A 57,671-nucleotide genomic window follows, 5' to 3' on the forward strand; every position below is an offset into this window, starting at 1 on the left:
AGGTATTCCAGGCCTATACGTAACTGGAGATCCAGGTGCAGTAGATCCAGATGCAAAAGAAGGAACATTAAAAATCCGCTTCGGCCTAGGCTTTGCAAAGGCACATACATTTGTAACTGGGCAAACTCCAGTTATGCGATATAATCGTGATTTAATGAAAGCTATTTTAAGTGGCAGAGCACAAATTGCCAAAGCGGTTAATGCAACGGTTATTTCCATCGGTGAAGCTCCGGACGGGTATAAAGCTTTTGACGGTGGTGTATCTCGTAAGTTTGTTATTGATCCACATAGTATGATTAAACAGAAATCTTATGGAGCTGCTGAACAGCAGGTTAATGGTTGATTGAGTAGTTGAGAGGAAAATGTAAGACCTAATCTAGCATACTTTATCCCGAAGTTGAATTTAGTTAATCCAACTTCGGGCTTTTTATCCACTCATTTAATAGATATATAATCTTTTTTCAATCCACGCACTCATGTAGTAGAGCGTAGACCGAAATAGACAAATATACTAAGACAAAAACCGAAAATGATTTTGGTTATTAAAGTCATTTTTTCTTTAACTCCTTTTATCTAAAAATAACTATAAATACCCATCCCCATTATTAATGTCCGGTGCACTATCGTTCTTAGATCCTCCAAGAATTAGTTTAGAATAATCTTTATTGAGTAGTACAATAATTGCTTAGAAATCCGCTCCTATATCCCCTACCCAGTTTTGACCTTTTTCCTTTGCTCGAATACCTGACAAGCAGACGTCTCGTTCCGGCCACATTTTGGACAATTCTGTACATTGATAATTTGTAATCCAAAATCAACAGCATCGGATGAATCATCAAAGAAATGCTTCGCACCAATTTCTTCGTACAACCCACTAATTTCTAATGTTTCTCGAACTTCTTTGTTAGCTTCTGAAATTAATAGAGTACCGCCCATTTTATGAAAGTCTTTTGCGAGTGATGCCAAATTCGCTTCAGCTGTAGCATCAATAATCGGTACATTTTTCATTTTTAATATAATTACTGTTGGACGTTTATTAATTGATCGTGTAATGACGGATTCAAATTTATCAGCAGCCCCAAAAAATAACGGACCTGAAATTGTAAAAAAGGAAAGCTGTGGACATTTGGATACCGTTTCCTCGGTTTTCGATTTAGAATTTTTAAGTGCTGGGATAACCTTTTCTACTTCAAAAATTTTACTCATACGCTTAATAAAGGACACCATAGCTAGTAATAGTCCTACTTGCACTGCAATCGTGAGGTTAACAAATACAGTTAATAAAAACGTAGTAACTAGAACTAAGGAATCACTTGTCTTTAATTTAAAAATATGGGCAAATGATTTGTATTCACTCATATTAATAGCAACAATCATCAGAATTGGGGCCATACTTGCTAAAGGAATATGAGATGCATAGGGTGCAAATAATAACAATATTACTAAAACAAATAACCCTTGAAAAATCCCCGAAAAGGGGCTAACAGCCCCACTTTTAATATTTGTAGCTGTTCGGGCTATTGCACCAGTAGCTGGTATCCCACCGAACATAGGAGTAACAATATTTGCTAATCCCTGTCCGACAAGCTCTCTATTCGAATGATGACGTCTGCCTGTCATTCCATCTGCAACAACTGCTGACAGTAAGGATTCAATCCCACCAAGCATCGCAATAACAAATGCAGGTTGCCACAGCAAAAGGATCCTTTCCAAAGTGATAGATGGGATTTGAAAACTTGGCAGTGATTGGCTAATTCCGCCAAACGCACTACCAATTGATGCAACCTTCCCTGGATAGAATATTATTGCTACAATTGTCGGTATGATAAGAGCAACTAAAAGCACAGGCGCTCTAGGAAATAATTTGGGTAAAAAGACAATCATGGATAAACCTATTAATGCGGTTAATACACTAAGCCAATTCACGGTTGTGATGTTTTGCACAATCTGAATCATATTTTCGTGAAAATACTGTTTTTTATCTAGTCCAGCCAGACCAAGAAAATCTCCAATCTGTCCGCTAAAAATAATAACGGCAATACCAGAAGTAAAGCCGATTGTTAAGGAACGCGGAATGTAAGTGATTAAGTTTCCTAGTTTTAACACACCCATTAAGATGAGCATAATTCCAGCCAGAAATCCAGCTATTAATAGATTTTCATAGCCGTATTGTAAAACAATAGCAAGCAGTATAGGAATAAATGCTCCAGTAGGTCCAGCAATTTGGAATCTGGAGCCACCAAACAATGCGACCATAATTCCAGCGACTACCGTAGTGTAGAGCCCATACTCTGGTTTTACCCCTGAAGCAATAGCGAATGCCATCCCAAGCGGTATTGCTACAATACCTACCGTGATACCTGCCAATAAATCACGCTTTAAATCAGTCAATGATAACCCTTTAAAACGATCATCTTTTAACAATGCAACTATCTCCCCTATTCTAATTTATAAAACAACAAAAAAAGTGAATTTGTTGAAAATTACACTTATTATTATTGTACCATAGATTTAGCGTTAAGGTGGGGAGTATAATTTTCCGGAGGTTGTCAGTACAACTAACACCCCTATAAATCAGGTTAATCTAGCCAATTCAATATATTCGTAAATAGAGGGTACTTAGATGGCTTCGAAAAGAACAGTCCCCATTTCTTCATTACTTTAATGCCATGGGGACTGATACTGCTTTTATTTACTCTAAAAGGCACTTGCCTATAGATAGGTTTAGGTATTTTTCTATAAACAAGCGTTCTCCCAACTTGTTCATCGGCTCTACAATCAGCGGCATATCAATTAACATGCCTTCACCTAGGGTTTAACTTCTCTTCAACAAGATTTTACTTAATCAATGTTTCAGCTAACCTTCTACACAGATGAGTATAGATTAAGTTGCATCAGCACTTAGCTGAATTGGCCATTCTTCTTTGTTCTCAGCCATATCCCAGAACATGTATTCAAACAAACTAGTTTTAACCACAATTTCCTCTAATTCTTCTAGATCACGTTCTGGTTTACCAGAGGCGATTTCGTTCATTAGGTTTTTGCAGTCCTCAGCAAGCTCAGTAAATTCATCAGAAGCATACATTTTTACCCAATGTCCATAGAACTCATGACCCAATGCACCTGACCAAGTTGCAAGTTCTTTTCCAATAAAATTATAACTCCAAGCACATGTAAGGACAGAAGCTACTACGTTTTCAATCCCACCTCGTTGCGATACATTTAGCATATAGCTTGTATACGCTGTAGTTGTTGCTCCCGCTTCAGTAACCTCAAGTTCCTCAGCTGTAATACCAAACTTACTTGCATATTGACGATGTAAATCCATTTCCATATCCAACGTGCCATGTAATAACTTCGCAAATGTTCTCATTGTTTTTAAATCATGTGCTTTGGCACTTCCTAAGGCAAATAAACGGGAATACTCTATCAAATAAACATAATCCTGCTTCAGCCAATGCTTAAATTTCTCTTGATCTAACGATCCTTCTCCAAGACCTTTGACAAAAGGATGCTCCAAATAAGATTGCCAAATAGGTTCTACTCGCTTCCATAATCGATCCGTAAATAGGTTGCTCATCATTTATCCCCCTCTATTATAAATACTTTAATTACATAGTGAATACTTAAAAATGAACTCACTCCCCTCTTCCATCAAGGAAAGCATAGACACAAAAAAACCATCACTAGTTTAAGAGAAATGGGTTTTGCAAATTTAAATTCACCAAAAACGGTGCTTCCACTTCCCTACGCTAGTGTTATCTAGATCAGGTTCAAAGGGTCGATTTTTATCTCTCAGCATTAAATATGCTCCCCTAGTCGATAGTTAAAATATTCAATTATCAGATACAATTATAGGCACAGTGCATAAAAGAAAGCAAATACACAATTCACCTTAGCTTTTTTCATTTTTATCATTACTAGTTAGCTTATCAGAATTATTTAATTTAAAAAGCAACATTTTAACAAATTTACTTATTTATTTCTTTTTTTATAAAAACAGCTATACTGAAGTTATGAAATAAATTTTTCCAGTCTTTGGTTTCTCAATATTTCTTTTTTTTAGCAACTTGATTTAGCAAAAACTAATTTCATATGTTTATGCTTTAGTCATACATTAAATTTTAATAGAACAAAGATTACATATAATGCACTATATGTAATTTTTTTGAATAATATATAGTTCTATATATCTATTATAAAAGGAGGGTTTCGATTGATAGAAGCATTGATTGCACTTTTATTTTTGGCAGTTATAGGTTATCTATGGTTTCGATCGAAGGATAAAAAGGTATGGAAGAAAGTAGTTTACTCAATTTTAGGGGTCTTTGCATTTTTAACATTTATAGGCATTGCTTTAGGTGATTCTGACGCGAACGTTCAACAAAGCTTAGATGAAGAGTTAGAGAAAAGCGAAAAATTAACAGCAACTATTTCAGAATTAGAAGAAAGTAATTCTACTTTACAGGAAGAATTTGATGACCTTGAAAGTACAATAATTGAACTAAACGAGGAAATCATCACTATAGAAAATGAACATGAGAAATTACAAAAGGATTATGAATCGCTTCAAAAGAAAAACAAAGAGCTAAAGGAAGATTATAAATCTGCTGAAGAAGAAAACGAATCACTTTCAGAGAATATCGAACAACTGAAGGATGAAAAAGCATCCTTAAAGAAAAAATTAGAAGAAAAAGAAACAACTACTACGAGCAGCGCTAATACCCAAGATAAAAATACTAGTGAATCTAAATCAAGCGGGAACACTAATAGTACTAGCTCTAATTCAAGTACAACAACTCAAGCATCAAGCAGCTCTACGACTTCCGATGATTCCTCAGGGGAAACAGAAGCAGGCAGCTGCGACATTAAAGGTAGTAACAGTGGAATTTATCATGTCCCTGGAAGTACATACTACAATCAGACAAAAAATGTAGCGCAATGGTTTTGCTCAACTACCGAAGCCGAAAATGCTGGTTATAGAGCCCCTAAGCGCTAATGAATCCTTATTATAAAATAAAACAAAGCAGTAAAAATAAACTTTTTCTGCTTTGTTTTTTTATACCATATTGCAAATGTTAAAACTACATTCAGTTAGATAAAATGAATCTTATCCTTATACATTTCAAACCCTGACTCAAACCGTCCAAACAAACAAATGCACAATCGTAACAATAATCGCCCCAACAATATAAGATAGTGCAATGACAGGCCAAACCCATTTAATCCACTTTATCCATGGTATTTTTGCCAATGCGAGTGATGCCATTAGAACACCCGATGTAGGGGTAATTGCATTTGAAATCCCATCCCCTAATTGAAATGCCAGTACAGCAGTTTGCCTGCTTACACCAGTCAAATCAGATAGCGGGGTCATAATAGGCATTGTCAATGCAGCTTGTCCACTTCCAGATGGAACGAGAAAATTCAAGAGACTTTGTGTAATGTACATTCCCATCGCAGAAAATGTAGTTGGTAATTGACCGATTGCACCCGATAAACTATACAAAATCGTATCAATTGTATTACTTTCCTCAAGTACGACCAAGATTCCGTAAGCCAATCCGACTACCAATCCACCTACAACAAGATCTCTACAGCCGTCTACAAAGGATTCAGCAATTTGGTTCACCTTTAGCTTAGCAACAAAACCTGCGATAACGCCCATCAACAAGAACAGTGAGGCAATTTCTGTGATATACCAATCAAAAAAAGTAACACCGATTGCAAGTCCAATAATCGTTAAAAATAGCAGACCAATAATAATTGCATGTCTAGGAGTTAACTTCATTGTTATAGGGTCACGTTCAGCATCATCCATAGTTCTACGTTTGTCAATCTCATACATCAAACTGGTTTCCGGGTTTTTCTTAACTTTTTTTGCATAGATCATGACAAATGCAATACTAAATGCGACAAAGATAAGCCAGATAATAAAACGAATTCCCATCCCGGAAAACAGCGGTAATTCTGCAATTCCTTGGGCTACACCAACTGTAAAAGGATTCATGAATGATGCTGTAAAGCCTGCACAGGATCCTACTATAACCATTCCTGCACCAACTAATGAGTCGAATCCCATCTTGATTGCTAATGGAACTAATATTAAGATAAATGGAATTGTTTCTTCCGACATCCCAAATGTTCCACCGCCCAGTGCGAATAATAACATAACAACCGGTATGAGATAAATTTCCTTTCCAGCCATTTTTGTTGAAACAGTCGCAAGCCCTGTTTCAATCGCTTTTGTTGCATTCAAAATCCCAAAGGCACCACCAACAATAAAAATGAAAAAGATGATTTCAGCACCATTAACCATACCTTTATGGACAGCTTCTAAAATTCCAAAAGGACTAGTTGGATTCGACTCAACCTGCTGATAAGTCCCGTCCACTACAACTGTTCTCCCTGCATCATTTACCTCTCGTTCGTATTCACCGGCTGGAACGATATATGTAAATAAAGCTGTAATAATGATTAAGCCAAATAACAATGCGAATACATGGGGAAATTCAAAATTCCTTTTCTTTCTTTTCAGATTTCCCTCATTAGAAATCGTTTCGTCCTGCATTAAAAATCTCTCCTTATGTTTATTCTCACGTGTTGTCAAAAACAAATAACAGGTAGTGAACCGCTACAAACAGCTAAGAAGCGGTAATTCACTACCTGTAACCATGTAAAAACTGAACTTATCGATTTTCAAATTCTGTTTTTATAGCGGATAGTAAATCTTGATCCGTCATAATGTCATAACCAGTCTGTGCTAAAGAAAGCACTGCATCTGCAATTGCTGTCTCGCCATCTTTCGTAATCGTTTGATCTGCAAAATCTTCCGTATGGAATACAAGTCCAGGCTTATTCATTCCAACAAATGGATGGATTGCTGGTACTACTTGGCTTACATTTCCCATATCGGCCGAACCAGTTGCAGCTACAGCTGGATAGACAGGATGTGGACTGTGCGCTTTTAGATTTTTTGTGAAGACATCAGATAAAGCTCTATTTGTGACCATATTGTCATAGCTCAATTCATAATTTGAAATTGCAACAGATGCACCTGTCATTAATGCTGCACCCTCTGCTATATTTCTTACCTTTTTCACTACTTCATCTACAACCTTGCGCTCATTTGCGCGAATATAAAATTGAGCAACAGCTTTCTCCGGCACTACGTTCGCAGCCTGTCCCCCTTCCGTAATAATGCCATGCATTCGTACATCTGACGGAACATGCTCTCGTAATGCGTTGATTCCATTAAATAATTGGATAACAGCGTCCAGTGCATTAATCCCTTCTTCAGGTGAAGCAGCTGCATGGGATGCTTTTCCAGTATAATCAAACTGGAGCGCATCCATTGCCAGCATCGGTCCGCTTTCTGAAGAAACATCAGCTGGATGCACCATCATTGCTACATCAATACCATCAAAAGTTCCTTGCTCAGCCATTGGTACTTTGGCGCCATTGGTCTCCTCAGCAGGCGTTCCAAGAACAACAACCTTCCCGCCTATTTCTTGCACATGCTTACTGAGAACTATCCCAGCACCAACCGCCATCGTCGCGATTAAATTATGACCGCAACCATGACCAATTCCAGGTAGCGCGTCATACTCTGCTAAAAAAGCAACTGTTGGTCCTGGCTTTTCTCCGGAAAACTCTGCCCGAAAAGCTGTCGGACGGTCTACAATGCCTGTTTCCACTTCAAAATTGTGGGAACGTAAATATTCTACCAATAGCTTCATAGATTCAAATTCTTGATCTCCAAGCTCTGGATTTTCATATAATTGATTACTAATCTCTATGAGTTTATCTTTTATATTTTCGAAATCTTTCACGAGTGACACATTATTGCCTCCAATTCAAAATAGTTACGTTTATGGATTATACCATAATATCTAAAAAATTGTTGTATAGCAAATGAATAATTATGCTTATTTCTATATTATATAGGCTTTATGTTTATAACAATCTAGCTAACTTTAATAGAATAGGATTGAACCCCCTTGTATATTCCATTAAAATAACTGTATAAAAATTAAAGGAGAGTAAATCATGATCTACGACGTTGCGATTATCGGAGCTGGATCGATGGGGATGTCAGCTGGATATTATCTTGCAAAGAGTGGCAAAACAGTAGCTTTAATCGATTCCAATAATCCACCTCATTCTAATGGTTCTCACCATGGAGAAACTAGAATTATAAGGCATGCTTACGGTGAGGGTGATATCTATGTTCCTTTGGCATTACGTTCACAAGAATTATGGTATGAACTTGAACAAACATCAAATCGAAAGCTTTTTCATCAAACAGGGGTACTAAATATTGGTCCTAAGGAATCTCCTTTTCTACAAAATGTCATTCATTCTGTTAAAAAATATAAGTTATCTGCTGAGGTTCTGACAGCACAAGAAATAAACAGAAGGTGGCCTGGCTATCAACTACCAGATTATCTATTTGGATGTTTTGAAACAGATTCGGGCGTTTTAATGAGTGAAGAAGCCATTCAAGCCTACTGTGAGCTTGCAATAAAACATGGCGCTAGGCTCTACACAAATGCTCAGATACAGCAATTGAATGTAACGAACCATCTCGCAACTATCCAGCTAGATGGTCAGACTATTGAAGCAAAACAACTCATCATAACAGCTGGAAAGGGAACAAACCAGATTTTATCCTTACTCGGCTATGAATTACCACTACAACCAGTTCGAAAAACATTCTCTTGGTTTGATGCAAATGAAGAACTATACCATTCAAAGGCATTCCCTGCTTGGTCCTATGATAATGCAAATGAAACATACTACGGGTTTCCAAGTATTGACGATGCTGGTATCAAAATTGGAAGACATGATGGAGGACATCCAGTTCAAGCAGAAGAGACACTAGAAACATTTGGTATATATCCAGAAGACGAGCAGGATGTCACGCAATTTGTTAAGCAGCATATGTCTTCTGACTTAAAGCACAGACAAGGCAAGGTTTGCACCTATACAAATACACCAGATGGAGATTTCATAATCGACCGACTTCCAAACTATCAGAATGTCATAACTGCTTGCGGCTTCTCAGGGCATGGATTTAAGTTTAGCAGTGGTGTGGGAGAGCTGTTAAGTCAGATGGTTATTCATGGAAAGAGTTCATTGGATATAGCTTGTTTTTCGTTGGATAGGTTTTAAATACTTCAATCATATTTGATTTCTAGCTAATTATTAATTAAACAAGGATTCCTAGCAATAGAATGCAGGAATCCTTGTCTCTTTAAAGTGCCTCATGTCTATTAATTTTCTTTATGAGTCGCACCCACCGGCTCAAGCACATAACTCGCCGCAGACTCTCCCGCTAACTTGCCAAATACAGCACCAGACATTAATCCAGATCCTCCTGGATAATTATGATAAAATAATCCACCAACCATTTCACCTGCTGCAAATAACCCTGGAATTGGTGATTGATTTTTATCTAGTGCCTCCCCATTCTCATTGACATGAATTCCTCCAAATGTGAAGGTAATTCCACATGTGACCGGGTAGGCGTAATATGGCGCCTTATTAAATGGAAGTGCCCAATTACTCTTTGCGGGCGTGATGCCCTTTGTTCCTTTTCCATCTTTGATGGCTGGGTTATACTCCCCTTCTTGAACCGCTTGATTATAGTGCTCTATCGTTTCTATAAATCTTGCTTTATCAATATTCATATTATCTGCAAGTTCTTCAATTGTATTCGCTTTAATACACGTTGCTTCTTCTAAATTATATTCTACTCGCAGCAAAGGACGAACCTGCTCATCAAACAATTGAAATGCTTTTTGTTCTGGCTGGCGCAGCGTTTCTTTTCCATACTTTGCATACGTATAATTTCGAAAATCTGCTCCCTCATCCACGAAGCGTTCTCCTTTAATATTGACAATTAGTCCAAGTGGATAAGAAGATTTTTTATAAATATCTCCAGGTTTACCATAATCCCCGACTCGTGGCGCTTGAAAATCTGTCGTATGCGCATGACAGCCGGAGCAGTCTCCATATGGCTGTGCTCCAACTTCTATCGCCATATCTAAACCATCACCTGTGTTGTATTCGCTCCCTCTTACTAATGCCTTTTCCCATTCTTCCCCTAAATATTTGGCTCGTTTTTCTTTGTTTGCTTCAAAGCCTCCGCATGCCAGCACAACTGATTTTGCAGGAATTTGCTTCTCCTCACCATTCTCCACCACGCTGATACCGCTTACTTTTTTGTTAGCTGTCTGTAAGCCAATAGCTCTCGTATTATAGCGAATTTCTATACCTAAAGCTTCCGCCTTCTTAATAAGTGCTTCAATAAGACCAATGCCTTTGCGATGTGTTTTTACCGGGAGACCTCCCCAAAATTGCTGTACTCCACTTTTGTTAAAAGATTGATTCTCGTTTAACTCAAATTGCACTCCTTGTCGCTTCATCCACTGGATCGTATCGTACGACTTGTCAACAAGCTGCCGAGCTAAGTTAGGAGCACTCTTTCCTTCTGTCACATTCATAATATCATTATAGTAATCTTCCGTATCATAATCAGGCATATCGATATTTTGAAAATCTTCGGTGGATAGTTGATTTAATATGGGCTCTAGTGCATCTTTGTTTTGATAGGCAAAACGAATTGCTCCATCTGTGAAAAAGGAATTCCCACCACGTTTTTGTTTTGGCCCCCGTTCTAAAATAAGTACATCAGCACCATTTTCTTTTGCCGCAATCGCCGAGCAAAGTGCTGCATTTCCCGTTCCCACAACAATTACATCGTAAGCTTTATTTTGGTTACTCATTCTTAATCCTCCCTAGTAAAATTTATCTTCTACGCTCAGTATAGAGCTGATTTTCACATAAATAAAATACTGTTTTTTTAGCGTATTCAATAAATTTATTTTATAACTAGAGAACTCTATTTAAAACTTCAGCAGTAAATGCTTGTGTACCTCTGTCTCCACCTAAATCTTTCGTTTTAATTCCGTCCAATAGTGTTCGGTGCAAGCTTTCTTCAATCTTATTACCTACTATCTCTAATCTGCTGTCCCCAAACTTTTCACTCATCCATTCGAATAATAGAGCAGTAGAAAGCATCATCCCAATCGGATTAGCAAGGTCTTTTCCTGCAATATCTGGTGCTGATCCATGTGCTGCTTGTGCCATAGCAACCTCTTGATTTGCATTTATCGAAGGAGCAAGTCCCAAACTACCAATCAACTCTCCAGTTAAATCGGACAGTATATCTCCGAACATGTTCTCTGTAACAATAACGTCAAAATCCTGAATTCGTCGAACAACATGTGCACACATTGCATCCACATGGTAATCGTCAACCTCGACCTCTGGATACTCCCTTGAGATTTCTTTACAAATATCTAAAAACATACCCGACCCTATCCGAATGACATTCGCTTTATGCACAATTGTTACTTTCTTCTTACGCTGCATTGATTTTTGAAAGGCTGCATGGGCTATCCGTTCAATGGCCTGTCTCGTAAAAACTCCTGTTGTAATTGCAACGTCCTTTGTAACCTGAAATTCCCCGACACCATGGTACATATTGCGATCAACATAGAAGCCCTCTGTATTTTCTCGATAGATTACGAGATCTGCTCCTTCTACAACACCCTCGATACTTGGAATGCTTTTAGCCGGACGAATATTCGCATATAAATCAAAATGATGACGTAACTCCCCGCTCGGATTACGAATATTTTTGAATTCCTCTGGATAGGAAGCTGAATCATGCGGTCCAAGCACCCATGCATGACAATCCTGCAACGCTTTTTTCGTTTCCTCTGGCAATGGATGATTGGCTTCTGCAATGCCTTTCCAGCCAACTAAAAGCGGAACCCACTCCATTTCCACATCATGCTTTTCGGTAATCGCTTCGACAAGTCGAATTGTTGCTTTGACAATTTCTGGTCCAATACCGTCTCCTTCTAATACCCCTAGCTTGTATAATGTCATACGGTCTTCTCCCCTTTTATATCAACGTTTGCTTATACCTTAATCGATTGTTTTATCCATGTCTAATACTTTTTTTCTCATCATTTCGATAAGAAAAACTAATCTTTCCCATTCCATTCTTTCAAATGATTGACAAACCGATCCACTACAGTTAGATTTTCAAACGATTGATTATACATCAGCCACGTTTCCCTTGTCACAGGGGTGCCATCTTTGAAACATATTTCCTGCTGGTACAAATCATCATCTTTCTTCAGGCAAATCCCTGGCACAATTGCAAATCCGAAGTCATTTTTAACCATTTCCTTACATGTTTCCAGACGATCAACTTCCATTTCTATATTTGCTGGTTCCGAAAATTGATCTGCCCACCAAGCTGTTATACTATCCTTCAATGAACTGTCCGTACTGTAATTAATCAATCGATACTCCGGTAAAAGGTCTATATTCAATTTTTCTTTGGATATCAGATAGAGTGGTTCTTTTCTTAACAACACCTTTTCTCCCTGCCAGCCGCGATCACTCCGCAAAATACCTACATGCACACTTGAGTTATTCAGAAGCTCAATCACCTGTGTACTCCATCCGGTTTTTACATTGAATCGTACATTTGGGTAATTTTTAGAGAAGTTCTTTAAAACCTTCGGAAGTAAGTATTGCGCAAAATTACTGGATACACCTATACGTAAGATCCCTGATACATCTTCTTCCATATTGCTCATTGTATCCTTCATCAATTGAAGCTGTTTTAACATTTCTTTGGAATACTGAACTAAATATTCACCTTCTGAAGTAAAACCTATCCCTTTTTTCGTTTTAAAAAATAATGGTACCCCAAATTCCTCTTCCAAGTTTTTCAAACGATAGCTTAGAGAAGGTTGTGATACATATAATTTTGCAGCGGTACGTGTCATATTTCTTTGTTCGTAAAGCGTTTTCATTAAAACCCAATCTTTTTGATCCATGTTCTCCCTCCTTTTGCTTTATGTTAATTCCATTATGGAAGAAGTTCTTATACGTTATCAAGTTTTTTTATGAAGATAAATAAAATATCATTATTTTACTTATGTATTGAAAGCGTTTACTATATTCAATAAGATAATTCGGAAGGAGATGAATATTTTGAAGATACGTCCTATTTTCGTACTAATGCTTATCCTAAGCTGTTTTCTTATGGGCTGCAATACATTGCAGGCAACTGGAGGAAATCAAGTAAGCGAAGGAAACAGCTCTTATCAAGGACAAACAATTTCATTTGTTGTACCTTTTCAAGCTGGTGGCGGAACCGATGTTTTTGCCAGGTTTATGACACCTTACTTTGCAAAGCACATTGAAGGTAAACCTAGAGTTCAAGTTGAAAATATCCCTGGGGGAGCAAGCATTACCGGAACAAATGAATATGCTAATTCACGATTGCCAAATGGCTTAAACATTCTTACTTCTAGCGCCTCCTCTCATGTTCCATTTATGCTAGAGCAGTCTTCTGTAGACTATGATTTGAATAATTTCACACCGTTAATCGGGGCACCATCTGGTGGTGTTGTTTACACAAAACCCGAACTGGCCGAGGGTGGAATAGAAAATTTAATGTCATTAGAAGAAGAATTGTTTTATGCCGGTATTTCCCCAACAGGCTTAGATTTAGTAACACTGCTATCATTCGAAGTTCTAAAAATGGATGTAAAAGCTGTTCTTGGGTATGAAGGACGGGGGCCTTCCCGTGTTGCATTTGAGCAAGGAGAAAGTAACATTGATTACCAAACGACTACTGCCTATAAAAACAGTGTTGAAGCACTTGTAGAAGAAGGTAGAGCAGTACCTTTGTATAGCTTAGGGCAGATTGATGCGAATGGAGATCTCATCCGGGATCCACAATTCCCTGACCTTCCAACCATTGAAGAAATCTACGTAGATATCTATGGTGAGAAGCCAAGTGGAGAGGTATGGGATGCTTACAAACAAACAGTAGGTGCTTCTTATACATTGAATAAAGTAATTTGGGTGCACAAAGATGCTCCAAGCAGCTACCAGGAATTACTGAAAAAAGGAATGGATGGTTTAATCAATGACAAAGAATTTGCGACCCATTCTGAAGAAATCTTAGAGGGGTATGACACGTATGTGGGTGAGGAATTAAATACACAGATTAAACAATCCTTCGCTATCTCCGAGGAAACGAAGCAATGGATTATCGAGTATTTACGCACTAATTTTGATATTGATATTAAAAAGCTTTAGGGGGGAAGTTTCATGATCGAAAGTGCAATCGAAGCGCTATTTATTGTATTAGATCCCTCAAGACTTGTCTATATGTTTATAGGTATCTGTATTGGGGTTGTTGTTGGATTGCTGCCTGGTTTAAGCGGCACAGTAGGCATGTCATTAATGCTTCCTTTTGTTTTTGGTCTTGAGCCATATGTAGGTATGGCGCTTTTAATTGGAATGATTGCTGTTATTCATACTGGCGACACCTTTCCATCGATTCTTTTAGGGATACCCGGAACTTCTGGCTCTCAGGCAACCATAATGGATGGGTTTCCCTTAGCCAAAAGAGGAGAAGCTTCCAGGGCAATGGGTGCTGCCTTCTTTTGTTCCATGGTAGGAGGAGTCATTGGTGGAATTGCGCTTTATCTAACAATTCCTTTTGCCAGACCATTAATTACTTCTTTTAGTTCACCAGAATTATTTATGCTAACTATGTTAGGACTTAGCATGGCTGGTTTACTAGCTGGTAAATCACCGCTGAAGGGTATCATTTCTGGAATTCTTGGATTACTAATCGGCTCTGTCGGTAGCGCTCCAGCTGTTCCTGAATACCGTTATACTTTCGACACGTTATATTTGACGCAAGGCGTTTCTTTACCAGTAGTCGCAATGGCTATATTTGCCTTTCCTATTATCATAACCATGCTGACAAATAAAGGTAGTGTAGCAAATCACGCAACATTACAAAGCGGAATTTTAAAAGGCGTTATGGATGCATTAAAAAATAAATTCCTTGTTTTCCGTAGTGCTGTAATTGGCGTTTTAATTGGTTTCATCCCCGGACTAGGCGGTAGTGTTGTCGATTGGATTGCCTATGGAGCTGGCCAAAAGACGGTGAAAAACAACCATTTTGGAAAAGGTGATATTCGTGGAGTTATCGCTCCAGAAAGTGCAAACAATGCAAAAGAAGGAGGTTCCTTAGTACCGACATTACTTTTCGGGATACCTGGCAGTGGAACAACAGCGATTTTACTAGGTGGGCTAACGCTTATGGGATTAGAAGCTGGACCAAAAATGCTCACTACTGATTTGTCCGTAACCTTATCGATTGTATGGACATTAGTTTTTGCTAATGTTTTTGGAGCATTGCTATGTATGATTTTAGTTCGGCCGATTTCGAAGATCAGTTTTGTTCCTGGGGAAAAGATTGTTCCATTCCTCCTTATTTTACTTGTAATCGGTGCCTATCAAAGTACGATGTCTTGGGGAGACCTGATTATCTTTGTCATTATTGGTTTGCTTGGCTATGTTATGACAATTTTGGACTGGCCGCGACCACCACTGCTAATCGGTTTTGTACTTGCCCTCCCTGCTGAACGGTATTATTGGATTTCTATTGAAAGGTATGGTTGGGAATGGATTACAAATCCAATCGTTATTTTCCTTGCTATTATTATCGTCGTACTTCTTTCAGGTGGAGCAATAATGAAACGATTCAGCAAGGATTACGAACAAGGAGGAATAAATTAAGATGAACAAAGATTACCTTAATCTCATATTCAGCGGTTTCCTTTTTATCCTATTTACGCTAGCAATCATTGAAGCCTTAACGTTTAGTAAATTAGCGCAGTTTTTTCCTTTATATATATCCATTGCAGGTTCTGCGTTGACATTAATCTATTTAATTACGGAGGTTTACAAACTCTATAAACAAAAGGTTAAAGAAGGAGAACAAATTAAAATTCCTTTGCTTACACCACTTCGATATATTGGCTGGATTCTCGGCTATTTAGTACTCATTTATATTGGGGGATTAATGCTTGCAACAGCAATCTTCTTAATTCTGTTTTTAATCCTTGAATCCAGGATGAATGTTATACACACGGGTATATCTGTTATTGCTGTACTTATTGGTATTTCATTATTGAGCTCGGCTCTCGATATATATTGGCCAACAAATTTACTTGGTCTTTAAGACAAGGAGGATGAAAAATGCGAGATTATGAAAAAATACGCTCCGCCATCATACGTGGGGGAACGAGTAAAGGAGTTTTCATTTTAGAAAATGACTTGCCATCAGATCCCGTGACCAGGGACAGGGTAATTCTATCGATCTATGGCGGGACAGATGAAAGACAGATTGACGGTCTAGGAGGAGCAGATTCCCTTACAAGCAAACTAGCGATTGTCAGTGTTTCTTCTCGGCCTGACGCTGATATCGATTATACGTTTGGACAGGTTGGAATAGGCACAGGTAAAGTAGATTATAACTCCAATTGCGGAAATATTTTAAGCGGTGTGGGTCCTTTCGCAATTGATGAAGGCTTAGTTGCTGTCCAGGAACCTTATACAACCGTTAGGATTTTTAACACAAACACGAATGGCATCATCGAAGCGACAGTGCCTGTTGAGTCTGGAAAATCACAATCAACAGGCGATTACACAATTGATGGCGTACCAGGAGTAGGAGCGAAAATTGTTTTAAACTTTCTAAATGCTTCCGGAGCAAAAACGGGCAAACTTTTTCCTACTGGAAAGCGAAAAGAAAAACTTCTGACAGAAGCAGGAGTTTTTGAAGTTAGTATTGTTGACGTGACAGCACCCGTTGCATTCGTCCATGCACATCAGTTAGGCTTAACAGGTACAGAACTATCCACGGACCTTACGAAAGAACATCTGTGGATGCTTGAAAAAATTCGTTCAGCAGCTGCCGAAAAACTTGGGTTTGTAAGCAATGCTCATGATGCAACAAAAGAAACACCATCCAGCCCTAAAGTAATCATGGTGTCTCCTAGTCAACCCTATTCAACTATACACGGAGAGATCATGGAACGTGAGCATATCCATTTGACAGCTCGAGCCATGTCTATGCAAAAAATGCACAAAACCTTCCCCGTTACAGGTGGACTTTGCACTGCTGCTGCAGCTAAACTAACTGGGACAATCGTTTATGAGTGCTGTAATAATCCAGATGCTGATGAAATCATCATCGGTCATCCATCTGGTTCCATGGATTTCCTTATTTCATTTACCGATGACGGTCAACATATTCAATTCGAAAAAACTGCTGTTGCAAGAACCTCTCGACGTTTAATGGAAGGATACGCTTATGTACCTAAGGAATTATTTTGGAATGAAACCGAATCGATTCGTAAATAAATTACTCTATATTTAAAAAGCTTCTCTATCTGAACTACACCCCAATTGTTAGCATAACCTAACAATTGGGGTGTAGTTTTCATATAAAGTGATAAATCTATACAGAACTAGGTTTTCATTAACTTTGCCTTACTACTTAGATGGTTCTTCTGACTAACCTTTTTACATATCTTCAAGTAACATAATAGATAATGAAAGCCGCTCCTGTTCCTAACACTCCAAGTCCTACTATTACACCGATTAATGCAACAAAATCAAATACAGGAATAAATCCAGCTAACACTCTTAGAAATACAATTTGAAAAGGGGTAATATAAGCGGACGCCCATTTCATAAACAAAAAATTAGTCCCCCATATAATTCCTAATGCTAGATAGGCTATATAATAAGTATCAAATTTCAATTGCAAATGTTGCACTTTCTACTTTCCTTTCATACTTTCTTTTAAAGGGAAGGGAGCTTATTGTAATTTTAATATTTCACGCAGTTGTTCAGCCTCATAAAAGGCCTTTTGATCTTTGTATATTTCTCCAGGTTTATTAGCTTTTCCGATTATATATCCTTCGAAAGACAGACTGAAGAATTCAAAAATATAGTTGAATTGCTGAATTAACGGCAGTCCCTTTATATAAGGTGAATCTCCACCTACTGCAATTACATAGGCTTTTTTCTTAGACATACTTTCTTTAAAACCTTTAAATTGAGGCTCTTTCATTGTTTGTGACCATCTATCAATGAAATTCTTCATTTTTCCAGACATGCTGTACCAGTAAATTGGTGTAGCAAATATAAAAATGTCGTTTTGTATCACCCGAGATAATACAGCATTATAATCGTCTCCAACATCTGAAAATCCTCCTTCAGTGTGCCGTCTGTCCTCTATTGACTTAATATGAAAATCATTTAGATAAATGGAATCCACTTCTAATCCTTCAACAGCATGTTTGGTTAATGCTTCTGTATTTCCATTTGATCTGGTTCCTCCATAAATAACTGCAATACGCATAAATTAATCCACTCCTTTTTGACTGTTTATAATTTATAGTTTAAACTCCACATATAAATCAGTAAAACGAATTATTTCGTTTTGTATAATCGATATTTCCGATTAAGGAGCGAGGAATATATGGATAATAAACAACTCATCACTTTTAAATTGGCAGCTGAAACACTTAACTTTACTAAAACAGCCAGTATATTAAACTTTGCTCAATCTAGTGTAACAGCTCCGAGTCATCCATTAGCTATGAAGTCCGAGGTATTTCTAAGTGATATTGAGCATGAGACACTACTCTTAACAGAAACAGGCTGTTCTTACCGAACTCTGCTAGAAAATGCCTGTCATTCGGTAAAAGTCTATCCTGTAAACAAATTTGAATTTGGCAGTATTGAAGCTATCAAGCAATGTGTGATTGCAGGAATTGGAATTGCTGCATTACCTACAATGGTTGTTGAACAAGATATTAAATTGGGGGAAATAGTAGAATTAAAATGGGATATTACTATTCCTCCTATTTTTACACATATTGCTTGGCATAAAGATAAATGGATGACGCAACCATTGAAACACTTTATTGAATTAACTCAAAAAAGCTTTCGAGAAAAACTCATTCAACAATAAACTTGCTTGCTCAGAGCTGTATTTTATAATTATGTTCCAGAACTATATTCTCTAAAAAGGAAAACAGAAGCAGATATAAAATCCAGCTTCTGTTTTCTTACATTTAATGACTATGACCATGATGGTGGTGATTATCCTCTATTTCGTACTCTTTTTGACACAGTACTGAATCTTCGTGAGGGTGCTCCTCTGTTTCTACTTGAATTGTTACATGACCGATATTTTCATGTTCTAATTCGTGCTCAATTTTCCGAAGCAACTGTTGACTTTCTTCTACAGTCATCTGACCATCTACAGTAATATGACAAGAAAGCACATTCTGACCACTTGTCACACTCCATACGTGTAAGTCGTGAATATCTTGAACACCTTCTACACGCTTCATCATTTTAATTACTTTTTCTAAATTCACATTAGCAGGTGTCCCCTCCATCAAAACATGAATAGAGGCTTTGGTTACACGCCATCCACTGATTAAAATAAGTAATGCTACAAGGACACTTGCTACTGAATCTGCCCAAGTCCAATTAAAGAAAATCATAAGTAGAGCCGCTAGAATTGCCCCTACAGATCCTAATAGATCACCTAAAACATGCAGGAATGCAGCTCTCATGTTCAGGTTGTCTTTTGTGTCTCCTCCACGTAACATAATAAATGCTACAATTATATTTACGATTAAACCAATAGTGGCAATAATCAACATTCCAGTCGAAGCTACTTCCGGCGGATCAAGCAATCGGTGATAAGCTTCATAAAAAATGTATATAGAAACAATAAGCAATGTTGCACCATTGATAACTGCTGCCAGTATCTCAAATCGTTTGTATCCATAAGTTTTTCCGTAGTTTGCTGCCTTTTCCCCCAACGTAAAAGCAATCAAAGCAATTAACAAGGAGATGGAATCACTTAGCATATGCCCAGCATCAGCTAAAAGGGCTAAGCTATTTGTAAGCAATCCTCCAATAACTTCTACCACCATAAATACTGTAATAACAAGAAAACTAATTAATAGTGTCTTTTTATTTGCACCATGTGTATGGTCATGGTGATCGTGTCCCATGTTAAAACCTCCTCTATTTTACGATATATTAATATGTATACATATAAGAATATAATAACTATCACTTATTTCATTCAATATAAGTGATTAATTCAATTTAACTATGACAAGCATGATTTATCATTTGTTCCAGGATAAGCATTACATGTTCATCGTCATGGGAATAAAAAAGTGTTGTTCCCGCACGGCGATATTTCACAAGTCGCAGGTTTTTCAAAAATCTCAATTGATGAGATACGGTTGATTGCCGAATATCTAACGTGTCTGCAATTTCGTTTACTGAACACTCTTTTTTAAAAAGCAAATGAAGAATTCTAACTCTCGTTGGATCGCCTAGTGCTTTAAACGTTTGTGTTACTATAAATAGGGTTTCGTCATCTATTTCGTCAGAAGAACCATTTTCAATCTCAAAATCCTCCAATGTTTTTCTAGCCTCCCTAATATCATTTTGCATTTACTTAATCTCATTTACGATATATGAACACATTATCATATACGCATTTATTTTACAATAGTAATTTATAAAAAACTTTATTTTCGACTGTAAGCAGGTAGACTGTAAAATGTTCAGTAGCCTTAATATACCTTTTTAAGCTTAATAAAAGTGCTTCTTATGTAAGATCACTTATTGCTGTATTTCTCTCCACGGACAAAAAAATAGAAACAGTAAGTGCATTAAAGTTTTTATTCTTATACACTTACTATTAATATTGGTTCATTGCAGTATAGAATAGTAAAAGTAATGTAAGTTAAAAAAGTAGTAAAGCGCCATGTGGGGGGAAGAACATAAGGACTCGGATAAATTAAAAACTATAACGACTAAATTCAAGCACCTTATTCTAACTATCTAATCTCTCTATTATACAAGGAATTCTGTCATTCTTTTTCACTATACTTTGTTTTTCCCTCTAAACTTTCGGTCACTCCTTCTGCTGATTTCATAAAATTCAAATCACCGATAACCGATTGGAAAGTCGCCTTTTAATCGTGAAAAATCTCTCTTATCACCCTCTGGTTTTTCATTTTCATCCATATCGGTTATAATAAAGTAAGTAATCTGCATACAATATAAAAAGGTCGCTAGTGCTGCTACACTAACGACCATACAATAGCCCTTCAAGGGGGCGACTCACAACAGAGTTATCCATAACCACCCTAGTTGCTCGTCAGGCTGATTGGGTGGTTATTTTTTTTGATCTGACAGCACAGCCACAATTAAAGCTCCAAATGAAATCATTAGAACCAACGACTCGTATACCGTCATCATGCATCACCCCCTTTCGGATTAAAAGGGGTGAGCCACCACCCATGAAAGCCTTCTTGTACAAATACTATTGTATCAGTAATTAATTGCCCCTAACAGAACATATTTTCCTATTTTTTTGTACACCTCCCATCCATCTTAAAACCTTCGATTAAAGGAATCTCACGGAGCATTAAATTACCAAAACATCCATAATGTCACTAAATTTCACCCTCATGCGATCCTCATTATCAAATACGATACAATCATTCGAAACAACGCTCAACAACTTTCCCTTTACTTTATGAAAATCATGCGTTTTATAAAATTTAACCTCTACTGTCAGATCATCGTGGATTGCCAGCTGCAACTTTATTGCGTTTTCTTCCACTTGCTGCTCATCTAAAACTGGCTTTTCTTTATAACTATATTGAACCTGTAAAGCTTTTAACATCTCGATATGCTCTGGAAGCATGAGTGCTGTCCATTTCTTTGCACCACGATCATGTATCATGCGCTCGTCCTCCTGCTCACTTTCTGTACCGACAAAATATTTTCTATTTTAAACGTACGGACCTGCTTACGATGATAGCAATATGCTAAAATATAATCTTCACGTACCTCTATCACGCGCACAAATCGTTGCGAAACCTTACCATCGCATGCTATATAAATCATCTCTAGCTTGATTTTCTCATAAACAGCATGTTTTAATAATTTCATCTTATCGCTCCTTAAACAGAAACATTTGTTCTATTATACTACAAAAACCGAACGTATATACTGTTATTTATTGACATTGATAATTTATATTTTCTTGCATATAATAGGAACAAACGTTCTAAAGGAGTGAGCAAATTGGACTATTCTCCTTATCCACGTCATGATGTGCTTTGCATTGATATGCGATCTTTTTACGCAAGTGTCGAAGCGATGAAATTGAATAAAGACCCGATGAAGGTTATGCTTGCCGTCGTTGGAGATCCAAACAGGTCTGGAAGCATTGTACTAGCAGCCTCCCCCGCTCTAAAGGAAAGGTATGGGGTGAGTAATGTAAGTCGTTATTTCGAGTTACCAAACGATCCGAACATTATCGTTGTTCCGGCCCACATGGGGGATTATTTAAACGTATCCGTAGAAATAACAAAATTACTACATGATTACGCACCACCAGAAGCAATCCATCAATATTCAGTTGATGAAGTTTGGGTTACCGTAAACGGCCTGCAAAAGCTTTTCGGAAATCGCCAGGAGATCGCACACAAGATACAGCATGACATATTGGACCGATTTGGTATTACTTCCTCTATTGGGATTGGGGATAATAAATTTCTCGCAAAGGTCGTCATGGATTTACACGCTAAAAAAACAGGCATCGCGGAATGCAAATACGAGGATGTACCAGAAAAGCTCTGGCCAACTCCTGTTCAAAACATTTGGGGAATCGGACATCGAATGATGAAAAACTTGCACAGGATGGGGATTGTCACACTTGGGCAAATCGCTAATTATAAACTGGAGCTTTTAAAAAAACGCTTCGGAGTCATGGGAGAACAACTCTATTGGCATGCATGGGGGATTGATCTAAGTCCTGTTTTTGGTGACTTTACAAAACAGGAGCAAAAAGGCTTTGGCCACGGAATTTCATTGCTCCGCGACTACACAAAGGAAGAGGTTGCTTACTGCATTCTTGATCTGTGTGAGGAAGTGTGCCGCAGAGCTCGTTCAGCAGGAAAATCAGGAAGAACCATCCAGCTTAGTATTTCCTATTCAAAAGAAACAGCGGGTGGGTTTTCTCGCTCTCGATCGATTGATATTCCTACCAACGTGACCATGGATATGTATGGAATTTGCATGCAATTATTCCATGAATTTTATGATGGAAAAAGCATGATTAGACATGTATACGTCACCTTAACAAAGCTATTCGACCAGACTGATGTCCAGCTCGATTTATTCGAGAATCGCGCGAAGAAAAACGACATCGGATATGTGATGGATGCGATTCGTGATAAATATGGACCAACCGCTATCCTCCGCGCTTCTAGTTATACAGATGCAGGGATTACGCTGGAGCGCAGTAAGAAGATTGGTGGGCATTATGCTTAAGGTTTTAGGGGGGCAGATAATGTCCCCTGTACAGTAGAAATGCAAAAGAACCTTGAGGAAGTATGTTTATTTTTACTCTTTAAAAGAACTATTATCTCTACTAAACCATTCTCCCAACACTTATATCTTTGAACAATCTTTCCCACAACACGCTCAGGTAAATCTAATTGATCAATTATTTCTTCTAAAACACTTTTATTTTGCATTTGTCTGGCATTACATATCCCCTCTCATATTATTTAACTATTGGTTGATGTTACCAATCTTAAATATACTATACATAACACCAAATAATATATATTCATACAATATATAGTTCAATATTTATTCTATAGGCGCTGTTAAAGTTTAATGTTGATTTATGTAAAAAATTTGAATTTCATAAGAAAAGGCAACTAAAATTATTGTAAAATATGTATTATTATGTAAATATACAATTATAGCATTCTATAAATAGCTATAGAGGGGTGGAGGTTTGCGGTATAAACACTATGAAAAAGAAAATTTATATTGTTTTATCTTTAATTGTATTTCTATCACTACTTATTTATTATCAACAAGGTTTCGAAAAAGGGGAGGAATATGAGAGCTGGGCTCTTGACTATGTCGGTGAAGCGCAGAATGTGTCATCTAGTCAGATTAAAGTCGCTATCTTGGATAGTGGTATAAATAAGTCACATGATGCTTTAAGAAATGTACAGTTTGAAGAGGTCAACATAATAGAACCTAATCAGCCGATAATAGACAAATTTGGGCATGGAACAGCTATAGCAGGTATTATAGCTGGCGAGGATGTGGGTGTTAATAGTTTAGATTCAAATATTATCTTATACGACGTAAAAGTCCTTAACGACAAAGGCGAAGGAACAATTGAAGATATTATTAATGGTATTATGTGGAGTGTAGAGCAAGAAGTAGATGTAATAAATATAAGCTTTGGTTTCTTTGATGACAAAAAAGGTCTTCATGATGCAATAAGAGCAGCCACAAAAGAAGGTATAGTTGTAACAGCAGCCGCTGGAAATACAATGGGTCTGAGCGTAGACTATCCTGCTAAATATGAAGAAGTTTTATCTATTGCCTCTATAGATAAAAACTTTAATATCGACCCTCAATCAGGGTACGGGAAGATAGATTACTCAGCACCCGGTGTTAATGTTATTTCAACTGATAACCAAGGTGGAATCTCTGAATTTTCCGGAACCTCTTTTGCAACTGCATATGCAAGTGGAGTAATTGCATCTATCGTTTCAACTGAATCTAACATAACGAACATCAAACAATTATTAGATACGTACACTTTAAGATTAAATGAAAAACCATTTTTTGGCGAAGGTATAATAACTTTTAAAAAAGAATACTTGGAGGAAACTTATGAAAAAGTTTACAATTAAATTAATATTATCAGTTTTAATTTTTACTACTGTTTTTTCTAATACAAGCTTAGCTTTTGCAGAGAATTCTAGCGAAGAAAATTTAGAGATTAGCAACGAGATTTCACAAGAGTTTGCTGATACGAAATATATTGATGGAAATATTAAACATGAACTCATTGAGTTAGAATCAGATGATGATACTATTTCTTATCAAGTAGACGTTGAAGAAGAATTTGGAATTGAAAATGATTCGTTTGAAATGCATGTAGATGAATTTTCAGATTCTGAAATACTTGTTAAGTCCGATCTCCAAATGCAAGATTCGCTTTACGGATCAAATTTATATGTTAACTTAGATACTGGCGAATTTTATGTAACTGAAGAAGAAATAAATGATAATGGAGAAAAAGTTGTTACAACTTATGACGTATTCTTAACTGAAATAGAAGGTGAAGAATTTAAAGCACAACTTGTTGACCGAGCGGCTGGGGAGTTATATGAAGTTAATACAATTGAAGCTCATGCTTCGGCTATTCCTGTGATAGGTATTATAATTGCCAATGGTGTGAGATGGGCTGTAAAGAAATTTGGAAAGAAGGCATTAGTAAGTGCTTTCGGTAAAGCAGCATTAAGTAATGCTATAAAAAAAGCAGCTAAATTTTCTGTATCTAAAAAGCATCTTAGTAATGCGGGTGGCAGATATACTAAATTCAATACAACCAGTCAGAGTACAGTTCGAAGTTGGGTAAAAGAAGCTCTTCAAAAAAATCCATCAATTAAATTCAATGAAAATTATGACAAATTGTCATTTACCATAACTTCCAACGTTGGTAAAAAGGTAGGAACTAAAGGGGAAACTAAAATAAAAGTCGTCTTTGATTATACAGGTAAAATATGGACAGCATATCCAGCCAAGTAAAGTTTCACTATAACTTTACAAGTGATGCGAGTGATATCTCAAATAAACAAAGAAAAGATGTTTCCTCGATTTTAGATATCACTGCAAAGCTTAGTATTTATATAAATGACGACTGCTATTTTGATGAAGAAGAATTCCCCATTTTAGAATTCTATAAGTACCTTTATAAATGGAAGGAAAGAACAAATGATCTAAATGAAGTACAAGAGTTTCATTATTACACTCTTGAATATGACGAGTATGATGATGGAGCAATCTTATCTTTGATCCCCTTTGGAGGAGATAAGGCAAGATTGAAATCTATTTGGTCACAAGAAGACCTTTACAATGTATTTGATGTTTCATATATAAAAGATGAATTCATGGCTCTCGAAACTGCATTAAAAAAAGATATTGAAGAGTACTTTGAAATTAATCTAGAAAAATTTTTGAAACATATTCCTATGTACAAGGGAATTGACTCAGAAGACATGTAAAGTATAAGTGGCTACTATAAAGTGGCCACTCTTTTTATATATTTAAAATGGAAAAATGGGAATTGTCACACTCAGGCAAATCGCTAATTATAAACTGGAGCTTTTAAAAAAACGCTTCGGAGTCATGGGAGAACAACTCTATTGGCATGCATGGGGGATTGATCTAAGTCCTGTTTTTGGTGACTTTACAAAACAGGAGCAAAAAGGCTTTGGCCACGGAATTTCATTGCTCCGCGACTACACAAAGGAAGAGGTTGCTTACTGCATTCTTGATCTGTGTGAGGAAGTGTGCCGCAGAGCTCGTTCAGCAGGAAAATCAGGAAGAACCATCCAGCTTAGTATTTCCTATTCAAAAGAAACAGCGGGTGGATTTTCTCGTTCTCGATCGATTGATATTCCTACCAACGTGACCATGGATATGTATGGAATTTGTATGCAATTATTTCAGGAATTTTATGATGGAAAAAGCATGATTAGACATGTTTACGTTACATTAACGAAACTATTTGATCAGACTGATGTCCAGCTTGATTTATTCGAGGATCGCGCGAAGAAAAATAACATCGGATATGTGATGGATGCCATTCGTGATAAATATGGACCAACCGCTATCCTGCGCGCTTCTAGTTATACAGATGCAGGGATTACGCTGGAGCGCAGTAAGAAGATTGGTGGGCATTATGCTTAAGATACTTAGGGGGCAGATAATGTCTCCTTTTTTTGTTAGATACTTACATTCTCCTTGAAACCTCTCCCCTTCCCTTTTCGTACGATAAGATATAGTAAATAATGGAGGTGAAGACATGGAATTATTTATATTATTTATAAGGATACTTTTTGTAGTAATTACTTTCGTATACAGTTACCATTTTATTCTTGCATTAGTCAAGATGAAGCAACGTATTATATTACCTACTTCCGAGAAAGAATTAGCAATGATTAGAAAATACCCGGAAAAAATGATACATGCTCCCACCTATACAAAGCAAAAAAACGGAATTATTATGTATGCTCTATTTCTTAGTTACATGATTATAATGTTCATCCTCGGAAGTTATTTTCTCGATTTTTATTGGACCTTATACTTACTATTCATCCTTCCAGTGTTCCACCTGTCGAACCTGCTAAATATGTTTGCATTCACACAGGATGGCGTTCTATGTGGTGCACGCTTTGTGCCATGGAAGAAGATTAAATCATTTGAGTTTGTACGTATCGACATAAACCATCGATATTATGGATTTTCCAAAGAAGTTAATGATCAATATGAATTGAAAATTAAGACACGTTCCGGAACCTTCAGTTGTATTGTTACTTCCAATGAAATGAAGGAGAGGTTAAGGTTTTTTTTAGATCAACAAAAAATAGCCGAATTGCATTTGGAAAAAGATATACTTTACTGATATAACGCGGTATTGGGAAAACAGAGATTCCAATACCGCGTTCTTTTCTTTTATTACAATGTATAAATAAATTCCTCTGGAACATGAACTTATCTCCCAAACGAAAAAAGAATATCCAAATTATTACTGGTTAAACTAACGATGAATTCACTGGAAAGGAGCTTCTGCATGGATCAACTAACACAAACCGAATTAGAAAATTTACGAAAAATGATTGGTGAACACGGGATGATTGCAAACAAATTGGAATCATACGCAGCATCTGCCACAGAGCCAGAACTAAAAACGATTTTACAACGAGACGCACAAGCTGCAAGGCAGGCACAGCAACAGCTATTACCATTTCTACAGTAGGAGGACATACGATGCTACAAGATAAAGATATTGTGAATGATTATTTAAATGGATTAAATGCAAGTTTAAAAAGCTATGCAGGCTATATAAGTGAAGCAAACAATTCGCAACTCAGACAAACACTTGTAAGTTTACGTAATGGAGACGAATCACGTCAACGGACTGTTTATAGCTATGCATTACAGAATGGGCATTATAAACCAGCACAACCTGCTACACCTGAAGAAATCCAGCAAGTAAAAACGGAACTAAGCCCAGGTCAATAACTACTTATACATGAAATTTTCTCAAATCGCAAAATCCCCTCTCTTCAAGATGAAATCGGCAAATTATCAGTTTGCCGATTTTGTTATTTAGAATGGTTCATCCACCTTTAAACTCTTCCAGTGACAACCTCACGCTTTATATATATAATATTGATAAGATTACTATGAATTGAAGGAGACTTAAATCATGAATATTGAAAACATCGAAGCCTTTGTGTTAGTGAATCACTTTGGCAGTATTAACAAAGCCTCCAAAGCACTATTCTTATCACAGCCATCCGTGACAGCACGCATCCAATCGTTGGAGCGGGAGTTAGATACGAAGCTGTTCGATCGGGTTGGCAGGCAGCTCGTGATCACAGAGCAAGCAAAGGATTTTCTTCCTTATGCAGAGCAAATTATTCAATACTATAAAACTGGCAAAAAGCAACTAAAGGCAAAAGAATTATCTGACCAGTTAGTGATTGGGTGTACAGAACTCATATCAAATTACTTATTTCCGAAAGTTATACCCGCTTTTTCTAAAGAATATCCGAACGTGCAACTAAAACTGGTTACAGGATCAAGTGATACAATTCAAAATAAAGTATTGAATCGTGAAGTTGATATTGGTTTTGTTCGGAATAGTTCTCACCCCCTTATTACATCTGAAAAAGTATTGGAAAGTCCAATCAACCTGTTTGTACAACCAGACCATCCTTTTGCAAGCTTAGATTCAATTAACATCGAAGCATTAGCAAAAGAACCAATTATCTTTTTTGAATGTGGATCATTAGATTGGTCTATGATACGGAATCTGTTTCAAAACCTGAGTGTCAAACCTAGTATTCAATATGAAGTCGATAATATGGAAGCTGCAAAAGGCTTGATGGTAAGTGGAACGGGCATTGGTTTTCTGCCAGAAATCAGTGTACGCAATGAACTAGCACGCCAAGAGCTAGTCCGTGTAAATTTACCTTTTGTATCAAATCTATCACTGAAAACAAACATGATTGTTTACACCGAAGAAACACCAAACTATTATACGGAATTACTAGAAATCGCTAAATTAGAAGGAAGCAAGAGAAACTGAAGCAGAATGTACATTCCAGATCTAGATTGAACCAAAAGAACAGTTTAGGCATATGATAAAAGCTGAGTTATCGATTCACGCCACCATCCACCTAATTATATAGAATCTTTCTATAAGGGAGACCTTATTTTTCTATAAGAAGGGTTATTGTTAGATTAAGTTGCGCGTGATATACTAATCGATAATCTCAAAACCAACTAAAACCCTAGGAATAATGGAAGTTGTTCTTTAAGCGGAGGGATGAAGTACGATGATAAAGATCTCAAATATAAAAAAAAGCTTTAATAAGAGTGTAGTTTTAAAGGATATTAGTTTTCATGTGACAGATGGTGAGGTGGTAGCCATTATTGGCCCGTCCGGCTCTGGAAAGTCGACATTGCTCCGCTGTATCAATTTCTTGGAAAAACCGGATTCTGGAAAGATTGAAATTGGTGATGTCACCGTTGATACAACGAAGACAACCAAATCAGAAATACAGAAACTGCGCATGCAAACGTCGATGGTGTTTCAACACTACAACCTTTTTAAAAATAAAACGGCTTTAGAAAATGTAACCCATTCATTAAGAGTCACAAAGAAATTAAACAAAAAGCAAGCGGACGAAATCGGACGAAATTTATTGGATCAAGTGGGGCTTTTAAGCAAAGCAGATAGCTACCCGATCTCCCTATCCGGAGGACAGCAGCAGCGAGTTGGCATTGCGAGGGCATTAGCGGTAGGTCCCAACGCCATTCTATTCGATGAACCTACTTCTTCACTGGATCCAGAATGGGTTGGTGAAGTACTGCGTGTCATATCCGGTATTGCTAATAAGGAGAAAACAATGATTATTGTAACCCACGAAATGAAGTTTGCCAGGGAAGTCGCAGATAAAGTCATTTTCATGGATGACGGTTTAATTGTAGAGCAAGGCACACCTGAAGCAGTTTTTGATAACCCTCAAAATGAAAGAACAAAGAAATTTTTGCGGAATTATCAAAAACACTCCTCTGTGGAGATGGATAAAGAAAATGGCAAATTTGCTCTTCTATAACTACGAGAAAGATGGCGGTGTCTTATATGAATTTTGATTTTGGATATATGATTGAAATTATTCCTGAGCTAATAAAATATGTTCCAGTTACCCTTTATATAACAATCGTTTCCATGCTTTTTGCTATTATTATCGGAATCTTCCTTGCGTTGATTCTTGTTAACAGAGTCCCTATTTTGCTTCAATTATCGAAGGTGTATATTTCCTTTTTTCGAGGAACACCACCTCTCGTACAGCTTTTAATCATTTATTTTGGATTGCCGCAACTAGTTCCAGCACTCAATTCCATTACAGCTGCAACAGCCGCAATCATAGCTTTTAGCTTAAATGTTTCCGCATATCTTGCAGAAATCTTTCGAGCAGGATTGGACTCTGTTGATAAAGGGCAAGCTGAAGCTGCATTAACGGTAGGCATGACGTACCCCCAAGCATTACGAGGGATTATCCTACCACAAGCCGCACGAAATGCTATTCCCGCAACTGGAAATACGTTTCTCGGTTTATTAAAAAATTCATCATTGGCATTTACGATTGGCGTAACAGAACTACTAGCACAAGGGAAGCTACTCGCAACAGCTACGCTTAATTTTTTTGAAGCTTATTTAGCAGTTGCACTTATTTATTGGGGATTAACGATTATATATAGCTGGTTGCAAACCTGGTATGAAAACCACATTAGTAAACCATATGTAAGAGAAACTTAAGCCGTTGGAGGATAAATTAAAATGAGAAAAAGAAATTGGTTGATTGTCATTCTTATGCTGCTCCTTTTAAGCGCATGCGGACAAAGCGCAACTAGTGGTACAGCAGAAGATGATAACGTCATAAAGATAGGCGCAACACCCGATGGGTATCCACAATATTACTATGAAAATAATGAACTAGAAGGCTTTAGCGTTGATATGATAGAAGCTATTTTCGCTGAAATCGGATATGAGGTTGAATGGGTCGTTACCGACTGGACGGGTGTGCTCGCTTCCTTAGAAACCGGGAAAATTGATACAGTTGCCAACTTCGCACAAACACCAGAAAGAGAAGAAAAGTATTCCTTTACAGAAGCCTACTATTATTCCAGAGCTGCACTTGGAGTAGCAAAGGATAACGACACCATACATTCTCTAGAGGATGTTAAAGGAAAGCAAGTTGGAAATGTAACAGGATCCAATTATCAAAATGTGTTAAAAGAGAACGATCCAAATGATGAAATAGAAATCATTAATTATGAAACAGCGGATGTTATTCACCAGGACGTTGCATCAGGGAAAGTCGATGCATTTGTAACCGGAAGAGAGATCTTATTAGCACAAATAAAGGATAAAGGAATTCCATTACAAGTAGTCGGAGAAGCATTTGGAGAAAAGCTAGTCTCACTACCTTTTGCCAAGACAGAAGAAAATGAAGCACTTATTGCGGAAATCAATGAAGCAGTAGAAACATTAAGAGCAGATGGTACATTTCAAGATTTATCAATGGAATGGTTTGATGAGGATGTAACGATCAGTCAGGACGAACAATAATTACTTGGAGGATTTTGCATGGGGAGAGTAAACGGTAAGGTAGCAATTGTAACAGGCGGGGCATCCGGCATGGGTGCCTCCCACGTTGGAAAGCTCGTATCAGAAGGGGCAAAAGTAGTTTTCACTGATGTTGCCACCGAGGAAGGAAAAACATTGCAAGCTGAGCTTGGAGATAGTGTATTGTTTTTACAACACGATATAACAGATGCTTCACGTTGGGAGCAGGTCGTTAAAGAGGCAGAGAAAACATTTGGTCCAGTGACCATTCTAGTAAACAACGCTGGAATCAATTACAGCGAATATCTAGAAAACTTCCCTGAAGAAGCGTATCGAAAAGTTATTGATGTTAACCAAACAGCTGTTTTCTTGGGCATGAAGGCTGTTGTCCCTTCGATGAAAAAAGCGAAGCATGGATCCATTATAAATATTTCCTCAATTGGTGGTTTAAGAGGACGGACAGCTGGCATTGCTTATGGCGCTTCTAAATTCGCAGTGACTGGAATGACAAAGGTAGCGGCATTGGAATTAGGACAGTATCAAATCCGTGTCAATTCGATTCATCCAAGCTTAGTAAATACAGGCATGTTTTCGGAGCAAGCTGGTGGAGCAGCAGTTGCAACGGATCGCCCATTGAACAGGGTATTAACAAAAGAAGAAGTATCCAATCTCGTTCTTTATCTTGCCTCTGATGAATCCAGTTACACAACTGGAGCAGAATGCGTCATCGATGGCGGTCTGACAGCACGATAAGAAAGGAAGATACAAGCCTATGATTATTGATTTTAAAATGAAAGCACCTATCCCGAAATGGGAACCAATGTTTGAAAATGGAAAGACAGCACTACACGGGGTTTTTAATCAATTGGAAAATCTTACGCCAACAAAGGCAACCACTGTATCAGATGTACTAGTGGAGATGAATACGCAAGGCATTACCTCTTCGGTGATTCTCGGAAGAAATAATGAACAAGGAAGCTCGAATGAAGAATTGCAAGCTTTCTTAGCGAGTCGTGAAGGGGAACGCTTCTTTGGCTTTATCGGTATTGAAGATATGACGGTGGATGAAGCTGTAGCAACCATTCATCAATATGGGAAGACCGGTGCTTTTCACGGGGTAGCAGCCATCCCATCAAAGATTAAACCATTAACCCCGATTGGAGATCCTAGCTTAGATCCAATTTTTGAAACCTGTTTAGAATACGATTTCCCTTTTTGTATGACGTTGAGCTTGCTCATCTCACTAACAAGTGAATCACCTGATTATGATTACATTCATCCAAAGCAGCTCATACGTGTAGCACAGAAATACCCTGACTTAAAAATCATTATCTCGCATGCGGCATGGCCATTTGTTCAAGAAGCAATCGCAGTTGCGACACATTTTCCGAACATTTATTTATGCCCAGATTTTTACCTTACCTTCCCTGGTGGCAATCAATACATAGAAGCTGCAAAAACGGGATTAGCAAATCAGCTTTTATTTGCTAGCTGCTATCCAAATGTTCCATATGATTATGCAATCGAACATTATCAGAGCTATGAATTAGATTCTGAGATTTCAAGTAAAATTTTCTATGAAAATGCAAAGCGTTTATTAAAAATCGAGAATTAATATATATATATAAATCCAGCAAGAGAAAGGGAGTATTAGAAAATGGCAAATGAAGCTTTAAACGTAGTCGTTTGGTCCAAACAAGGTTGTAGTTACTGTGGAGAGGTGAAGCAATATTTAGATGAAAAAGGAATTGCATACAAGGATATTGATGTAACTGATTATGATGATAGACGAGACATTCTAGATGCAAAATACGGCGTCCGTCATGTACCTGTAGTAGAAATTGGCCAAGGAAATCAGTATGAAGCAATCACGGAACTAGGTGTGAATCATATTGAAGCAGCTTTGAAAAATAGATAAGAGACGGTCCTCCTACTGGTCATACAGGCGGGGGACTTTTTATGCTTTTGTGTAATTTCTTCCGAATTGTCCAAGCCTGAAAGTGCTTTTGAAACATGTTGCTCCATTTTCATAAGATTAATTGCCTTTAATTGAATCTGTTCGCCCCATTAAAATAAAAGCGAATTAGCCGAAATAAAAAGTTGTCCACTTAAAACTCTTTTTTTCTCCTAATTCGTCCATCATTGTCCGTGTAAATATCTGCCATACCTAAATTCTGTGCTTTTCGTAATAATTTATCCGTTCTCTTACGGGATGCTTTTAACGTTTCCTTTAGCTCTCTTTCAAGGTTTAGTCCATAACTTTTCTGTTTTTTTACAGTATGCATAGTTGTACACCCCTTTATCTATCATTAATTTTATCATAAAAATGCGCTAACGCACACATATCTGCATAAAATATTACAGTTCTTTCATCATCAGAATGAAATTCATCTATATCTTCACTTTGAACACAAAGAACACCTACCACTTTTTCTCCTATTTTTATTGGGACACCTAAAATGGAACCATATTCATGTCTCGGTGCATATGCTCCTTTAAAGTGAGGGCTGTTTAATACATCTGATACAAGCTCTGTTTCACCAGTTTTCCAGATATACCCTGCAAACCCTTCTCCTTTTTTAAACTTTCTATTTCTGGACGATGAAAATTCTATACGATTATATGCAAACATTTCAAGTTTGTTTTCGCCATTTATAAAATATATCGTTGATGATTTGTCAGCTCTGTCTTCTAACAATATAGTTACGCATTCATCTAGAATATTATTACAGAACTCCCATTTCCAGTATGGACTACCTTCATTTAATAGTTGCAATAAAGAGCGAACCAGCCGACTTGCATTTTTATGATGTCTAATAAAAATATCACTAATGTATGCCACTTGTTCAAATTCAAGATCTTTTCTTTCTAATTCATCTAATAACTCCTCATTATATTGTTCTTGTTCATTGATTTTGGCTTTTAATTTTTCACGGTCCTTTAAGAATGATGAATTATGTAACTTCTCAAAATCAGGATGGTACATGAAATTAGGCAGATTTGTTGCTCCTATAGAAACGTTCCCAGGATACGCACGAATCTCTTTTGCCAAAGCAATAGTTGATATAAGTACAGTAGCAACAATACCTATTATTTGAGATATTCTAAACACACTAAGGTCGCTATTTTCGAATATCCATTTGTGGATAGTTAAATATAATTCACTTATACCTATATAAATTGTAAGAACTAATATGAGTGCGACAATATAGCTAACTACCATCTTCCAAAATTTGGACAATCTATCATCCCTCCCTATTTTTTCAATCTTACCTTGATTTATATTAGAAATTTAAATATTTCATTAGCTAAATCTAGTAGTGTAATAACGAATTCATCGACAACATAATACATAAAACCACCAAGGCACCATACAAGATGCTCTAGCTTATTTACCTCATCGTCCCAATTTGTTGTTTAGTTGGATTTGTATGCCTCATTGTAATAGTCTCCCATACGGCATGATTCATAATGGGTTCATCGCCACTTAAATCAGAAATCGTCCTTGCTAAACGAAGGTATTTCATCTGAACCCTGTACTCCAATTATTTTTACTTGCCCATTCATACACCCTTCACTCTTAGAAAGAATAAATCTTTAGTTAGCTAAAAGATATGCTATTCTATTCCAAAAGTCAAGAACGCTTGTTCTTACGCTGATTAAATAAAAATTAATTTTATTCTTTTCAAAACACATAAATTTATCTTTCTCAGTAAGGAAAATAAGCCAAATTTAATAAACGAGGGATTAAACATATAAAGAAACATTTTTTAAAATTAAAGATATTTTAAATATAACAAGCAACCATGTTTTCCTTTCTCTATATAAAAAGAAGAAGGCAGAATTCACTGCCTTCCTCCCTTATTCCCTTTGACAAAGGTAAACCCTTGAAAAAGTTACTAAACTGATGCTTGGCCTATTACTTTACAGGCCAGATGGTTCATTATCTTATAAAGCACCTAACACTTCACCGACCTCTTTTTCGCCTTGTATTACTTCAAACGTTTTCTTGTACGTGTTGTTACGGTCAAGCACATCTACAAGAATATGCGCTACATCTACCCTTGGAATGGATTCGTCACCAATGTCGGTGAATTCAGGTGATATCTTAATTTCCCCTTTCGCTTCATTATTAGATAGTGGACCAGGCCGAACAATTGTATAGTCAAGATCCGTTTGCTGCAGATGGCGATCCGCAACGCCCTTTGCAACCATATAATGCTTGATTTTCTCATCCTGTTCATCTGGATTGCTGGATCCAACTGCACTTAATTGAACAAAGCGCTTAACTCCTTTTTCCTTAGCATAATCTACTGCTTTTATAGAACCATATAAATCAACAGTCATTGTTTTATCTGCTCCAGTAGAACCACCGGAACCTGCTGCAAAAATGACTGCATCCACGCCATCAAATGCAGAACTAAAGTCTTCTTCAAGGTTGGCAAGCACGACATTGTCTGCCCCGATTTCTTTTAATTTATCGATCTGTTCTTCTTTGCGCACCATTGCCGTCGCCTTATGATTCGAATTAGCCAATTCTTTCACAACCTTCTTACCAACTTGTCCATTTGCTCCAATAACGAGTACGTTCATAATGTAGTCTCTCCTTTATATGATATCTGTTTAGAATGTTCCCGCTCACCAGTTTGTAAAACATGATGAGATACTAAAAGCAGGACAGAAAAAAACTGCCCCGCTCGTATTTTTACTGTTTATCTTTGTTATACTGCATGTAAACAACATGGGTGACAAGGAAATCTTCAATACCATGTTTCCCGTCTGTTCCGCCCAGACCGGATTTCCTCATTCCCGCATGATAGCCCTGGACGGCTTCAAAATTTTCACGGTTGACATACGTCTCGCCAAATTTCAGCTCATTGATCACACGCATTGCTTCATTCATATCTTCCGTATAGACGGAAGAAGAAAGACCATAAACCGTATCATTTCCTTTTTCGATCGCTTCATCGAGCGTTTTAAAGGTATCAATCGGGATGACAGGTCCGAAAATTTCCTCCTGCATGATGTCTGATTCATGTGTCACATTCGTTAAGATTGTCGGCTGATAAAAATAGCCCTTGTCTTGATTTGCACGCTCACCGCCAATGATTACTTTAGCACCGTTCTCTTTTGCTTTTTGCACCATATCATCCACCGTTTCGAGACGGTCACTGCTAATTAGCGGACCAATATCGGCTTCTTTGTTTTGCCGTGGATTACCAATTATTTGGCTTTCAAACTTTTCTTTCAGCTTATCTATAAAGGAATCTGCAATATCTTCCTGAACATAAATGCGTTCTGCGTTCGTACAGGCCTGTCCATTGTTGGCAAGTCGTGATATGGTAATGTTTTGAGTAGCTAAATCCAGATCTGCATGTTTCGTAACGATAGCAGGTGCTTTGCCACCTAATTCCAGGTTTACTTTAGTAATATTAGATGCAGCAGCTTCCATTACTTTTGTACCCGCAGGAATGCTGCCGGTCATCGATACCATGGCAACTTTTTCATGGCTTGCCAATGCATTCCCAACCTCTGAACCAGTTCCAGTTACAACATTGTACACGCCTTTAGGAATTTCTTTCATATTATCAACAATCTTCGTAAATTCCATTGTTGTATTCGGTGTTTTCTGGCTTGGCTTTAGGACAAGCGTACAGCCAGTGACAAGCGCTGAAGCAACTTTTCTGGCAAGAATGAATACCGGGAAATTCCACGGTACAATGCCAGCAACAACACCAATCGGTTTCTTGTAAATATAGATATTCTCATTTGGACGGTCGCTCGGAACAATGTCGCCCTCTATCCTGCGCGCCCATTCGGACATATAATGAAAATAGTCAATCGCCAAATCCACTTCTCCCTGAGCAAGTTCGTAATTTTTACCTTGTTCCTCCTGAAGCAAGTCAATGAATGTTTCCCGCTTTTCTTGAATGGCGTCTCCTAATTTACGAACAATCTTCCCGCGCTCAATGTTTGGGGTCATCTCCCAGTCTTTTTGGGCATTAAAAGCTGCTTGGACAGCTCTATCAACATCTTCATCCGTCCCTCTAGGAACTTGAGAGATCATCTCTTCTGTAGCAGGATTGATAATATCCAGCCATTCGTTCCCTGTAGAGTCTGTATACTTACCTTCCATATAAAGTTGATGTTTCTTCATCATAACGAGCCTCCTTGCAATTTCAATAGTGTTCCACTTATTAATGGATATTCCACTTATTTTTTGCAGTTAAACTAGTGTAGCTTTTTCACCGCAGCAAAAGACCAGCTTATGCTTTAGATCGAAAAGGAAACACAAGGAAACTCGTTGATCAAAACCAGTATTAATGCTTTCACATTATCGTCTAAGATAAAATAAAATAGGATTTACTTCAGTGGATTAGAACTTGATATTCGCCAAGCTCACAGAGCAAATGCCTTAATTGCACTTATACAGATAGGAATTTTTATATTTTTTTATCCATAAATAAAGAAGAAGACAATACGCCCTGCCTCCTTCTATCAACTATTAGATTGGTTGGTTGTGTTTCGTAAAATAGTAACTAAACTGCGCTGCTGGATGACGTTCATTGACTTGATCACTTCCAAATAATCTAACGAGCTGTTCAATAACATGGATCTTTTTCGAAATCTAATTTTATTCTTCTAGCTTTTTCCGTCGTCTTTGAATGCTTTTCACTACAAAATAATAAAATACAAATGAAGTTATTTTTAACCTATCCAATTGATATCTTCTATTTAAATTTCTCATGTTTTCCAAGGGTCTACCCCAAAAGCTCTACTCTGCCCCTCTGCCTTTATCGAATTCTAGATTACCTCCCTTTTCTAACTCTTGATCTGTTTGATTAGGATTTTCATCATGTATAAAGGATTTATTTTCTTGATTTTCCTCATCCTCTAGGTTCGCGTCATTTTCATAACGGGTTGGGTTATCCTTTACATCATCCTGCTGCTCATTCGAATCGTTATTATCAACGTTACATGCTGATAATAAACTTAACGAAAACAAACTAGCAAAAATTAAAACTTTCCAATTGATTTTCATCATATGTATCACCTTACTTTTCACTTTTTTAGTTAACATTAATATGTCCCTAAAAAGACAATCATAGTCCTGACTCAATCATACATTTTTTGGTGAAATCGTTGTTCAAAAAGGAAAACACCCGCTCCACAATAGAAGGCAGGTATTTTATATCTCTTTATACAATAGACAGGAATACTCCACCTAAAAGAATTCTATCATACAAAGATTAAGTTAGATTAACTAAGCTAACAATCAGCAGGGATGAAAGAAACCACGGATTAAAGACACTTAAACAAGAGAACCGCCTTGCTTAAGGTACTTTTCAATTCCTTCTGCAGCTCTATAAGATAAAGCACCTAATGTACCAGTTGGATTGAAACAACTGTTATGCGGAAATGCTGAAGCCCCAACTACAAATACATTTTCAGCATCCCACATCTGTTGATAAGAATTAATTGCTGACGTTTCAGGTTCAGCACCCATGATGACGCCTCCAGTATTATGTGTGTTCGTATCGACGTTTACATTGAAGGGCGCTTGTTCACCAACTGTATCTATATGATCTGGGCCCATTTCTTCAGCAATCGATCTTGTAACTTTAGCCATATACTTTACTAACGCATTGTCTTGTTCTGTATAATCATACGTTATACGCAATAATGGCATGCCGTACGCATCTTTATAAGTAGGATCCAAATCAATATAATTTTGTCGGTGAGGCATACTTGCACCTTGTGATTTGACCTGGAGGATGCTGTTTGTGTACGTAATTGATTGTTCCTTAAATTCTTTTCCCCACGAAGGCGTTCCAATTGGCACGTTATTATTGGCAATTGGCCGGTTCCCGTATTGTGTAGAGCGGATTCCTGCTCCGTGAATAAAGTTCTCATTCGTATGGTCGAAATTATCACCTGTGAATTCAGGAATTTCAATCCCCAACGCCCCAGCTCCAGCATATAGATTAAATTCTCTATCATTATAAAATAAAGTAGAGTACCCGGAGCTTACTTGGTAACAATAATTTTTACCAATAACACCTGTTCCATTAGCTGGATCATACGGTTTACCAAGTCTAGAATTAAGCAGTAGTCTGGCATTATTGAATACATAACTTGCGACGACTACTACTTCTGCAGGTTGTTCAAATTCCTCCCCAGTAAGTGTATCCACATAAATAACACCTGTAGCTTTCGTCCCATCATTTAAAATTCGTGTTACGTTAGCATGTGTACGTAGATCAAGGTTACCCGTTCCTTGTGCAACAGGCAGAACAGTAACAACTGGGTCCGCTTTTGCGCCGTACTCACAACCAAAGTTTTCGCAGTACGCACAGTATTGACAAGCTGCACGTGAAACACCATCTGGGTTTTCGTAATTCTCCGATAAATTCCCAGAAGGGATCATATAAGGTTTGTAACCAAGTTTTTTGGTTGCCTTTTCAAATTCCTCTAATACGGGTGTTTTTAACATTGGTTTGGTTGGATAAGGATTTGAACGATGACCATATAATTCAACTGTCTCCCCAGAAATACCGGACATTTTTTCAAAGGTATCGTAATATGGTTCTAACTCGTCATATGTAATACCCCAATCCTGAAGTGGATATTCGGCTTTGATTTTATTTTTCCCGTATCTTTTTTCCGTCATCGTTTTAATTTCAAAATCATATGGAAGAAAACGATATGTTTGCCCATTCCAATGACTACCTGCACCTCCAAGACCATCACCAACAATAAACGTCCCATATTGACGCATTGGAAGTGCTCTCATCTTGTTGTTATTACGATGCGTAACGGTTTCTTTGGATAAGTCTTGCATTAATTCTTCTCGATGCTGGAAGCGGAGTTCGTCATGGACCATAAGATAATCACTCATCTTCCTTTCTTTCCCTCGCTCGAGTCCGACGACTTTGATTCCAGCCTTTGTTAGTTCGGAGGCAATAATCCCCCCAGCCCAACCCATTCCAACGACAACTACAGGTTCTATAGGTAATTTTGTAGCCATGTTTCTCAACCCTTTCTATTCTTATGAATGTCCCATATGACTCTGGAGGCTGTTTGGCTCCAGTTCAACAAAATCCTTTTTTTGGATTTCATTTACATAACCCATTCTTGTACCAGGATACTTTCGCATTTCCCACCCTAGCATCTCTTTATTGCCACCATACATCGGATCTGCATAAACACCCTCTAACGTTAACTGTCTGAGCAATTTAAAAAACTCCGCTGTAGAAACACCTGAAATCGAACCTGCTTCACCTTTCTCAAAAGCAACTAAAACTTCGTCTTGCTCTCCTGCTTCTAAGTCTATAAACTGTCTTTCGTAATTTTCATTGCTGTAATTATCCAGCCTTTTCAAGCCTAAGCGGAATAAATCTTGGCGTAACAGTTTGATTTGTTCCCCTTGTGTTGGTTCAGGGTTATAAAATGGACCTAGCCGATAATCTCTCGCATTTACTCCCCATTGACTAGCAAGTTGATGATCTATATAGATCGCAGCATTCAATTCCATAGCACCAGGACCATTCTCGTCCTCCGGAAAAATACGTTCCACAGCTACATTTGTAGTTTGATATTCTTCTGGGTTAAAAAACATTAAGGCAACATTTGGGTTAGCAACTTCAGCGACCGGCGGTGGTGGTGCTTGTTCTGTTTGCACGTCCCCACCCTTTAAATTTCCAAGTAAGCCACCAAATGTCGCACCAATTGCAATCCCACCAAATGTTAATCCTGAACTCTTTAAAAAGGCACGTCTTGTACTAGTTGTATTTGCTTGTTCTGTTATTTGATTGTTCTCGTTGTCCGTCATCATAATCCCTCCTAATGTATTAAAGAATAAATAAATCCAACATTTAGAGCTACACCATATTCTGCTCTAAGATTGATAGTCTTTATGGCAAGTGCTCTTCATGATACAGATTAAGAAAATTTCTTTCTTATCTGTACACAACGTCAGTGTGGATGTGTTTTATACTTTTTTCATAATTATGTCCAATACACGATGTGAATAAACTTGGATGCTATACCAGGAGATGTATATATTCATAACACTTTCTAACATAGGCTTAAATGCATGGTCACCGCTTCAAGAGATGAGATTTAATTTCCGAAAGATATACACGATTTCCGTTCTAAAAAATAGGGGGACGGGCAGATGAGCTTCCGTGTGCAATTCAATTTTTTAGATTAATGAAGATGCTAAAATCAGTTGCTGATCCGTCCAATGATCTATTAGCATATAACTTCTAGCAAATATTCAAGTTCGTTAACATTAGAACATTCAAAAAAGATGGTATACAATAATAAAAAAGCAACCCATAGCAATAGCATAAAATTTCACTAGACTAGGGGGCAGTAAAGATGAAAAATGGAGATACGAATACAACACATGCCACACAAAATAGCATTCAAGAATTACGTGGGTTTATCAATCGGCTAGAGTCTTTACAGGAGTATCGATTACCTCAGCGAGCATACCATATTATACGATTGGCTATTCGCGATTTGGTTTTACCTCCCGGAAAAACCTTATTAGAACGAGAAATGAGCGAAGTATTAGAAATGAGCAGAACTCCTGTCCGAGAGGCTTTAGTACGTTTGGAGACGGAGAGGGTTGTACGATTGATTCCGAGACGTGGTTTTATCGTCGAACCAATTGTCCAGGAAGATTTAAAGGAAATTTATCAAATTATAGAAAATTTAGATGGACTTGCTATCGAAATAGCTACAAACAAGGCTAGAGACGAGGAAATCAATCAACTCGAAGCAATTATTGAAAAGCAAGAAGAAGCATTGGAAAACAAAGACTTAAAAAAATGGGCTGTATTGGATGAGCGTTTTCACTCGATGATTATTGAGCTTGCGGAAAATAAACGGCTCAGCTCCGTTATTGAAATTCATTCCGATCAAACCTATCGAGCCCGACTATTTACGATTAATGATCGTCCATTTCCGCTCCGTTCCATTAAAGAACATCAAGCAATCATTGCGTGTATGCGAGCCAAAGATGAAAATGCCGCTCGCATCATGATGCAGTCCCACCGGAAACGGGCACAAAAGGAAATTTTAGCAGGTATTGAAAAGATAAATAGCAATACAAAACAAGACTAGCATCCTGTAAACATGTTGGATACTAGTCTATTTTCATTACATTAAATGCCCGAAAATGATTGGAACATAGTAATAAACAACAATGACCGTGAACGTAATCGAGAATAAGTTTAACCATACACCTGTTTTTGCCATATCTGCCATTCTTACATAGCCCGTACCAAATACAATCGCATTTGGTGGCGCGGCGACCGGAAACATGTAAGCAAACGTCGCCCCCATATTGGCAGCTACCATCAAAACAATTGGATCTGTACCAAGCGATGCAGCAGCGACAGCGACAATCGGATACACCATTGTAGCTGTTGCCGTGTTTGATGTAAACTCTGTCAAGGTTGTAATCAGGGTTACAATCAACGCAATGGTAAAGAATAGCGGAACATGTTCAAAGTTGGTTAATTGCCCACCAATCCACTGATCTAAACCAGAGTTCATAATTCCAGCAGCTAATGCCAGTCCCCCACCGAATAGCCACAAAATTCCCCATGGAAGTTTAAGCGCTGTATTCCAATCCATGATGTTACCTTCTTTATTTTTAGCAGGTATTAAGAATAGGATTACACCTGCGAGTAAGGCGATTAACGTATCGTCTAAACCAGGTACGAATTTATTCAGAAAGAAGCTCCGCGTAATCCATGCCACAGCAGTTAATATAAAAACGGTGAGAACTACTTTTTCTTCGTAGCTCATTTTCCCTAACCCTTGTAGATCTTTCTTAATGATTTCTCTTCCACCAGGTATCTCTTTTACTTTTAGTGGAAAGGCAACTTTAGTAAGGTATAGCCAGACAAGCGGAATGATGATTACAACCATTGGTACTCCAAATAACAACCAGCGAGCAAAAGTTATTTCTACCCCATACAAACGAGAAACAGTCCCCGCCAAGATAATATTCGCTGGCGCTCCAATCAGCGATCCAAATCCGCCAATTGTTGCCGAATAAGCTGTCCCAAGCATTAAGGCTGTTCCAAATGGGAACTTCCCTGGCGCCGTATCTATACTCGTATTATTTTTCAAGGAATCTGAAACATGCTTTGTAACCGCCAGACTAATAGGTACCATCATGAGTGTAGTCGCAGTATTAGATATCCACATTGAAAGGAACCCTGTCGCAATCATAAAGCCGAGAATAATGGTACTCGGATTTGTTCCCACAAACGAAATAATCGAAAGCGCAACACGTCTATGTAAATTCCATTTTTCCATAGAAAGCGCTATCATAAAGCTGCCCGCGAAAAGAAATATGAGCGAGTCTCCATAAGATGCAGATACTTCTCCCGTCTCCATCACACCTGTCATCGGAAACAGTAGTAATGGCAATAGGGAAGTAATTGGTATCGGGACAGCTTCTGTTACCCACCATGTTGCAACCCAAGCGATGGATGCGAGCACCGTAATTGCCTCATTCGGCATTTCAGCAGGAGATACACAAATCTTAATAACAATAAATAAGAATGGACCTATAAACAAGCCGATTAATTGCGGCTTCGAATAATGGGATGGTCTTTTTTGCTTTTCAACCTCCACGTTAAGCTTTTCATTTTCCAATGGTTCTGCAGTACTTTGCATCTTTGAAAATGTTGCAGGTGAAAATATACGAATTGCCGAAGTCAACATTGCTTTAATCTGATCATTCCATACCCACATCAGTGCCCAAAATTCTTTTACAATTGTCATATTCAACCTCCCACTTTTTTGTTACCGCTTTTAATCAGTGCCGACGTTTTATTCAGAAAATTCTTTAATGAGATTTTACATCAATGAATACATTAAAGTCAACAGGTTTTATTATTTATTTCCAAAATTAGCTTAAATCGGTATTAAACCATTTATAATTTTATTGAACAATAACACACTTGACAATAACGTATACATTAATTTAGTATTTGTGTTAACAATATTTTAAATTCTATGTATTTTTAAAGGAGGAGCTTCACGTGATTAAAACAAGAAACTACCGGATTGCTGTTATTCCAGGAGACGGGATTGGGATAGAAGTCGTTGATGCGGGTCTACACGTACTTGATTATTTAGCTAACGAATCAAATGGTGATTTCACTTTTGAAACCGATTTCTTCCCGTGGGGTTGTGAATATTATTTAGAGAACGGAAAGATGATGGATGAAGATGGTGTTGAAAAGTTAAGTGATTATGATGCTATATATTTTGGAGCTGTCGGATTTCCAGGAGTTCCCGATCACGTCAGTCTTTGGGGCTTACGTTTAGCTATCTGCCAAGGATTAGACCAATGGGCTAATATACGTCCCGTTGAATTTTTGCCTGGTGTACCAAGAAGACTGAATCATCCTGATGTCGATAACTTAAATTGGATTTTAGTACGAGAAAATTCAGAAGGAGAGTATTCGGGTGTTGGTGGAAGGAACTTTTCAGGAAGAGAAGGAAGTAATGAAGTTGCCGTCCAATCGGCACTCTTTACAGAAAAGGGATGTGAGCGAATCATTCGATTTGCCTTTGACCTTGCCAGAACGCGCAAACGCAAAAAAGTTACAAGTGTAACGAAAAGCAATGCGCAACAATATGGAATGGTTCTATGGGATGAGGTATTTGCACGTGTTAGCAAAGAATACCCTGATGTCGAGACCGACCAGTGGCTTGTAGATGCAATGGCAGCTCAATTTGTCTTACATCCGGAGGAATTAGAAGTCGTTGTCGCCTCCAATCTATTTGCTGATATTTTATCAGACTTAGGAAGCGCTCTTGCAGGTAGTCTGGGAATAGCAGCAAGCGCTAACCTAAATCCCGTAAAGCGTACGCCGAGTATGTTTGAATCGGTTCATGGTTCCGCTCCAGACATTGCCGGTAAAGGAATCGCAAATCCAATCGGAACAATTGGCAGCGCTGCTTTAATGCTAGATCACCTGGGACTTTCAGAGGAAGCAAGCCGTATTAATCAGGCGATTGAAGAAACAACTCGCCAAGGGATCTTAACAAGGGATTTAGGTGGAACGCATAATACTGCTGAAATTACAGATGCCATTATTAAGAATTTAAGTAAGCGTAAACTTGAGGTATGAACGAGAAGCTGTAGTTAAATATAATATTGTTCACACGGGGCGAGGAATCGCTCTCTATAGAAGAAATAATCCCCAACCATGCGTTGGGGATTATTTGGTGTGAACGTTGGACCTAAACCGTTATCCAACTTGTAATATTCTTTCCATCTCTCCCCCAGCATTCTCCTGCTTAGATTGATGCAAATGCAAATGGTGGAAAGTAATTTCAGGGCGACTCCCAACACGAATATTTACCCCAGTTTGACCGAGCCCCTCACTTATATAAAAAGGTCGACCATTGTGATGCTGCAAACCTTTTATCATGTTCATCCGAACTAATTTCCCCATTTTTAATAAATGGTATGGCTTCGGCCAGCAAATTTGTCCACCATGAAAATGGCCAGATAATAAATAATCAAAATGGTCATCCATTGCTAACACGATATTCGGATCATGAGTTAACACTAAATTTTTTCCTTTTTTCAATCCCTTGTAAGCCTTTGTTATATCACTTCGGTTCGTACTAAAATCATCTATTCCAATAATATTTACCGTTGTTCCATTAACATCTATGGTTTCATTTTCGTTTTGCATCGTTTTAATTCCATAATCCATCAATAGTTCGTTTAACTGAACAAAGCTAGCATCTCTCAGTACATAATCATGATTGCCAAAAACAGCGTAGGTACCATATTCGGGATTTAGTTTCTTTAAAACCTCTAAATACGGGACAAGTCGTGGGATGCTTCGTTTTCGATCTAGAAAATCTCCTGTCAACGCAATAAGGTCAATCGGATGATTTTTTAATTGTTTATACAATTGTTCTGGTGTGATCGATATATTTTCGAGATGCATATCGGAAAGGTGCAAGATGCGGAATGATGAATTATCAGGGTTTACGGAAGAATCTTTATCTATATCAACATGATTAATAACAATGTCATGTGTGTTTTTATAGCCTCTATAAAAATAATAAGATAGCGGTAATATCAGAATGGCCATCATCAGAAATATCATTTAATCTCCTCCTACTATCTAGTATAAAGGAGTAGAGTCCATTTTTTTAGTTGTAATATATGGATACGCTTAAAGTATAAAAATAAAAAGCTCGCTCAACACGAGTAACCTTCATTTTTTATACTTTTTAAATAACCCATCCATGGACATGAATAAGTAAACAGGATCCGGTATTCTTTTTCCTTTAGGGGAGGACAATTTATAAATTGGAAAGAAAGAAATTCTTTTGAACGCTCTATAATATGGACTTTGAATGGTATGTACTTCAAAGCCTAATCGCTTGCATCCCTTATGCATGCTTGTTATACCAATTAATCCCTTGATTCGATTTGCGTACACATTTGCTTGTATATACTGAATAACGGATGGAAGTGATTCTTGCACATGCTTATACGTAATAAATGCCCTTTTGATGTCACTATCGTACTTCTGTAACTGACGTAATAGCTTAACATTATGCAAGTGGATTTTCAAAAGGAAGTCGTTTTTATTGATAACCGTTCCATCCGCTAACGTTACTTTTTCCCCTTTATACCTTGTAATGCGCACTCTAATAATCGTCTTTTCACCAAAGGTATTTTTAATAAAACGTAACCGTGTAAATTGAAAATAAATTGGGTCAATCAAATTCCAAAGGAAAAGACAATTTTGTTTTATATTTATACTCATTCCAGTGCTCCTTATCGATTATCTAGTACATGTATATTTTGGATAAAAGCCAAGGTCCTATTACTGGTAATTAAAGGTTTATGGAATGAAATTACTGGTAATTAAAGGTTTATGGAATGAAATTACTGCTACTTCACAAAATAATTACGAAAGATGCGTATTCAAAAAGGAGGAGATTTTGTTGAACCGAATTTTATTCATGCCTCTACTGCAAATCCCTTCAGGACATCATCATGTCGCTGAATGTATAACCGAACAATTGAAGGAAGCTTCTGATTGCATACAATGTGAAAAGGTTGAACTTTTGTCTTATTGCTACGGCAAGGCAGAGTCTCTCGTATCCTCCACATATTTACAATGGATTCATACGTTCCCTCATTTGTACAGCCGAATCTATAAATCTGCAGCAGTTCAACAAGCTAAAAGCAACAAACGATTTCTCACCTATGAAAAGTTATTCTTAAAAAAAATGCTCTATTTACTACATCAGAAAAAGCCTGATATCGTTGTTTGCACGCATGCTCTTCCTTCTTATTTGGTGAATCAATTAAAAAGCATGGGACTATGGAAGGGCACGGTAATTAATGTATACACCGATTATTTTATTAACGATCTTTGGGGAATACAACATATCGACTATCACTTTGTTCCAAGTTTTCATATAAAGCAAGAATTACGAAGCAAAGGAGTGGAATCAAATCTAATTTTTGTAACTGGAATCCCTGTCCATCCAATCTTTAAAGAACCGAGACATCGTTTAAAGGAGCAAGTAAATTATTCCATTTTAATTAGCGGTGGAAATATGGGGGCCGGCTCTATTATGAAAGTACTTCATCAATTAAATCCATTAGGAAAAGTTGTCTATCGTGTGTTATGCGGAAAAAACAAAAAGTTATATGAATCCGTTGTTCGACTCAAACACCCATGTATCCATGCAATCCCCTACATAAGTTCTAAACAGGATATGAATCAGCTTTATAATGAAGCTGACGCAATTATTTCAAAGCCTGGCGGAGTAACGATTACAGAATGTCTATGGAAAGGACTACCAGTCTTTGTCTATGATGCGTTACCAGGTCAAGAAGAATTTAATTTGCATTATTTAAAACAACAAGGGTTAATTTATCATTTAGAAGAATGGAAAACTGTAACTAGTTTAGAGAAAACCATTATTAACACCATAAACCAAAACCTCACTACATTTCTTATAAAAACAGATGCGTTTCAAAAGAGCATCGAAAAACAGGGTATACCAAGTATCATACAAAATCTGTTACATTAACAATGTCCCTTTTATTCAGTCACCTCAACTCTCCCAAAATGTCTATGATGCTCTAAAACAAAAATAACTCTCCCCCCTCCTTCCTTTAGCATATAAAAACTGCACCTCCAATTGTTAGAGTATGTCTAACAATCGGGGTGCAGTTCATTCCTGCTCCATGCTTCTTGTTTATTTATAGATTCCCCCATATCCCCCAAGGATGCTTCTCTTCTGGAGGAGAGGAAGTAACCTCTATTATTTCCTTTTTAATTGGATGTTCGAATCTTAGAGTGTGCGCCCATAGCGCGATTTGCTGTCCAGGTCGGTTAACCTTTTGTCCATATTTTTGATCACCGTATATCGGGGTTCTATTCGAGGAAAGCTGAACGCGTATTTGATGAGGTCTTCCTGTATGGAGTTGAACCGACAACAAACTTAAACCTTCTGTGTTGGCAATCACTTTATAATCCAGCACCGCTTTCTTAGCCTGCTTATGATTGGCCGCTACCGTATAAACCTTATTTTCACGATTATTTTTCAAGAGGTAATGTTCTAATTTTGCCTCTGTTTGTGTCGGCATACCTCTTACAACAGCTAAATACTTTCGTTCGATTGCTTGTCTCCTTACCAAATCCGACATCCGCGAAGCTGCTTTCGATGTTTTCGCGAAAACCATCGCACCACCAACTGGACGATCCAAGCGATGCACTAATCCTAGAAAAACATTTCCTGGTTTTTGATATCGAACTTTTAAATCCTGCTTCAGCATCGATAGAAAATCGTTATCCCCTGTTCGATCAGCTTGCACCGGAATATTTACCGGCTTTTCTACAAGCAACAGATGATTATCTTCATATAAAACTGAAATTTCCACGCTTACCAATACTCCTTACAACATGATGTAACTATTTGTACTTTTTAAATGAGCTATGAAATACTCATCTAAATTAATGCAATTAACCTATTACTCTAGTACGAATAGTATCCAATGTCAAGGTTATGCACTTTACAAAAACTTTTTCTCACTAAACCTTAGAAGTTGAGCGATTATCTGATGAAATGAAAAAGAAGCTGAACTCACTTATTTATGAATTTAGCTTCTAATGTATAATTATTTTTTATGAATCGTGCACACCACAATCTATAAAATTAAGCAAGTACCCTATACCCAGATTCTTGTAGCACCTGTTCATATTCATCCAACAGCCCATCAAAAATCGTATCCCAAGCTTGCGTTTTCGCATATTTTTTAACTTCTAATCGCATTGTTTCTCTCTCTACCCGATCGGAAAGCATACGAATGATTGCTTCAGCAAAAGCCTCGTTATCCTTCTCTTCACATAAAATCCCTGTTACTCCGTCATTGATAATGGTTCGAACGCCGCCAGCATTTACACCAATTACTGGTGTCCCACATGCCATCGATTCTAACACGACATTGCCAAAGGTTTCCGTAGCAGAAGGAAAAACAAATAAATCCGCTGCTGCATAAATTTCCGCTAAATCTTCTCCAGTTATATAGCCTGCAAACGTCATGTTTGTCGGTGCAGCATCTTCTAATTCACTTTTTAATGGCCCATCACCTACAATAAGCCAATGGACATTACCGATTCCTTTTTGAAGTAGTCTTTCACTAATATCTGGCAGCAAATTAACATCTTTTTCTGGTGATATTCTTCCAACATAAAGCAGAAGATGTTTTTCTTTAATCTGATACTTTTCTCTAACTCGTTGTTCATTATAGTTACTATGATATGTTGAAACATCTACACCGCGAGACCATATCGATAAGTTCGTAAATCCATGTTTTTGTAATTGTTCCTTTGTATCCGTAGAAGGGACAAAAATCTTCTTTAATGGACGATGAAACCAGTGCATATACTTCCAAAGCACCTTTGATAAAAATTGCATATCATAATAAGTCAAGTATTTATCAAAATCTGTATGATAAGATCCTACGATCGGAATATTTAATTTTTTCGCATAATGCAGTCCACAAAGTCCCATATTAAATGGGGTAGCTACATGAATAATATCAGGCTGGAATTGCTGTAATTCTTCTCTTACATTTGACATTTTCGGCAATGCTAATCGACATTCTTGATACAGAAAAAAAGGTAGACTCGCAAAACGATGAACATTACTTGAATATAAACCTTCATTAGAGCTTTTAGGTGCAAACACCCGGTATTCAATCCCCTGCTCATCTAGATATTCTGTAAATCGTTTTAACGTTTTAGCCACTCCGTTCACTTCCGGTGCAAAGGTATCTGTAAAAATAGCAATTTTCAAGAACATCCACCCCATATAAAGTTTTTAAAAATGCACATGTAAACAGGTATAAAAGACTATAATGACAAGACAAACATACGAATAAATAAAAATGATAGAATCCCTGCAGTCGTCCCAAATAAGCACCCTACAAGTACATCTGTAGGATAATGAAGTCCTAAATAAATTCGTGATACCCCAACAGCAATGCCTAATGGAAGTAAAATGGTGGTCAATACAGGATAAAAAAGTATAAATGGAATTATGATTGCAAATATTGCTGTTGTATGTCCAGAAGGAAAGGAGTGATCTTGCAATGGATTTTCCAGCACATGTATTTCTTCTAAACTTACATACGGTCTTTTACGAGGAAACAGCTTTTTTAGAAGTGCAACTGGAAGATGACTAATTGTTAAAGCTATTGCACTAGTAATCGCAAGTAATTGGACTGTGCCAGATGTAAACAGAATTAGAAGTAATACGGCGGCTATTGTAAATCTCGCTCCACCAAAGTGTGTGACCGTCCGAAAAAAGGTGTTCACATGCTTCCTGTCAAAGTATTGATTTATTAAACGAAATACATGCACTTCCGTTGTATAAAACCAATTAAAAAACTTGACCATTCAATTTATCCCCCCATTATTTTATTCGTTCCCTCATTTCTATTGTAATGAATGAATATTTAGTTAATAATAATTTTTTGTGAAGTTATTTTTATATAGGGTGGATTGAAGAAAAAACGGAAAAGATCCCCTATTACGATGCAGAGCTATTTACACTTCACCCTTACTTTCCATTAGAATCGAATCAGATCTTACTTCCTCATCTTATCATTCATTTACCCAGAATATTTTGCACGCGTAGAGTGACAGGCGCGTCATTCATTAAAACAGTTTAATTATAATCGTATATTCTTATATATATGTTGAAAGGAGGGATGAATAAGCTTGAAACGAGAAGTTGTTTCACCATTTGGGAATGCTGAGTAAACCCTTTGAGATAATGTATCAAAAAATAAATATCGGTATTAAGCGACTGGAATTCGAGGTTTTCAGGACATCCATACAGAAATTGCGGGCTGTATCGATGACATTCACAGAGAAAAATGCCTAAATACAAAAGCCATTAAAAATATGATTTAGTTACACAATCAATCAGATACCGGTGCTGACTTATCACTTATCTATAGAAGTAAACGAAATTAGTAAGCTACTACATAGCAGTTAGCAAACTTCAAGATTAGTAAATAACATGAAGGGTTATACAAGATTAAACCGACTAAACAATTTCAACCATTTCAAGGGTGAGATTTATCATAGAAACTACAATAACCCTAAAAGTAATTAGAATTATCATCTCCTGTAACTGCTGAAATGCTGTCCATTAAACCTAAAGAAACTACCATTTCTTATTTATTGATTAATTGATGAGGGAAGAATAGAAAAGAAAGCCCTGAAATATATCCAAAAAGATGAAAAATGGTTAAGAGCTCAATTAGCTGAAAAGGGTTATAAGGATTTAAGCAAGATTTATTATGCTGAGTGGTCTTGCGTGGATGGGTTTGTTGTTAGAGGGGGAAAAGTGATAACGCAGATTTATAGCATTGCAAGGGATTCACATATGTTTTTAAGTGTTTCCATAACGAATGAAACAAGACAAGGCGCATTGCACCTTGTCCCGATTCCTTACATTATTGAGGTATATTCATAACTCCAAGCAATACTAAAATATTAACAATAATCCCTACTGCTATTGCCCCTACTGGTCCTACAGCCATTCGAACGATTGGACGCCCAGCTGCTTCATTCAACAGATAGAATCCAGCAATAAAGAAGAAACCAAATCCTGGTGCAATCATATTTGCAGCATTCGCACCACCAATTAGTAAGGCGACTTCAAGTAATTTGGTCATGGCACTACGAATGTTCTCCCCAGAGTTACGGACACCCGGATATTTATCTAGGAATTTAGCAATATAGCTCAATAGCATTACTTCCGCAAAAATTACGACGGCACCAATAATAACTGCTAACCACACATTTGGTGAAAATAAACCAACGACGAAGATCAAGGTAAATCCAACTGGACTATAGACACCAGTTGCAATTGCCGTACTTGCAACTAATGGAATAAATCCAATTGCTCTTGCTGCTGCAGCAATTCCTGCATCAGATTGCTTACCTTCAGCAAGTAAGTTAAGTGAAATGGGGTCACCAGCCATCAATAGAAGATTGGTGGCTCCAGCAATCAATGCACCAATAACCATAAAATACACAACATTTTTCTTAATACGTAATACTTTTTCACTGAAAACAGACGCCAAATCTACAGATGAGCCTTCTTCTGCTTTTTCTCTCATTGCGTAAGCAAATAAGAAAATCATACCGACAATTAAAGCCATACCTTCTTGGTTTAATGTAATCACATTATCACCAATTGTAAGTAGTCCTTGTTCATTTACAAATACGGCTAGCTGTCTAACAATAGCTGCTACTGCAAAAGTCAAAATACCTTTTTTAATACTGAATTGCAACGCAACTGCCAGTGCAGGGAAAGCCATAAATGTAACAACAACAGGAGTCCCAACCTCCCCAAGTGGCTCAAGGAAATTAACTGGAAGGTATTCAAATAATTTAACAAATCCTTCAAGACCAGTTAGAAGTCCCCAACCATAAAGACCACCGATGATAGCTGCGACGGGAGTACCCCACTTGTTCTTAGGTGTTACTAGTCCAATAATATCGGTTCCTAACAAAATACTGTGGATTAAAATAATACTTGCTGATAATGTAAATGGTATCCCAAACCCAATCACCAATCCGAAACTCATAGCAAACGCAGTTAAACCAAGTTCTCTACGCTTTAAGCTGCCATCAATATGTTCTGAAACAATTGGTCGTAATCCATCATTAAAAACTGCAATATTTCGATTTGCTAAAATAGCAGCTACTGCACCTATTAATACGACAAACAATGTTTCCATTTATTTGTCCCCCTATTCTATGAATTTGCTTTAATCGCATTTAATATCATTGGAACTGCTGTCTCAACATGATCACCTGTAAATCCAAAAGCTTTCTTCCCATTCTTAACTGCTTCAATTACATTCTCTTCTTTAGGCTTTTTCCCTGGCATTGATACGGTTTCACACTGATTTCTTCCAAGCATTGCAATCGCCATGGCTAATGCACCACCACCACCTGTATGGCATGCACCAAAGTAGTAATCTGCTTTACCTGTTTTCATTTGCATTGCCGCTTCTAAGTCGGATTTGACAACGGTTTCAATTGTAGGTTCTAACTCCTTTATTAATCTTTCAATCTCTTTTTTCTCCACTTGACCACCTATTACAATTTTCATCATAATTCCTCCTTATAAATTTGTATTTAACACGGTTACATAATGCATATAAAGAAATTCTTTTTCTCCCTGTGGTAAAGACTGGTTACAATTATCCTCAATTAAGGCGACTTGTTCTTTAGCTAATCCAAAATGCACAGATTGTTCCACCTCAAGCATTAATTCCACTGCTGGTTCTTCTACTTCTTCACCTGCTTCAATTCTTGTAAGTGCCATTGGCAGGTGGGTAAAGAGCATCTCTGCTTGGTCAATATCCGTCTTATTAACAACCCCCATGATTTGCGTGAATGCCAGTAAGGCAACTTCATGTGCAGTATTAGAAATCACCTTTTGTTCGAGCAAAAGTTGTAGCCTTTCCTTATAAGCCTGTAAATTCATAAAAACACCTCCAATTCTTCTAATTGTATGATGAATAACGACTACCAAAAATCTAACCGCGAAACGTGCTGATCATTTTCCAGGTAGTATCTTCTCCAAACCTCCGGCAAATGAATAGCTCCCTCCAACTGCTGTGCTAAATCAAAAGCGTATCCACAATGAGCAATTCCGCTTTTGGCAATTATCGTGATGCCACTAGCCAACGTACTTGTGGGAACAGTAATAGCTGTCGTTTGACACATATTAGCAGCTCGAATAAGGTATTTACCATGGTTTTTGGTTAAATTTATGCCAGCTTCTCCAAAATGCTGTGGGATGGTTTCCCCATATCCATATACGTCAACAGGTCCTTCACAGGTAAGAATCATATCCGCTTGTCTCTCTTGCAAACAATAACGAATGACGTCAATAGCTGTCTTTCTCTCATCAATTCCATTCATATCAATCTCTTCGATTTGATATTGACTCAATTGAATAGAAGCTAAGTGTTCCATTACTTTATCATGCATATCTATCTGATCGGGACCGATTATAGATCCCTTTTTAGGAATTACAATTTTTAACCTTTTCTCTGAAGCTGGCGTTAAATTTTGTTCAAGCATGCATTCCATTACTTCTTTTAACATCGAAATGCGCTTTGCAATGACACCTATACTCCCTGTAAATTCATACTGGTCAGTGGACAGCTTTTTATTTTTTACAAACAGCCCAGTTCCTGCACCAATTATGGATGGCAGCTGGCAGCTCATTGCAGGTGCAAGCACAGAACCACCACCGTCTGTACCTATAACAAAATCGTTGATTCCTTTTAAAATATTGATAGGTCCACCACTAGTTGAACCGGTCATAGCGCGATACGTTAATGGGTTTATTAAATCCGTATCTATCGCCCTCCCCTTATCAGCAGATTTATCAATGGTTAGCCAAGCAAAATTCGCATGTGTCCGAACCCGCCGGATTATGTTTTCCGGAATTTGACTCGTATTCTTTATTCCGAAATAGAGCATATTCCTATTTTTATCCCTTATTTCATTCACTATCATTGGATTAACCGCAATTACAGATCTACCTATTTCTCCTTTTGCTAGCTGGATTTTATCTATCAGGCCCGGCATGATAGCTCCCTCCATATTTTCTTCATAACAAGTTATTATTGTAATACTTACCATTCCTTTCATTTATAGATTTCAAAAGCCATCATTTATTCGTCTATATTATTAGTTGGAATAACATGTCCTACTGAATCATAAATTCCTAAAAGCTTCGGATTAGCATTTATATTTTCAACGATCGCTATCTGGGCATTTGTCACAAAAACCTGGGTACGAAACGCATAAATAACGGTATCACCAACATGTGCATCCTCTGTTTCCAATGTTCCATAATAATCAATATTTGCCGGATCATTTTCAATCACTGAAACTCTTTGCAAATTCCTTTTATCCGTTGCAACTAAAGCACCTTCCATACGTGATCGTGGATAGAAGCCACCTCCAAACACATATGCCTGGTGATTATATAGATGAGATACCTCGGTTACATAAACCATCGATGGCTTTTCAGGCAGGTCACCCGAGGCATGTAAAGGAGTTGTGCCAGTCATAGCATGACCCGGCTCCCCTTGTGTAGCGCCATTTTCTTTTAATAGTTTCATCGTAGCTGTAGAGGTTGCACTTGGCATATTCATCTCTAAGTCATGGATACCTTTTTCAGCTAACAATTTCTTAGCTTGTTGCATCGTTAAAACGTTTTGCGTTACCTGTGGTAAATTATCCTTAATTAACACACACGGAAAACTCGTTAATCCTGCGATTTCGATACCTGATAATCGCATTAAACTTTCCACATCATGATTCAGTTGGGATAATGTAAATCCTCCATTTTGACCGTTATACAAAAAATCTTCTGTATCGGCAATTCGTAAAAATATTTTCTGCTTTTTATCCATTTGTACCGCAACTTCACTAATCTGACGTGCATTTTCATAACTAAAAACGGTTACAAATTCTGGTTCTAATTGCAAGATTGTACGAATCATCCCCTTTGGAATTTGCACTAAATGTCCAACATGACCAATTTTAATCCCATATTGATTTAATGTAATTGCTTCCCAAGGATCTACTGCTACCGCTTTCTTAATACCAGCATCAACAATAGCCCTAGCAACTAATTCATTTCTGCCAAACTGTTTTGTCATAAACAATAATTCAATATCCTGTTTTTTGGCTTCTTTGGACAACATTTGAACATTATGCTTCACCATATCTAAATCAAGTACATATGTGTTTGGTGAAATTAGTCCTTGCTGGTGGAACTGAATCGCTGTTTCAATTAATTTTCTATTCTGTTTCAATGTTGCATCTAAAAACATTCGAAAACCTCCTCTCTACTTTATTAAAGGAAGAAATGACGTGCCATTTTCGGTCCTATCCAACCCTAAATAGGCTGCACCTGTAGCTGCAATATCAGATAATGTTTTTCTTTCTCCAAGATATTCAGGCACTTTTTGTTTCTGATACGCTAATAAATACGTTTTTTCTCGAGTATGCTGATTATGACCAATCGTTGGATCATTTCCATGGTCAGCACTCAATATTAAAAGATCTTCTTCCGTCATTTTTTCAATAATTTTTGGTAAATAGCGATCGACTAGCTCAATTCGATTTGCATACCGTTCAGGGTTCTGTGCATGCCCTGCTAAATCCGTTTCCTGAATCGTAGCTGCAATTACACCATGCTGCACATGGTCCATTTCGTTTATAATATCCTTCATGACTTGCTCCGTATCAACGCCGGG

General features: G+C 37.4%; 61 protein-coding genes, 1 pseudogene and 1 riboswitch (2 of these 63 running past the window's edge). Of the genes and pseudogenes, 27 read left to right on the plus strand and 35 right to left on the minus strand.

Translation table 11 applies throughout. The features are described 5' to 3' along the window. Nucleotides 1-343: the 3' end of a formaldehyde dehydrogenase, glutathione-independent gene (gene fdhA / locus F1560_RS01925; protein WP_149472979.1), read on the plus strand. It extends 908 nt beyond the left edge of the window; the window shows 343 of its 1,251 coding nt (coding positions 909-1,251); its start codon lies beyond the left edge, outside the window; it ends in the stop codon at nucleotides 341-343. A gap of 365 nt (nucleotides 344-708) precedes the next feature. Here fdhA and F1560_RS01930 read toward each other — a convergent pair whose 3' ends face one another. Further along, complete coding sequence (locus tag F1560_RS01930; RefSeq protein ID WP_149472980.1) at nucleotides 709-2,424, minus strand: SulP family inorganic anion transporter; 1,716 nt, start codon at nucleotides 2,422-2,424, stop codon at nucleotides 709-711. A 460-nt stretch (nucleotides 2,425-2,884) separates the two neighbouring features. Further along, a complete protein-coding gene (gene tenA / locus F1560_RS01935) occupies nucleotides 2,885-3,580 on the minus strand; it encodes a thiaminase II (RefSeq protein WP_149472981.1) in 696 nt (231 codons plus the stop codon). A gap of 147 nt (nucleotides 3,581-3,727) precedes the next feature. Continuing rightward, a riboswitch (TPP riboswitch) is annotated at nucleotides 3,728-3,827 on the minus strand. Between the two features lie 389 nt (nucleotides 3,828-4,216). On the opposite strand from tenA, the gene F1560_RS01940 reads away from it, so the two are divergent. Further along, entirely contained in the window at nucleotides 4,217-4,999 is a 783-nt protein-coding gene (locus F1560_RS01940) for a sunset domain-containing protein (protein ID WP_149472982.1), read from the plus strand. 138 nt (nucleotides 5,000-5,137) lie between these two features. Here the strand turns inward: F1560_RS01940 and F1560_RS01945 are convergent, their stop codons facing one another. Together F1560_RS01945 and F1560_RS01950 are read right to left on the minus strand one after the other, a co-directional pair. Then, nucleotides 5,138-6,571 carry a YfcC family protein gene (locus F1560_RS01945; RefSeq protein WP_149472983.1) on the minus strand — a complete coding sequence of 478 codons (1,434 nt, stop codon included), beginning with the start codon at nucleotides 6,569-6,571 and terminating at the stop codon, nucleotides 5,138-5,140. 118 nt (nucleotides 6,572-6,689) lie between these two features. After that, nucleotides 6,690-7,841 carry a M20 family metallopeptidase gene (locus F1560_RS01950; RefSeq protein ID WP_149472984.1) on the minus strand — a complete coding sequence of 384 codons (1,152 nt, stop codon included), beginning with the start codon at nucleotides 7,839-7,841 and terminating at the stop codon, nucleotides 6,690-6,692. A 208-nt stretch (nucleotides 7,842-8,049) separates the two neighbouring features. On the opposite strand from F1560_RS01950, the gene solA reads away from it, so the two are divergent. Next, entirely contained in the window at nucleotides 8,050-9,174 is a 1,125-nt protein-coding gene (gene solA / locus F1560_RS01955) for an N-methyl-L-tryptophan oxidase (protein ID WP_149472985.1), read from the plus strand. Between the two features lie 101 nt (nucleotides 9,175-9,275). On the opposite strand, the gene tcuA is transcribed toward solA, so the two are convergent. The 3 genes from tcuA to F1560_RS01970 all read right to left on the minus strand — a co-directional run bounded on the left by tcuA (nucleotide 9,276) and on the right by F1560_RS01970 (nucleotide 12,926). After that, nucleotides 9,276-10,790, minus strand: a complete 1,515-nt coding sequence (gene tcuA / locus F1560_RS01960) for an FAD-dependent tricarballylate dehydrogenase TcuA (RefSeq protein ID WP_149472986.1) — start codon at nucleotides 10,788-10,790, stop codon at nucleotides 9,276-9,278. A gap of 106 nt (nucleotides 10,791-10,896) precedes the next feature. After that, a complete protein-coding gene (locus F1560_RS01965) occupies nucleotides 10,897-11,961 on the minus strand; it encodes an isocitrate/isopropylmalate dehydrogenase family protein (protein WP_149472987.1) in 1,065 nt (354 codons plus the stop codon). 98 nt (nucleotides 11,962-12,059) lie between these two features. Then, complete coding sequence (locus F1560_RS01970) at nucleotides 12,060-12,926, minus strand: LysR family transcriptional regulator (RefSeq protein ID WP_149472988.1); 867 nt, start codon at nucleotides 12,924-12,926, stop codon at nucleotides 12,060-12,062. A 157-nt stretch (nucleotides 12,927-13,083) separates the two neighbouring features. Between F1560_RS01970 and F1560_RS01975 the strand changes: the two genes are divergently transcribed. From F1560_RS01975 to F1560_RS01990, 4 genes are read left to right on the plus strand one after another with little or no spacing between them, the layout of a single operon-like run. Beyond that, entirely contained in the window at nucleotides 13,084-14,199 is a 1,116-nt protein-coding gene (locus F1560_RS01975; protein ID WP_245347657.1) for a hypothetical protein, read from the plus strand. A 12-nt stretch (nucleotides 14,200-14,211) separates the two neighbouring features. Further along, entirely contained in the window at nucleotides 14,212-15,696 is a 1,485-nt protein-coding gene (locus F1560_RS01980) for a tripartite tricarboxylate transporter permease (RefSeq protein ID WP_149472989.1), read from the plus strand. Between the two features lies 1 nt (nucleotide 15,697). Beyond that, a complete protein-coding gene (locus F1560_RS01985) occupies nucleotides 15,698-16,141 on the plus strand; it encodes a hypothetical protein (RefSeq protein ID WP_149472990.1) in 444 nt (147 codons plus the stop codon). Between the two features lie 17 nt (nucleotides 16,142-16,158). Further along, nucleotides 16,159-17,325, plus strand: a complete 1,167-nt coding sequence (locus F1560_RS01990; protein ID WP_149472991.1) for a 2-methylaconitate cis-trans isomerase PrpF family protein — start codon at nucleotides 16,159-16,161, stop codon at nucleotides 17,323-17,325. Nucleotides 17,326-17,497: 172 nt separating this feature from the next. On the opposite strand, the gene F1560_RS22360 is transcribed toward F1560_RS01990, so the two are convergent. Next, on the minus strand, nucleotides 17,498-17,665 hold the full coding sequence (locus F1560_RS22360; protein WP_245347656.1) for a hypothetical protein: 168 nt from the start codon (nucleotides 17,663-17,665) through the stop codon (nucleotides 17,498-17,500). A gap of 120 nt (nucleotides 17,666-17,785) precedes the next feature. Further along, nucleotides 17,786-18,331 carry a flavodoxin family protein gene (locus F1560_RS02000; protein ID WP_149472992.1) on the minus strand — a complete coding sequence of 182 codons (546 nt, stop codon included), beginning with the start codon at nucleotides 18,329-18,331 and terminating at the stop codon, nucleotides 17,786-17,788. Nucleotides 18,332-18,451: 120 nt separating this feature from the next. Here F1560_RS02000 and F1560_RS02005 point away from each other — a divergent pair, with 120 nt between their 5' ends. Then, entirely contained in the window at nucleotides 18,452-18,946 is a 495-nt protein-coding gene (locus tag F1560_RS02005) for a LysR family transcriptional regulator substrate-binding protein (protein ID WP_149472993.1), read from the plus strand. A 103-nt stretch (nucleotides 18,947-19,049) separates the two neighbouring features. Here the strand turns inward: F1560_RS02005 and F1560_RS02010 are convergent, their stop codons facing one another. The 6 genes from F1560_RS02010 to F1560_RS02025 all read right to left on the minus strand — a co-directional run bounded on the left by F1560_RS02010 (nucleotide 19,050) and on the right by F1560_RS02025 (nucleotide 21,972). Beyond that, a complete protein-coding gene (locus tag F1560_RS02010; RefSeq protein ID WP_149472994.1) occupies nucleotides 19,050-20,006 on the minus strand; it encodes a cation diffusion facilitator family transporter in 957 nt (318 codons plus the stop codon). A 97-nt stretch (nucleotides 20,007-20,103) separates the two neighbouring features. Next, nucleotides 20,104-20,460 carry an ArsR/SmtB family transcription factor gene (locus F1560_RS02015; protein ID WP_149472995.1) on the minus strand — a complete coding sequence of 119 codons (357 nt, stop codon included), beginning with the start codon at nucleotides 20,458-20,460 and terminating at the stop codon, nucleotides 20,104-20,106. A 498-nt stretch (nucleotides 20,461-20,958) separates the two neighbouring features. Next, nucleotides 20,959-21,111 carry a hypothetical protein gene (locus F1560_RS21985; RefSeq protein ID WP_187773600.1) on the minus strand — a complete coding sequence of 51 codons (153 nt, stop codon included), beginning with the start codon at nucleotides 21,109-21,111 and terminating at the stop codon, nucleotides 20,959-20,961. Nucleotides 21,112-21,189: 78 nt separating this feature from the next. Further along, the gene (locus F1560_RS22710; RefSeq protein WP_223116395.1) at nucleotides 21,190-21,273 is read right to left on the minus strand and encodes a putative holin-like toxin; all 84 of its coding nucleotides are present in this window, start codon (nucleotides 21,271-21,273) and stop codon (nucleotides 21,190-21,192) included. 169 nt (nucleotides 21,274-21,442) lie between these two features. Continuing rightward, nucleotides 21,443-21,763, minus strand: a complete 321-nt coding sequence (locus F1560_RS02020; RefSeq protein ID WP_149472996.1) for a YolD-like family protein — start codon at nucleotides 21,761-21,763, stop codon at nucleotides 21,443-21,445. Beyond that, the gene (locus tag F1560_RS02025; protein ID WP_149472997.1) at nucleotides 21,760-21,972 is read right to left on the minus strand and encodes a WYL domain-containing protein; all 213 of its coding nucleotides are present in this window, start codon (nucleotides 21,970-21,972) and stop codon (nucleotides 21,760-21,762) included. Before F1560_RS02025 ends, F1560_RS02020 begins: the two co-directional genes overlap by 4 nt. Nucleotides 21,973-22,107: 135 nt before the next feature. Between F1560_RS02025 and F1560_RS02030 the strand changes: the two genes are divergently transcribed. The 15 genes and pseudogenes from F1560_RS02030 to F1560_RS02100 all read left to right on the plus strand — a co-directional run bounded on the left by F1560_RS02030 (nucleotide 22,108) and on the right by F1560_RS02100 (nucleotide 33,689). Then, nucleotides 22,108-23,358 carry a DNA polymerase IV gene (locus tag F1560_RS02030; RefSeq protein ID WP_149472998.1) on the plus strand — a complete coding sequence of 417 codons (1,251 nt, stop codon included), beginning with the start codon at nucleotides 22,108-22,110 and terminating at the stop codon, nucleotides 23,356-23,358. 491 nt (nucleotides 23,359-23,849) lie between these two features. Further along, a complete protein-coding gene (locus F1560_RS02035; protein WP_149472999.1) occupies nucleotides 23,850-24,752 on the plus strand; it encodes a S8 family serine peptidase in 903 nt (300 codons plus the stop codon). Beyond that, on the plus strand, nucleotides 24,733-25,653 hold the full coding sequence (locus tag F1560_RS02040; RefSeq protein ID WP_149473000.1) for an SAR2788 family putative toxin: 921 nt from the start codon (nucleotides 24,733-24,735) through the stop codon (nucleotides 25,651-25,653). Before F1560_RS02035 ends, F1560_RS02040 begins: the two co-directional genes overlap by 20 nt. After that, nucleotides 25,629-26,129 carry a DUF7878 domain-containing protein gene (locus tag F1560_RS02045; protein WP_149473001.1) on the plus strand — a complete coding sequence of 167 codons (501 nt, stop codon included), beginning with the start codon at nucleotides 25,629-25,631 and terminating at the stop codon, nucleotides 26,127-26,129. Before F1560_RS02040 ends, F1560_RS02045 begins: the two co-directional genes overlap by 25 nt. A 52-nt stretch (nucleotides 26,130-26,181) precedes the next feature. Then, nucleotides 26,182-26,817: pseudogene (locus tag F1560_RS02050) on the plus strand (DinB/UmuC family translesion DNA polymerase); the annotation flags it as partial. 115 nt (nucleotides 26,818-26,932) lie between these two features. Beyond that, nucleotides 26,933-27,532 carry a hypothetical protein gene (locus F1560_RS02055; protein WP_149473002.1) on the plus strand — a complete coding sequence of 200 codons (600 nt, stop codon included), beginning with the start codon at nucleotides 26,933-26,935 and terminating at the stop codon, nucleotides 27,530-27,532. 168 nt (nucleotides 27,533-27,700) lie between these two features. Continuing rightward, nucleotides 27,701-27,886: a hypothetical protein gene (locus F1560_RS02060; RefSeq protein WP_149473003.1), complete on the plus strand. Its 186-nt coding sequence runs from the start codon at nucleotides 27,701-27,703 to the stop codon at nucleotides 27,884-27,886. Nucleotides 27,887-27,897: 11 nt separating this feature from the next. Next, a complete protein-coding gene (locus F1560_RS02065; protein WP_149473004.1) occupies nucleotides 27,898-28,152 on the plus strand; it encodes a spore coat protein in 255 nt (84 codons plus the stop codon). A gap of 187 nt (nucleotides 28,153-28,339) precedes the next feature. Then, nucleotides 28,340-29,224, plus strand: a complete 885-nt coding sequence (locus F1560_RS02070) for a LysR family transcriptional regulator (RefSeq protein ID WP_149473005.1) — start codon at nucleotides 28,340-28,342, stop codon at nucleotides 29,222-29,224. A gap of 250 nt (nucleotides 29,225-29,474) precedes the next feature. Beyond that, nucleotides 29,475-30,257, plus strand: coding sequence for an amino acid ABC transporter ATP-binding protein (locus F1560_RS02075; protein ID WP_149473006.1), 783 nt, complete (start codon nucleotides 29,475-29,477; stop codon nucleotides 30,255-30,257). 26 nt (nucleotides 30,258-30,283) lie between these two features. Continuing rightward, the gene (locus F1560_RS02080) at nucleotides 30,284-30,961 is read left to right on the plus strand and encodes an amino acid ABC transporter permease (protein WP_149473007.1); all 678 of its coding nucleotides are present in this window, start codon (nucleotides 30,284-30,286) and stop codon (nucleotides 30,959-30,961) included. A gap of 21 nt (nucleotides 30,962-30,982) precedes the next feature. Next, on the plus strand, nucleotides 30,983-31,774 hold the full coding sequence (locus tag F1560_RS02085) for a transporter substrate-binding domain-containing protein (protein WP_149473008.1): 792 nt from the start codon (nucleotides 30,983-30,985) through the stop codon (nucleotides 31,772-31,774). Nucleotides 31,775-31,792: 18 nt separating this feature from the next. Further along, a complete protein-coding gene (locus F1560_RS02090) occupies nucleotides 31,793-32,524 on the plus strand; it encodes a glucose 1-dehydrogenase (RefSeq protein WP_149473009.1) in 732 nt (243 codons plus the stop codon). 19 nt (nucleotides 32,525-32,543) lie between these two features. Further along, nucleotides 32,544-33,386: an amidohydrolase family protein gene (locus tag F1560_RS02095; RefSeq protein ID WP_149473010.1), complete on the plus strand. Its 843-nt coding sequence runs from the start codon at nucleotides 32,544-32,546 to the stop codon at nucleotides 33,384-33,386. A gap of 42 nt (nucleotides 33,387-33,428) precedes the next feature. Further along, nucleotides 33,429-33,689, plus strand: a complete 261-nt coding sequence (locus tag F1560_RS02100; RefSeq protein WP_149473011.1) for a glutaredoxin family protein — start codon at nucleotides 33,429-33,431, stop codon at nucleotides 33,687-33,689. Nucleotides 33,690-33,879: 190 nt separating this feature from the next. On the opposite strand, the gene F1560_RS21990 is transcribed toward F1560_RS02100, so the two are convergent. The 8 genes from F1560_RS21990 to F1560_RS02130 form a co-directional block, all read right to left on the minus strand. Next, nucleotides 33,880-34,056 carry a hypothetical protein gene (locus tag F1560_RS21990; protein ID WP_187773601.1) on the minus strand — a complete coding sequence of 59 codons (177 nt, stop codon included), beginning with the start codon at nucleotides 34,054-34,056 and terminating at the stop codon, nucleotides 33,880-33,882. 14 nt (nucleotides 34,057-34,070) lie between these two features. Then, nucleotides 34,071-35,012: a GAF domain-containing protein gene (locus F1560_RS02105; RefSeq protein WP_149473012.1), complete on the minus strand. Its 942-nt coding sequence runs from the start codon at nucleotides 35,010-35,012 to the stop codon at nucleotides 34,071-34,073. A gap of 151 nt (nucleotides 35,013-35,163) precedes the next feature. Beyond that, nucleotides 35,164-35,298, minus strand: coding sequence for a hypothetical protein (locus tag F1560_RS22565; protein WP_187773602.1), 135 nt, complete (start codon nucleotides 35,296-35,298; stop codon nucleotides 35,164-35,166). A 421-nt stretch (nucleotides 35,299-35,719) separates the two neighbouring features. Then, nucleotides 35,720-36,364 carry an SDR family oxidoreductase gene (locus F1560_RS02110; protein WP_149473013.1) on the minus strand — a complete coding sequence of 215 codons (645 nt, stop codon included), beginning with the start codon at nucleotides 36,362-36,364 and terminating at the stop codon, nucleotides 35,720-35,722. Between the two features lie 112 nt (nucleotides 36,365-36,476). Next, entirely contained in the window at nucleotides 36,477-37,928 is a 1,452-nt protein-coding gene (gene aldA, locus F1560_RS02115; RefSeq protein ID WP_149473014.1) for an aldehyde dehydrogenase, read from the minus strand. Nucleotides 37,929-38,546: 618 nt separating this feature from the next. Next, a complete protein-coding gene (locus F1560_RS02120; protein ID WP_149473015.1) occupies nucleotides 38,547-38,813 on the minus strand; it encodes a hypothetical protein in 267 nt (88 codons plus the stop codon). A gap of 270 nt (nucleotides 38,814-39,083) precedes the next feature. Then, the gene (locus tag F1560_RS02125; protein ID WP_149473016.1) at nucleotides 39,084-40,799 is read right to left on the minus strand and encodes a GMC family oxidoreductase; all 1,716 of its coding nucleotides are present in this window, start codon (nucleotides 40,797-40,799) and stop codon (nucleotides 39,084-39,086) included. A gap of 21 nt (nucleotides 40,800-40,820) precedes the next feature. Beyond that, a complete protein-coding gene (locus F1560_RS02130; protein WP_149473017.1) occupies nucleotides 40,821-41,603 on the minus strand; it encodes a gluconate 2-dehydrogenase subunit 3 family protein in 783 nt (260 codons plus the stop codon). Nucleotides 41,604-42,154: 551 nt separating this feature from the next. On the opposite strand from F1560_RS02130, the gene F1560_RS02135 reads away from it, so the two are divergent. Then, on the plus strand, nucleotides 42,155-42,904 hold the full coding sequence (locus tag F1560_RS02135; RefSeq protein ID WP_149473018.1) for a GntR family transcriptional regulator: 750 nt from the start codon (nucleotides 42,155-42,157) through the stop codon (nucleotides 42,902-42,904). A gap of 36 nt (nucleotides 42,905-42,940) precedes the next feature. Here the strand turns inward: F1560_RS02135 and F1560_RS02140 are convergent, their stop codons facing one another. Next, nucleotides 42,941-44,581: an SLC13 family permease gene (locus tag F1560_RS02140; RefSeq protein ID WP_149473019.1), complete on the minus strand. Its 1,641-nt coding sequence runs from the start codon at nucleotides 44,579-44,581 to the stop codon at nucleotides 42,941-42,943. Nucleotides 44,582-44,844: 263 nt separating this feature from the next. Between F1560_RS02140 and F1560_RS02145 the strand changes: the two genes are divergently transcribed. Next, on the plus strand, nucleotides 44,845-45,939 hold the full coding sequence (locus tag F1560_RS02145; RefSeq protein WP_210095909.1) for a tartrate dehydrogenase: 1,095 nt from the start codon (nucleotides 44,845-44,847) through the stop codon (nucleotides 45,937-45,939). A gap of 120 nt (nucleotides 45,940-46,059) precedes the next feature. Here F1560_RS02145 and F1560_RS02150 read toward each other — a convergent pair whose 3' ends face one another. Both F1560_RS02150 and F1560_RS02155 read right to left on the minus strand, forming a co-directional pair. After that, entirely contained in the window at nucleotides 46,060-46,935 is an 876-nt protein-coding gene (locus tag F1560_RS02150) for a metallophosphoesterase (protein ID WP_149473021.1), read from the minus strand. A gap of 111 nt (nucleotides 46,936-47,046) precedes the next feature. Continuing rightward, on the minus strand, nucleotides 47,047-47,604 hold the full coding sequence (locus F1560_RS02155; protein WP_149473022.1) for a YkoP family protein: 558 nt from the start codon (nucleotides 47,602-47,604) through the stop codon (nucleotides 47,047-47,049). A gap of 181 nt (nucleotides 47,605-47,785) precedes the next feature. On the opposite strand from F1560_RS02155, the gene F1560_RS02160 reads away from it, so the two are divergent. Next, on the plus strand, nucleotides 47,786-48,886 hold the full coding sequence (locus tag F1560_RS02160; RefSeq protein WP_187773603.1) for an MGDG synthase family glycosyltransferase: 1,101 nt from the start codon (nucleotides 47,786-47,788) through the stop codon (nucleotides 48,884-48,886). Nucleotides 48,887-49,058: 172 nt separating this feature from the next. On the opposite strand, the gene F1560_RS02165 is transcribed toward F1560_RS02160, so the two are convergent. The 3 genes from F1560_RS02165 to F1560_RS02175 form a co-directional block, all read right to left on the minus strand. After that, entirely contained in the window at nucleotides 49,059-49,739 is a 681-nt protein-coding gene (locus F1560_RS02165; RefSeq protein ID WP_149473024.1) for an RluA family pseudouridine synthase, read from the minus strand. 275 nt (nucleotides 49,740-50,014) lie between these two features. Then, a complete protein-coding gene (locus F1560_RS02170; protein ID WP_149473025.1) occupies nucleotides 50,015-51,157 on the minus strand; it encodes a glycosyltransferase family 4 protein in 1,143 nt (380 codons plus the stop codon). A 56-nt stretch (nucleotides 51,158-51,213) separates the two neighbouring features. Then, nucleotides 51,214-51,759: a phosphatase PAP2 family protein gene (locus F1560_RS02175; protein WP_149473026.1), complete on the minus strand. Its 546-nt coding sequence runs from the start codon at nucleotides 51,757-51,759 to the stop codon at nucleotides 51,214-51,216. A 799-nt stretch (nucleotides 51,760-52,558) separates the two neighbouring features. Between F1560_RS02175 and F1560_RS22715 the strand changes: the two genes are divergently transcribed. After that, a complete protein-coding gene (locus F1560_RS22715; RefSeq protein ID WP_420874421.1) occupies nucleotides 52,559-52,846 on the plus strand; it encodes a YetF domain-containing protein in 288 nt (95 codons plus the stop codon). On the opposite strand, the gene F1560_RS02180 is transcribed toward F1560_RS22715, so the two are convergent. The 6 genes from F1560_RS02180 to F1560_RS02205 form a co-directional block, all read right to left on the minus strand. Continuing rightward, nucleotides 52,827-54,119, minus strand: coding sequence for a YhfT family protein (locus tag F1560_RS02180; RefSeq protein WP_149473027.1), 1,293 nt, complete (start codon nucleotides 54,117-54,119; stop codon nucleotides 52,827-52,829). The genes F1560_RS22715 and F1560_RS02180 overlap by 20 nt on opposite strands. Nucleotides 54,120-54,136: 17 nt before the next feature. Further along, complete coding sequence (locus F1560_RS02185) at nucleotides 54,137-54,496, minus strand: DUF2620 domain-containing protein (protein WP_095313335.1); 360 nt, start codon at nucleotides 54,494-54,496, stop codon at nucleotides 54,137-54,139. 12 nt (nucleotides 54,497-54,508) lie between these two features. Next, nucleotides 54,509-54,874: a PRD domain-containing protein gene (locus F1560_RS02190; protein WP_149473028.1), complete on the minus strand. Its 366-nt coding sequence runs from the start codon at nucleotides 54,872-54,874 to the stop codon at nucleotides 54,509-54,511. Between the two features lie 41 nt (nucleotides 54,875-54,915). Continuing rightward, on the minus strand, nucleotides 54,916-55,989 hold the full coding sequence (locus F1560_RS02195; RefSeq protein ID WP_149473029.1) for an amidase: 1,074 nt from the start codon (nucleotides 55,987-55,989) through the stop codon (nucleotides 54,916-54,918). Between the two features lie 86 nt (nucleotides 55,990-56,075). Then, the gene (locus F1560_RS02200) at nucleotides 56,076-57,245 is read right to left on the minus strand and encodes a YhfX family PLP-dependent enzyme (protein ID WP_149473030.1); all 1,170 of its coding nucleotides are present in this window, start codon (nucleotides 57,243-57,245) and stop codon (nucleotides 56,076-56,078) included. A 15-nt stretch (nucleotides 57,246-57,260) separates the two neighbouring features. Beyond that, nucleotides 57,261-57,671 carry the 3' end of a phosphopentomutase gene (locus F1560_RS02205; RefSeq protein WP_149473031.1) on the minus strand. The gene runs 798 nt beyond the window's last position, so only the last 411 of its 1,209 coding nucleotides appear in the window; its start codon lies beyond the right edge, outside the window; it ends in the stop codon at nucleotides 57,261-57,263.

The organism is Oceanobacillus polygoni, assembly GCF_008304605.1.
GTDB lineage: Bacteria > Bacillota > Bacilli > Bacillales > Amphibacillaceae > Oceanobacillus > Oceanobacillus polygoni.

Coding starts and splice junctions, on each gene's coding strand:
- F1560_RS02195 (WP_149473029.1), bottom strand. CDS start 55,989: ATGCCGGGCCTGATAGATAAAATCCAGCTAGCAAAAGGAGAAATAGGT.
- F1560_RS02175 (WP_149473026.1), bottom strand. CDS start 51,759: ATGGTCAAGTTTTTTAATTGGTTTTATACAACGGAAGTGCATGTATTT.
- solA (WP_149472985.1), top strand. CDS start 8,050: ATGATCTACGACGTTGCGATTATCGGAGCTGGATCGATGGGGATGTCA.
- F1560_RS01985 (WP_149472990.1), top strand. CDS start 15,698: ATGAACAAAGATTACCTTAATCTCATATTCAGCGGTTTCCTTTTTATC.
- F1560_RS02135 (WP_149473018.1), top strand. CDS start 42,155: ATGAAAAATGGAGATACGAATACAACACATGCCACACAAAATAGCATT.
- F1560_RS01980 (WP_149472989.1), top strand. CDS start 14,212: ATGATCGAAAGTGCAATCGAAGCGCTATTTATTGTATTAGATCCCTCA.
- aldA (WP_149473014.1), bottom strand. CDS start 37,928: ATGAAGAAACATCAACTTTATATGGAAGGTAAGTATACAGACTCTACA.
- F1560_RS02055 (WP_149473002.1), top strand. CDS start 26,933: ATGGAATTATTTATATTATTTATAAGGATACTTTTTGTAGTAATTACT.
- F1560_RS01970 (WP_149472988.1), bottom strand. CDS start 12,926: ATGGATCAAAAAGATTGGGTTTTAATGAAAACGCTTTACGAACAAAGA.
- F1560_RS21985 (WP_187773600.1), bottom strand. CDS start 21,111: ATGGTCGTTAGTGTAGCAGCACTAGCGACCTTTTTATATTGTATGCAG.
- F1560_RS02015 (WP_149472995.1), bottom strand. CDS start 20,460: ATGCAAAATGATATTAGGGAGGCTAGAAAAACATTGGAGGATTTTGAG.
- tenA (WP_149472981.1), bottom strand. CDS start 3,580: ATGAGCAACCTATTTACGGATCGATTATGGAAGCGAGTAGAACCTATT.
- F1560_RS02155 (WP_149473022.1), bottom strand. CDS start 47,604: ATGAGTATAAATATAAAACAAAATTGTCTTTTCCTTTGGAATTTGATT.
- F1560_RS02150 (WP_149473021.1), bottom strand. CDS start 46,935: ATGATATTTCTGATGATGGCCATTCTGATATTACCGCTATCTTATTAT.
- F1560_RS01990 (WP_149472991.1), top strand. CDS start 16,159: ATGCGAGATTATGAAAAAATACGCTCCGCCATCATACGTGGGGGAACG.
- F1560_RS01965 (WP_149472987.1), bottom strand. CDS start 11,961: ATGACATTATACAAGCTAGGGGTATTAGAAGGAGACGGTATTGGACCA.
- F1560_RS21990 (WP_187773601.1), bottom strand. CDS start 34,056: ATGCATACTGTAAAAAAACAGAAAAGTTATGGACTAAACCTTGAAAGA.
- F1560_RS02060 (WP_149473003.1), top strand. CDS start 27,701: ATGGATCAACTAACACAAACCGAATTAGAAAATTTACGAAAAATGATT.
- F1560_RS02190 (WP_149473028.1), bottom strand. CDS start 54,874: ATGAATTTACAGGCTTATAAGGAAAGGCTACAACTTTTGCTCGAACAA.
- F1560_RS02200 (WP_149473030.1), bottom strand. CDS start 57,245: ATGTTTTTAGATGCAACATTGAAACAGAATAGAAAATTAATTGAAACA.
- F1560_RS01945 (WP_149472983.1), bottom strand. CDS start 6,571: ATGCAGGACGAAACGATTTCTAATGAGGGAAATCTGAAAAGAAAGAAA.
- F1560_RS02090 (WP_149473009.1), top strand. CDS start 31,793: ATGGGGAGAGTAAACGGTAAGGTAGCAATTGTAACAGGCGGGGCATCC.
- F1560_RS22565 (WP_187773602.1), bottom strand. CDS start 35,298: ATGAAATACCTTCGTTTAGCAAGGACGATTTCTGATTTAAGTGGCGAT.
- F1560_RS02100 (WP_149473011.1), top strand. CDS start 33,429: ATGGCAAATGAAGCTTTAAACGTAGTCGTTTGGTCCAAACAAGGTTGT.
- F1560_RS02080 (WP_149473007.1), top strand. CDS start 30,284: ATGAATTTTGATTTTGGATATATGATTGAAATTATTCCTGAGCTAATA.
- tcuA (WP_149472986.1), bottom strand. CDS start 10,790: ATGAGTAACCAAAATAAAGCTTACGATGTAATTGTTGTGGGAACGGGA.
- F1560_RS02125 (WP_149473016.1), bottom strand. CDS start 40,799: ATGGCTACAAAATTACCTATAGAACCTGTAGTTGTCGTTGGAATGGGT.
- F1560_RS02035 (WP_149472999.1), top strand. CDS start 23,850: ATGAAAAAGAAAATTTATATTGTTTTATCTTTAATTGTATTTCTATCA.
- F1560_RS02005 (WP_149472993.1), top strand. CDS start 18,452: ATGGATAATAAACAACTCATCACTTTTAAATTGGCAGCTGAAACACTT.
- F1560_RS02120 (WP_149473015.1), bottom strand. CDS start 38,813: ATGAAAATCAATTGGAAAGTTTTAATTTTTGCTAGTTTGTTTTCGTTA.
- F1560_RS02075 (WP_149473006.1), top strand. CDS start 29,475: ATGATAAAGATCTCAAATATAAAAAAAAGCTTTAATAAGAGTGTAGTT.
- F1560_RS02025 (WP_149472997.1), bottom strand. CDS start 21,972: ATGAAATTATTAAAACATGCTGTTTATGAGAAAATCAAGCTAGAGATG.
- F1560_RS02110 (WP_149473013.1), bottom strand. CDS start 36,364: ATGAACGTACTCGTTATTGGAGCAAATGGACAAGTTGGTAAGAAGGTT.
- F1560_RS02130 (WP_149473017.1), bottom strand. CDS start 41,603: ATGACGGACAACGAGAACAATCAAATAACAGAACAAGCAAATACAACT.
- F1560_RS02095 (WP_149473010.1), top strand. CDS start 32,544: ATGATTATTGATTTTAAAATGAAAGCACCTATCCCGAAATGGGAACCA.
- F1560_RS22710 (WP_223116395.1), bottom strand. CDS start 21,273: ATGATGACGGTATACGAGTCGTTGGTTCTAATGATTTCATTTGGAGCT.
- F1560_RS02000 (WP_149472992.1), bottom strand. CDS start 18,331: ATGCGTATTGCAGTTATTTATGGAGGAACCAGATCAAATGGAAATACA.
- F1560_RS02085 (WP_149473008.1), top strand. CDS start 30,983: ATGAGAAAAAGAAATTGGTTGATTGTCATTCTTATGCTGCTCCTTTTA.
- F1560_RS02040 (WP_149473000.1), top strand. CDS start 24,733: ATGAAAAAGTTTACAATTAAATTAATATTATCAGTTTTAATTTTTACT.
- F1560_RS02180 (WP_149473027.1), bottom strand. CDS start 54,119: ATGGAAACATTGTTTGTCGTATTAATAGGTGCAGTAGCTGCTATTTTA.
- F1560_RS02020 (WP_149472996.1), bottom strand. CDS start 21,763: ATGATACATGATCGTGGTGCAAAGAAATGGACAGCACTCATGCTTCCA.
- F1560_RS02140 (WP_149473019.1), bottom strand. CDS start 44,581: ATGACAATTGTAAAAGAATTTTGGGCACTGATGTGGGTATGGAATGAT.
- F1560_RS02010 (WP_149472994.1), bottom strand. CDS start 20,006: ATGGGACACGATCACCATGACCATACACATGGTGCAAATAAAAAGACA.
- F1560_RS02045 (WP_149473001.1), top strand. CDS start 25,629: ATGGACAGCATATCCAGCCAAGTAAAGTTTCACTATAACTTTACAAGT.
- F1560_RS02185 (WP_095313335.1), bottom strand. CDS start 54,496: ATGAAAATTGTAATAGGTGGTCAAGTGGAGAAAAAAGAGATTGAAAGA.
- F1560_RS02070 (WP_149473005.1), top strand. CDS start 28,340: ATGAATATTGAAAACATCGAAGCCTTTGTGTTAGTGAATCACTTTGGC.
- F1560_RS02065 (WP_149473004.1), top strand. CDS start 27,898: ATGCTACAAGATAAAGATATTGTGAATGATTATTTAAATGGATTAAAT.